Raw genomic sequence first — 55,027 nt, forward strand, 5'->3', positions numbered from 1 at the left:
GTAGTCGGATCGTCGTTCAGCTCGCGGGTGGGATGAGGCTCACTTTCATATCCTGCGCCAGGTAGACACAGGTCTCGTCGGCGAACACGCGGCCATCGGCCATCCCGAGAACCAGTTTGCCGCGCCTCACCTGGCGCATGTCGATCTCATAGCGCACGCGCCGGGTCTGCGGCGTGATCTCTCCCCGGAACTTGACCTCTCCGACGCCGGACGCGCGTCCTCGCCCCGGCGAGCCCGACCAGCCAAGCCAGAAGCCGATGATCTGCCACATGGCGTCCAGTCCCAGGCACCCGGGCATCACCGGGTCGCCCGGGAAATGGCAGTCGAAGAACCAAAGGTCGGGCGCAATGTCCAACTCGCCGACGACATGGCCCTTTCCGTACCGGCCGCCATCGAGGCTGATTTCGGTGATGCGATCCATCATCAGCATCGGTGGCGCCGGCAACTGCGCGTTGCCCGGACCGAAATAGCCACCCCTGCCGGATTTGATCAGGTCCTGCTTGGTGTAGGACGCTTGTGGGGTGTGAAACTCATTGGGATCAAACATCGATCAGTCCTTGGCGCGGAAATGGGAACGTCAGGTCGGCGTGCTTTGGTGGCCCAGCCCGACGTTGGCCCGCTCGGTCAGGCGCAACGCACCGGCCATGAAGACCCAGATCTCGTCGATCAGGCTTTCGGGGTCCGGCCGCGGTTCGCGCATCAAGGCGCCGATCAGCGCCTGGCGGATGCCGCCGAGCATCAGGGCGATGGTGAGATGCGGGTCGATGTCGATGGCGACGATGTCGTCGCGCTGCGCCGCCTCGATCATCCCCGCACCGCCGGCAAGCTGCCGGTTGATGAAGGCCGTCTCCACATCCCGCACCTCAGGCGCGCGGCTCAGCACGCCGATGACGAGCAGAGCGACAGGATCGGCATAGTGAAACCGGACGGTGGCCGCAATTCGCCCCTTCTCCCTTTCGACCCACGTCGTTGTCGGCAGCTTGGCGCCGGTGAACGCCGCCGCGTCGAGGCGGCCGTAGAACGCCTCGACGACCGCCGCGATCAGCCCGGCCTTCGAGCCGAAGTGATGGTACGCCAATCCGATCGAGACCCGCGCCCGCTTCGCAACCGCCTGCATCTCCAGCTGCCCCTGGCCCTGGATGAGCTCCGCTTGAGCCGCGTCGATCAGTCTCTCTCGCGTCCCCACGCCCACGGCAGACATTTGCGGCCTCATTTCCTGAATTGAATTCAATTCAGGCGAGAACGCTCGCCATGTCAAGCGGTCGTCCCAATGGGGTATCCGCCTGGCCGTCAACGACCGCCTTAGGCGCCGCAAGCGTTCGCGCGAGCGACAAGGAAGGCCGCTTCCCGCGCGTTGCGGCTGAGCTTGGCTGCTGCCTCGAATTCGGCGCGGGCCTCGGCGCGGCGCCCGGCCCGAAACAGAAAGTCGCCCCGCGCTGCCGGCAATGGCGCGTAGTTGCGCAGGGCCGGATCAGCGGCAATCTCGTCCACCAGCCTGAGGCCCGCTTCGGGCCCGAAGGCCATGCTGTGGGCGATGGCACGATTGAGATCGACCACCGGCGAGGGCATCACCTGGCGTAGCCGGTCATAGAGCGCGGCGATGCGGGGCCAATTGGTATCGGCTGCGCTGGGCGCGCGCGCATGGCAGGCGGCAAGCGCGGCTTGCAGCACATAGGGGCCGTCGCCACCCAGCGCTTCGGCGCGGGCCAGCGCGTCGAGCCCCTGGCGGATCAGCAACTGATCCCAGCGGGCGCGATTCTGCTCGGTCAGCGGCACCGGTGCGCCATCGGGGCCGATGCGCGTCATGAGGCGCGATGCCTGGATCTCCATCAGGGCCAGGAGGCCATGCACTTCGGCATCGCCGGGCAGCAATGCGGCCAGCATCCGGCCCAGCCGTTGGCCCTCGAGGCAGAGGCCCGGCCGGACGAGATCGTCGCCCGCCGTGGCCGCATAGCCTTCGTTGAAGATGAGGTAGATGACTTCGAGCACCGAGGGCAGCCGCGCGGCCCGCTCGTCGCCCCTTGGCACCTCGAAGCTCAATCCTGCCTTGGCGATCGCCTGCTTGGCGCGAACGATGCGCTTGGCAATCGTCGCCTCGTTGGTGAGGAATGCCCGGGCAATCTCGTCCGTCGTCAGGCCGCCGATGACCCGCAGCGTGAGCGCGGCCCGCGCGTCGGCCGACAGCATGGGGTGGCAGGCGGTGAAGATAAGGCCGAGCAGCTCGTCGCCGAGATCGTCGCTCATGGACGCCACTATCGCTTCGGCGGCGTCATCGGACGCCTCGTCCAGCGTCCGCGCGATTTCCTCGTGCTTGCGCTGGCGCATCCTGTCGTGGCGGATTGCGTCGATGGCGCGCCGTTTGGCAGTCGTCATCAGCCATGCGCCGGGGTTGGCGGGAACGCCGGTCCTCGGCCACTCGGCAAGCGCAATCACGAGGGCGTCCTGCGCCAGCTCCTCGGCACGATCGATATTGCGCAGCAGCCGGGCGAGGCCCGCGATGAGCCTCGCCCGTTCAATGCGAAAGGTCGCTTCGATCGCCCGGTGTGCCTCGTCCGCGGTCATGCCTTGTTGTCGGCCAAGACCGCAGGGGAGACAAGCCGCCTAGCCCACGGATCTGGTCAGGCCCACGCCAAAGGCCACCGCTTCCGGATCATCGCTGTACATCCAGGTGTTGGTGCCCGCGAGGTCGCTCACGAAGCCATCCATCGACATGGACAGCTTCTCTCTCATCACGCGACCCCGAGCTTGCCGCGCTCGCCGTCACGGGGCGTCGTCAGCTCCTCGGGCGTCAGGAACTCGGCCAGGTCCGCCGCCTCGAGGAATGGGCGGATCTCGACTTCGCTCTTGCCCGGCATGGGATTGGGGTAGCGCTTCAGCCAGGCCACGGCCTCGTCCATGTCCTTGACCTCCCAGATCTGGAAACCGGCGACCAGCTCGCGGGTCTCGGCGAACGGCCCATCGATGACCGTGCGCCGGTCGCCCTCGATGGTCATGCGCTTGGACTCCGCGCTGTTCTTGAGCCCGGCGCCTGCCACGAGGACCCCCGCCTTGACCAGCTCCTCGGTGAACCGGTCCATCGCCGCAAACGCCTCGGGCGTGGGCGCCTCGCCCTTTTCGCTGCCCTCGCTGGCCTTCCCGAACACCATCACACGCATCGATTGTCTCCTTTGTCAGAGCCGGCCCTGATCGGCCTAGCAATGGAACGACGAACGGGGCTTTCAGAAAAGGACACTGTCCTTGCGAAGTATCTAGGTCAGGGAAACTGAGGCGGACGCTGGTGTCCATCGGAATATCAGCGATCTGCCTTGCGCCGGTTTTTGAATGTGTCGCTCGGGCTGATCCGCGTTAGGCTTGTTTCGAGTTGAGCACCAATCGGGGTCGAATCGTAAATGTCGTCAGGAGGATGGGAGGTACTCGCGCGGTGGGGTGATGACGTCGTTCGCATCGAACCCCTTACCGGCGGCGTGGCCAACGACGTGTGGAGCGTGCGCATCAACGGGCAGTTGGCGGTCGGTCGCCTCGGCAGCAGGAGCGACGCTGATCTCGCGTGGGAGACTGGGCTCATGCAGCACCTCGACCGCGCGGGTCTGACCGTGCCGGTGCCGATCCCGACCACCGATGGCCGGCTGTTCGCGGACGGCCTGGTGGTGATGAAATACATGGAGGGCGGGCCGCCCGAGACGGCGACCGACTGGCGTCGCGTGGCCGACACGCTGCGCCAACTGCATCAGTCGACGCGGGGCTGGCCGCAGCGCCCAGGCTGGCGATCCTCGACCGACCTCCTCGTCGCCGAGACCGGAACGAGGATCGATCTCACCGCGATGCCGCCCGACGGCGTTGCGCGATGCCGAGCAGCGTGGGCGCGGCTCGCCGGACGTGAGACCCGCGTTGTCCACGGCAACCCCAACAGTCCCGCCAACGTGCGGATGACCACGAACCAGGTCGCGCTGATCGACTGGGACGAGGCCCATGTCGACGTCCCCGACCTCGACCTGGGTTCTTTGCCCCACAACGCCGCCGGCCTCGATGGCGCCGCTCGTGACATCGCCGAGCAAGCGTCGGCCGCGTGGGAAGCCGCCGTCTGCTGGGACGACGAGTACTCAATCAAGCGACTTGCCGAAGTTCGGGCGGTCTGAGCATCGATAGCCAATGCGAGCCATTACGAGATGAAGCCGCACCCGCAGTTCAAGAACAGATCAATTCCCGCCGTCCATACTCTGGGGGATCTCACGCTGAGGGCGCTCTCGATCAATGACCTGGAGCGAGACTTCAGCGCGGTCATGGAAAGCGCGGCCGATATCAAGGCCGCGAACCCCGGTTCGAAGTGGCCGGACGGCCTGACAAAGGAAAAGAACCTCATCGATCTCGCCTGGCATCAGCGAGAGTTCGAGGCCCGGCGAAGCTTTGCGTGGGTGATCGAGAACACCGACGGGGCGTACCTCGGGTGCCTGTATGTCTATCCATCGATTGCCGGCCAGACATTGGCCGACGTCATATGGTGGTGGCGCAGGGGGGTGGCCGCTTCCAACCAATCCTTCCGGGCGCTTCTGCTGGAATGGCTGTCCGGCAATGATTGGCCGCGCCTCACCTACAACCTGCAGGACGAGTGAGCACCGCTACGGCGGCGTCAGGGTAGCTTCGTAAGCCACCTGCATCTTGGCGAAGGCCGATACCTCGGGCGGCGGCGCTCCGAGGTGGATATGCCGCAGCTCCTGCATGAACTCGGACCAGAGCTGCGGGCCGCCGTCCTCGAGCACTTGTGCCCCAGTTGCGAGGTCTGCCGCCGGGAGTGTGTGACGCAGTCCCCAGCTGCCCATCACGGCCATCAGGGGCACGAGTTCGATCGCCTTCTCGGTCAGGCTCTAGACGACCCTCTGCTTGTGGCCCGGATCAGCGCTGCGCGTGAGCAGCCCATTGGCGGTCAGGCGCTTGAGGCGGTCCGTCAGGATGTTTGACGCGATCCCCTCGATGCTCTCGGTGAGATAAGACCGAAAAGTGCGGCGACGGCCGCCGAACATGCTGTCGCGCAGGATGATCAGGCTCCAGCGATCCCCGAAGGTATCAAGCGTATTGTTGATCGGGCATCCCGCGCGTCGATAGCTCATCGCATCCATCCGCCAAACTGGTTGCAAAATAGAGGTGGTTCCGGGCCGAGACCGACTGTTAGCACAGTGTTCGGCGCAAATGAACGCGGTCCCGGCGGACCGCCGCCAATCGATTGGAGCCAGCGCATGGCAAAGCTCGTCTTTGGAATGAACCAGTCTCTGGATGGCTATGTCGACTACACCGCGTTTGCACCAAGCCCCGTGCTTTTCCGCCACTTCATCGAGCAGGCGCAGAGCAATGCGGGGAGTCTCTACGGTCGCCGCCTCTACGAGATCATGCAGTATTGGGACGAAGACCAGGCCGATTGGGGGGCGGACGAACGCGATTTCGCGGCGGCGTGGCGGAGTGCGCCGAAATGGGTGGTGTCGAAAACGCTGAAATCGGTCGGTCCCAACGCGACGCTCGTCGAGCCTGACCTCGAGGCGGCGGTGCGCAAGCTCAAGGCGGAGCATGATGGGGTGATTGAAGTTGGCGGACCGGTCCTGGCGCGGAGTCTGACCGACCTCGGGCTGATCGATGAGTATCGCATCTACCTTCACCCCGTGGTGCTCGGGTCCGGCGACCCCTTCTTCGCCGGCCCCCGGCCGCCGCTCCACCTTGCCGCCAGCGAGCAGGTGGACAAGGACGTGATCCTCCTGACCTACGTGCCGGCCTGAAGAGGGGTGAGCGATGCTGAGCTGGCAGGTGGGCCGGGTGAAGATCACCCGCATCGTCGAAATGGATTTGCCGGTGCCTGTCGAGTTCATGCGAGGGGCGACGCCTGAGGCGCTGCGCAAGTTGCCGTGGCTCTATCCGCACTTTGTCAGCGCGGACGACAGCACGCTCAACCTCAGCGTCTACGCGCTGCTGGTCGAGGCGCCGGGGCTGAGGCTGGTGGTGGACACCTGCGTCGGCAACGACCGGCCGCGCGAGTTCACCGGTGGTGAGGCCCTGTCGACGCCGTTCCTCGAGCAGCTTGGCGAGGCGGACTGGTCGCGCGACAGTGTCGACGCCGTGGTATGCACGCATCTCGATGTCGACCACATCGGCTGGAACACCATGCTCGAGAACGGCAAATGGGTGCCGACCTTCCCTCGGGCGAGCTATCTCATCGGCCGGCAGGAATACGATTTCTGGAAAGGCGTCGACGAAGCCGAACAGGTGGCGGCGATGGCAGACAGCATCAAGCCGATCTTCGAGGCCGGCCTCGTCCAGCTGGTGGAGCAGGACCACGTGATCTCGCCGGAGATCCGGCTCACGCCGTCCATCGGCCACACGCCCGGCCATGTCAGCGTGATGATCGAGTCCGAGGGCCAGCGGGCGGTGATCACCGGCGACATGACCCACCACCCATGCCAGATGGCGCATCCCGACTGGATGCTCGCGGACGTCGACCCCAAGACCGCCGTGCTCACCCGCTCGCGCCTCTTTGCCGAATGGGCCGACCAGCCGATCCTCGTCATCGGCACCCACTTCGCGGCCCCCACCGCCGGCCACATCGTCCGCGACGGCGACGCATTCAGGTTCGTGGTGTGAGGGCCTTCGCTCCCCGGCGCGGAACGGTTATTGTGGACATCGTGCCACTCCTGCGCCGCTGCGCCTGTGGAACGTGGAGAATCTCTTTGGTACTCCTTCGCGGCCGGTGCACTGTACATCCGCTTGGGCTGTGGAGGGAAATCGTGCTCGCGAGATCAATTGCATTCGTGGTGGCATCATTCTTGATGATCACCGGTGCGCTCTCTCAGGATGGAGCGCGTGCCTATCATCTGCTTCCTGAAGGCACCGACATCATCAGCTTGACTGCGACGGGCCTGCACACGGAACTTCCCTCTGGCGTGTACGACGTGGGCGTCGTGACGCCGTCGTATCGCCAGTCGATCAACGTGTTCGGAAACGCCGGCGCCATTCTGATCGGCATGCCGATTGGCGGCTTGTCCGGCTCCCTCATGGGGGGCGTCATCGAGCAGAGCACTGGCCTCGTCCAGGGCGATCTCTTCGTGGGCGGCGTGTTGGGGCTCGTCGGGTCGCCATCGCTCTCGCCGATGGATTTCGTCCAGTACAAGCCAGGTTTTCGCGCCAACCTTGCCGCAAAGCTGTTCCTGCCGACCGGTGCCTATGACTCGGACCAGTTCGTGAACCTGGGACAAAACCGTTGGTCGCTGCAGGCCAGCGTGCCGATCAGCTACGTGCTGGCAGACTCGATGATCGACCCCGAGCTGATGACGTTCGAAATCGTCCCGTTCGTGCAGATCTTCGGTGACAACGAGGATACGCCCGGCCCGATCACTGTGACCAGCCAGGAGCCGATATGGGGGCTCGAGGGCCATATCACCCGCAACTTCAGCCCGACCGTGTGGGCTTCCCTCGACGGTGCCTACATCGCCGGCGGTGAGACCTCGTTCGACGGCGTCGCGCAGGGTGACGCACTGGAGACGCTTGCGCTCGGGGCAACACTCGGCCTGTCGCTTAGTCCGTCCGTTGCGCTGCGGTTGAGCTACGAGGAGTTCGTCTATTCAAGTGACCCGGATACGGCGGCCCGCGGCTTCAAGGCCACCTCGTCCTTCCTCTTCTAGCTCAGACCCGCATCTTGGCGCGGGCATAGGCGTTCGGCAGGTCGTCCATCACCGTTCGCCCGCCATATTCCGGGGCGCGACGGCGTTCTTCGGCGATGAACTCGTGGAAGCTCGGGCCGGTGGCGCCGGCTTCGAGCTGGCGCGACTGGCGGTCGAGGCGCTTGATCGCATCGAGCTCCTCGTCGCGGCCGAGCCTCGCCTTGCCCACCGCTGACTTCAGCACGCGGATGGTCTCGTCGTAGACCTTGAGCGGCACCGGGAAGGGATGGCCGTCCTTGCCGCCATGCGCCATGGCAAAGCGGGCAGGATCGGCGAAGCGGTGCGGCGCGCCGTGCACCACTTCGGCCACCTGCGCCAGCGCCCGTACGGTGCGCGCGCCGACGCCCGGCACCAGCAGCAGTTCGGTGAAATCGGTGGGTGCGCGGTCGGCCGCCGCGGCGAGGCTGCCGTGCAGCCGGCGCAGCATCACGTCCTTGGGGCGGATATCGTGATGCTCCGGCATCACCAGGTGCGGCAGCATCAACTGGTCATCCGCCACCGGCGCCGGCTCGGCGATCCCCTCGATACGGCCGACCTCTCGCACGATGGCATCCGGCCCCATGCCGCCCAGGATATCAACCTGCGAGGTCCGCGAGCGCGCCGCCCGCACGTCGGTCAGGTTGACGATCGTCCCCTGGCCCGCCCCCTCAATCGCCGCATGCGGCTGCTCGACGAAACTGCGCAACCCCTCGGAGCGCCAGTGATAGCGCCGCGCGGTCCTTGCATCGCCCTTCATCCCCTGCTGCACCACCACCCAGTGCCCATCATCGGCAACGATGAAGCCGTGGAGGTAGAGCTCGAACCCGTCCTGCACCGCAGCGCTGTCGACCTTCGCCACCAGCCGGCTGGCCTTGGCCAGCGCCGCGCCATCGAAGCCGACGCGGTTGCCGATCGCCACCAGTTCATCAGGGGTCTTGCGCGAATGCCGCCCGCGCCCGCCGCAGACATGCAGCCCAAGTTCGCGCTCCAGCGGCCGCAACCCGCCCTTCAGCGCGCCGATGACGCTGGTCGTGATGCCCGAGGAGTGCCAGTCCATGCCCATGACGGCGCCGAACGACTGGAACCAGAATGGATGCGCCAGCCGGCTCAGCAGCTCGTCCCGGCCATATTCCATGACGATCGCCTGGCAGATCACCGCCCCGAGCCGCGCCATCCGCTCGCTCAACCATTTCGGCACCCGCCCGCCATGCAGCGGCAGATCGGCGCTTCCGCCTCGATTGGCCATCGGTCAGTTCCTTGGTTCGATGGAACCTTACCACAGGAACAAACAGGAAACAAACCAGCTCGTGATGCGCGCCGACCCCCACCCCTGTCCCCTCCCCTCAACAGGGACGAAAGCCTCGACGTGCCTGTGATGGTCTCCCTCCCCATTCTTGGAGGGAAGAGACAGGAGCGGGGGTCAGCTCGTATCGGCGCACCCGCCTCCTAGAATTTCCCCGACAGCGTGAACTTCACCGCATGCACCGAGGCCTCGCCGCCGAACTGCCCCTGATAGCCGAGGTCAAGGCTCACCCCAGGTGCGAGCTCGGTGCCGAACCCTGCTTCCAGCAGCAAGGCGGTATCGCCGATCCCCGCCCCTGTCACCGTGAACGGCGAACCTCTGTCGAAGCCGTGCGTCGCCGACGGCTGGTCGCCTGCCATGTGCTGCATCCCGACCATCCCCCTGGCGTGCACCACCACCCCGTCGCCGAGTGTAAAATCCTGGGCCGCCTTCAGCCCGGCGATCAACACCGCAGCGCCAAGATCGCCCGAGGCGCCGGCAAGCGCCGCGTCGCCACCGCTCTCACGGTAGCTGCCGCCCGATTGCCCGATCAGTGCCGCGCGCACGAACGGCGTCAGCGTCGTCTCGCCGAGTTCGAACGCGTAGCCGAGTTCGCCAAACAGCTGCGCTGTGGTGGTGGTGTAATCCGCGGTCAGCGTCTCACTGAAGCCGGCAAAATCAGGCATGCGGGTCACCGACACCTGGTGCGAGGCCATGGCCGCGCCAAATGCCACACGCACCTCGCCCAGCGCCGCACCGCCATAGATGCCAAGCTGGTAGCTCACCGCCTCGGCCTGCGAGTCCCGCTCCGGTATCCGGATCGCGTCCGCGCCGGTGCCGGCCAGCACGCCCAGGAATACCTCGCGGCTCACCACTCCATCGACGCCAACCAGCAACCCGCCCGAGCCGTAGTCCAAACCGGCGGCATTGCCGTCGCCCTCCACCGTGCCGCCGGCGCCATAGCCGCGGACCCAAATGTTGCGTGCGCCGACCTGGCTTTCGGCAATCGCCGCGAACGCCGCATCGACCCGATCGAAGGCTGCGTCGCGCGGATGCCGGCTGGCGTCGAGCAGCACCCGCAGCGTTGAAGCATGGATCTCGCCCGAGAGGTCATCGAACGCCTCCAGCGCATCCGCCGCGCTCAACGGCACTACGGCGTCGAACACCGGGGTCGCCGGCATGGCCTGCAGCGTCGTGGCGGTGGCGAACTGGTTTGGCGTTTMGGCGATCGCGGGGAGGKTCGTGATCGCCGAAACGCGCAACCACACCTCGCCGGGTGTGTCGTAATCGAGCACGAATTCGAGGAAGGCGGAGTCGTCGACCACGGCGGTGAAGCCGCCCGCAACGCCCCCAGCGGTGAGGATCTGATAGCCGCTGCCGAGTGCGTAGGAGCCGGAACCGGTGGAGACGCTCACCGTGCCGCCGCTCAGCGTCGCGACGCCTGAAACGGCGAGCTTCCCGGCAACGGCCGCCGGGGTGACTCCGACCCTGAAGGTGCTGCCGCCCTCGTTGCCATAGGTGCCGGTAACGTTGAGCGTGCCAGCCGTCAGGTCCATTGTGCCGGCATTCTTCACCGCGCCGACCAGTGTACCGGTGCCCTTGATGGTTCCGAGCGCCCTGATATCGATGGTCGGGCTGGTCAGCGTGCCGAGCGCGGTCAGCACGCCCGCTTGCACCTCGGAGCTGGTCATGAAGACACCGGCATTGTTGATGGTCCAGGCACTACCCTGCATCGAGAGGGTCTCGAAGTTGAGGAACTTGCCGAGGCTCTCGCTGCCGCTGCCCAGCAGCACCAGGTTGTCGGTGCCGGTTCCGCCCTTCACCAACCCATTCAGCACCGAGCCGGTGTCGAGCTTCAGCGTCCGTGTCGTGCTGCCGTTGAAGTTGATGGCGTTGACGGCGCCGGTGATGGTGCCGGAGTTGGTCACCGTGCCCGTGCCATTGAGGTAAAGCCCATCGCCTGAGGCCGACTTGATGGTGCCGGAGTTGATGATGATCCCGCCGGCCGTCGCCTCCACAGCCTTGGAACTGGCGCTGGCGCCGGTCGACTCGATGGTTCCGGCATTGGTCAGCGTGAGCGGCGCCGAACCGCTGGCATAGATGCCGTTGAAGCCACCCTTGATGAAGCCGGTGGCGTAGTTGGTGATGGTGGCGGCGCCGCCCTGCACCAGCACGCCGGTGGAGTTGCCGGTCAGCCGGGTGTTGACAATGGTGCCGGAATTGTAGACCTCGCGCGAAGCGCCATTGCTGATGGAAACGGCGTTGCCGGAACTGTTGGCGGTGATGGTCGCGCCGGCGAGATTGGTGACGCTGCCGCCGAACTTGAGCGCAACGAGGTCGCTCGCAGTGCCGGTCTGGGTGATGGCGCCAGCATTGGTGACCGTGCCGGCTCCCGCCGAATTGGTGCCGATGACGATGGCGCTGGTGCCGGTGGCGATCGTCGCTCCCAGCTTGTTGTCGACGCTGCCGCCGCCAAGCAACGTGATGCCGGTGTCGACCGCGCTGATCGAGAAGAAGTTGGTCACCGACGAGGCGGCGCCGTCGAGCTTGATCGCATCCCCTGCGATGCCGACGCCGCTGATGCTGCCGCTGTTGGTCAACGTCCAGGTGCCGGTGCCGAAGATGGCGATGCCGCCCGACGTGCTGTCGACAGTTACGCCGGTCGCAACGTTCGCAATAGGTCCGGTCTCGAGGTTGAGGTTCATCCCGGTGGCGGTAGAGGCGATCTCGACCGCCTGCGTCTGCGCCAGCGACAGCTGCAAAGCGACCGCAATCGCCACAAGGCGCCGGCTGCCTCCGCGCTTCACAATCCTCATGGTCAAACGCCCCCGACCCTAAACTGCGATCGAGCCTAGGGGCCGCGAGTGATCAGGCGTAGCTGACTACACGGGGCAGACCGGGGCAACACAGGGCATGGTTCAGCGGTAGGGCGTCATCCAGCCCAACCCCTCGCTGGTCCCGGCCAAGGGGCGATACTCGCAGCCGACCCAGCCGTCATAGCCCAGACGGTCGAGCTCGGAGAGCACGAAGCCATAGTTGATCTCGCCGGTGCCCGGCTCATGCCGGCCCGGTGCATCGGCGATCTGGATGTGGCCGATGCGCCGCTTTAGCCGTTCATAGGTCGGCACCAGGTCGCCGGCCGTCACCTGCTGGTGGTAGATGTCGTACTGGATCAACAGGTTGTCCGAACCCACCGCATCCAGCACCCGCTCGGCGTGGCGCGCGGTGGAGAGAACGAAGCCCGGAATGTCGCGCGTGTTGATCGGCTCGATCAGCAACTGCACGCCCGCCTCGGCAAATCGTGGCGCCGCGTATTGCAGGTTCGCCACCAGCGTCGACTCCAGCACCTCTGCAGCGATACCGCGCGGCGCAACGCCGGCGAGGCAGTTCACCCTCGGGCAGCGCAGCTCCCGGGCATAGCGGATCGCGACGTCGACGCCTGCGCGGAACTCATCCAGGCGGTCCGGATGGCAGGCGATGCCCCGCTCGCCGCCGTCCCAGTCACCCGCCGGCATGTTGAACAGCGCCTGTTCGAGGCCGTGCGCGGCGAGCAACGCCGCCAGTTCCTCGGCCTCCGCCACATAGGGCACCGCATATTCCACCGCCCGAAAGCCATCGGCCGCGGCCGCGGCAAAGCGGTCGAGAAACGGCAGCTCGGGATAGAGGAACGACAGGTTGGCGGAGAATTTCGGCAAACGCGGCACCTCGACGGGCCCGCGAAATTGCCGCCCTCCGGCGCGCCGGGAGAGCGCGTCGGAGGACATTTTCCGGGAGGACCCCCAGAAAAGTTAGACCAAAAGCCGGGTCGGGTCAGACCTTCACGCGGATCATCTGGTACGAGTAGGGCGCCAGCTTCACGCTCAACGTCTTGCCGTCGACCTTGGCGCCCGAACCCTTGGCCGGGGCGACATTGGTCTGGGCGGTCGCAGTGTTCACCGCGCGCAGATTCTCGTGGGTCATCACCTGGTGGTCGATCACGGTCGCAGCGCCGAAGCCTTCGAGGCTCAGGTCCACATCGATCGATTCCGTGGCGTGGCGGTTCACTGCGAAGAAGCTGATGGTGCCGTCTTCCTCGTTGTGGACGCCCGAGACGTCGACATAGCCGATATTGTCGCCATGCACGGAGTCGTAGCCGGGCGACTTAACATTGAGCTGCAGCGTCGTGCCACGGCCGAACACCGAGGCGAAGTAGTAGGGGTAGTAGATGGTCTGCCGCCAGGCCTGCCCTTTAGGGTCGGTCATGATCGGCGCGATCACGTTCACCAGCTGCGCAATACAGGCGAGCTTCACCACGTCGGAACGGCGGATGAAGGTGTTGAGGATCAGGCCGACCTGCAGCACGTCCTCGAAGTTATAGATGTCTTCGAGCAGGCGCGGCGCATGCGGCCAGCCGCCATTGCCGTCGAGGATGACGCGGTCCTGCTTGTTGGAGTGGTACCAGACGTTCCACTCGTCGAAGCTGATATAGACGTTGTGCTTCGAACGCTTCTTCGCCTTCACGAAGTTGATGGTCGAGGCGACCGTCGCGATGTAGCCGTCGAGCTTTTCGTTGAGCGCCAGGTAGTTGGCGCTGTTCTTGGCCAGCACGTCCGGGCCGGCGCCGTCGAGCAGGGCCTGCTCGTTCTCGCGGTTGGCGAAGTACATATGCAGCGAGATATGGTCGACGTTGTCGTAGGTGTGCTCGAGCACCTCGCGTTCCCAATCGGGATAGGTCGGCATGTTGGCGTGGGACGAACCGCAGACGATCAGCTCGAGCTTCTTGTCGAAGGCGCGCATGGTCTTGGCGACTTCATTGGCCAGCCGGCCGTACTCGTGCGCGGTCTTGTGGCCGACCTGCCAGGGGCCGTCCATCTCGTTGCCGAGGCACCAGAGCTTGACGTTGAAGGGGTCGGCGCGGCCGTTCTTCTTGCGCAAGTCACCCCAGTACGAACCGGTCGGGCCGTTGACGTATTCGAGGAAGTTGCGGGCGTCGTCGAGGCCGCGCGAGCCGAGGTTGATGGCGAGCATCATCTCGGTGTCGACGAGGTCGCACCAGTCGGCGAACTCGTGGACGCCCACGGCGTTGCTGTCCGAGGTGTGCCAGGCGAGATCGAGGCGGGTCGGGCGCTGCTCGCGCGGGCCGACACCGTCTTCCCAGTTATAGGCCGAAACGAAGTTGCCACCCGGATAGCGGACCATCGGCACCTTCAGCTCGCGGACCAGCTGGGCGACGTCGCCACGCATGCCGTTCTTGTCGGCGGTCTCGTGGCCGGGCTCGTAGATGCCGGTGTAGATGGCGCGCCCGAGGTGTTCGAGGAACGCGCCATAGACGCGATCGTCGATCTTCGAAATGGTGTAGTCCTTGTGCGCCGTAACCGTCGCCCGCATCGGCTCCTCCTATGTCACCCGTTTTGGTGATTTATATCGTCTAGCTTGATATGGAACCGACGGCGACGCGTCAAGAGGGCAGAGCCACCGGCAGAGTTCACGGTCCAGGCGTGGACTTTGTGCCGGTTTTGGCCAGTCGAAAGCCTGCTATTCGGTCTCGATCCGGAGCACGATGTCCTGATCGTAGTTGCCGAAGCCACGGCCGAAGATGTTGATGCCGCCCGGGTGCTTGGCATCCTCCTTCACCCCGATCCTGAGCCGGATCGAGTGGTGGGTATCGAGATCGAGGTCCTTCAGCGACACCGGCGAGATCTTCATGCCATCGACATAGGTGCCCGAGCCGTTGACGCGGAAGCTCTTCAGCTTGCCGTACTGGCTGCCCTTCAGTTTCCACCAATCCGGGGTGTAGACGCCGCGCTTGTCGCCGAAATCGCCGGGCGAGGTCCAGGTGCCGATGTCCTGGCCGTTGACCCCGACGGTGATGTCGGATGGCCAGTCGGCGCTGGTGCCCGGCACCTCCGAGCTCAGTTCGATGGAAAACTCCATCGAGTTGATCTTCTGCTGCGCCAGCCTTGCGTTGTTGGGGAACTGGTACTCGACATAGCCGCGGGTGAACCAGATCAGCCCGGTTTTCATGCGCTCGGGATCGAGGAAAGTATCGGGCACGTCGAGCAGCCCGATGATCCCCTCGGTGGAGCACAACCCGCACGGCGCCGAGACTTCGCAGCTGGTATAGAGCCCCAGCGGCATCGCCACTTCGATGACATTGGCCTTGAGCGGGCGGATGTCTTCCTTGAACATCACCAGCACTTCGTCGAACAGGCTGTGGCAGATCTTCTGGTTGCCCTTGCGGGCCTTCTGGGTCTCGGTGCGCACCAGCCCGGCCTCGACCAGCGTCTGCATGTTCGAGCTGACCGTCGATTGCGGCTGCTCGAGCTTGGCGGCGATGTCATTGACGTTCATCGCCCCTTCGATGTGGAGGAGCTTGAGGATGGCCACGCGCACTTCGGAGGCCAGCGCCTTCAGCACCTCGGGCCTCTCCTCAGGGTCGATAAGCAGGAAGTTGCGGCTCATGAGTCGTGGCGCCCCCCAAAAAACGCAGAGGGCGTTTGTATCAGGAAGTTCGGTACAGTCAAACGATGGGCTGCTGCCGGTGCCGGCTCAGTCGGTGTGGAACACCTCGTCCACCGAGGCCCACCATTCGCCGTCCTTGCGGGTCTCGAGTGGCTGCTGCATCGGCATGCAGACCGACCACCACTCCTGGGTCACCGGGTCGGCGGCCATCGCCGCCATGTCGGCCTCATAGTCGGTGCCGATATACTCGAAGTACGAGAACAGCAGGTTTTCCGGCTGCTTCAGGAAGATCGAGTAGTTGCGGATGTTGGAGTTCCTGATCTGCTTCAGCACATCCGGCCACACCGCGGCATGCACCCGCACATAGTCGGCCACCGCTTCGGGCTTCAGCCCCAGCACCGCCCCATAACGCTTCATTGCAATATCCTCCTCAAATATGCCGTGCGGCAGGTGCCGCTTATTCCCTTGATCACCCGCGCCGTTGCGAAATCTCCTGGCCGCTGGCGATCAGCATCTGCAGCACTACGTCGCCACTGGGCGCGGTCTTGACGTCGAGCCGCTCCGAATAGGGGCAGGTGAACACCGCGAGCACCCGGCCCATCGGCCCGAGGATCGGCACGGAGAGGTTGTTCACGCCCGCGATCTGCAGGCTCTGCATGTTCTCGAACCCTTGCTGGCGCACCCGCGTCAGGCGCTCCTCCAGGGCCGCGGTCAGTTGCTCCGGCTGGTCCTGCTCGTCGAGCATCAGGCGCCGCTCGTCGGCAGCAGCGAAGGCGAGAAGCACGTGCCCCGAACCGGTATTGATCAGGCTGATGCGCGAGCCGACGCGCACCGACACATTCCAGTAGCCCGGCCCATCGACCTGCGCCGCCACCACCAGGTTGCCGCGATCGTAGGTGGCGAGATGACAGGCCTGCTCGGCATCGCGGGCGAAGCGGCGCATCACCGGCATAGCCTGGCTCAGCAGCCGCTGCAGCGGTGGCCGCGCGTGGGCAAGCTCGAACAGCTTCAGCGTCACCTCGTAGCGATCGGCCGGCGTGCGGCGGACGAAGCCGCGATGCACCAGCCGGTCAAGCATGCGATAGATCTCGTTGGGCGACCGGTCGAGCGCCTTGGCGATCTCGGCCTGGCTGAGGCTTTCTTCGGTGGCCGCCAGCAGTTCGAGGATATCGAGGCCCTTGTCGAGGGCGGGCGCGCGGTACTTCTCCAGATCTTCGACCTGAACCATGCCCCCTCCGTTCGGCGCGATTGACGCCGCAAACCCCTCGTGCTTACTCACGAATAGTCTTTTCACATATGCACAACAAGCCGGATTCAGCCGGTGCGCGAGACTGCTGGAGGGAACCATGGCGCGGATCGCGCGGGTCGAAGTGCTGATGGTCGACCTCGTCCCCAAGGTGAAGCGGGTCGACGCCATCCAGTCCTTCGTTTCGCAGGAAACCCCGATAGTCCGGATCACGGACAGCGACGGGGTCACCGGCACCGGCTATAGCTACACGATCGGCACCGGCGGGCATTCGGTCATTGAGCTGCTGAAGCGCACGCTGGTCCCCGCAATCGTTGGCCGCGAGGCGCTGGAGATCGAAAAGATCTGGCGCGACCTGCTCTTCCTCACCCACGCCACCACCACGGGCGCCATCACCTCCATCGCACTGGCTGCGATCGATACCGCGCTTTGGGATTTGAAGGCGCGGAGACTCGGGCTGCCGTTGCACATCCTTGCCGGCGGTGCACAGGATGCCATCCCGCTCTACACCACCGAGGGCGGGTGGCTGCATCTCGAGGAAGCAGCCCTGATCGAGGATGCGCTGCGCGCCAAGGCCGACGGATTTGGCGGCTGCAAGCTGAAGGTGGGGCGGCCGATCCACGAGGACGTGCGGCGTATCTCCGCGGTGCGCGAGGCGGTGGGGCCCGGTTTCGAGATCTTCACCGACGCCAACCAGCGCTTCAATGTCGACGAGGCGATCCGCCGGGCACGCGCCTACGAACCGATCGATATTGGCTGGTTCGAGGAGCCGGTGACCGCCGAGGACATTTCTGGCCACGCGCGGCTGGTCGACCACACGTCGATCCCGATCGCGGTGGGCGAGAGCCTCTATTCGGCGATGCACTTCCGCGAGTATCTCGAGCGCCACGCCTGCTCGATCATCCAGGTCGATGTCGGTCGCATCGGCGGCATCACGCCGTGGCTGAAGGTCGCCCACATGGCCGAGGCCTTCAACATCGCCGTCTGCCCGCATTTCCTCATGGAGCTGCATGTCGGGCTCTGTGCCGCCATCCCCAATGGCCGCTGGGTCGAGTACATTCCGCAGCTAGACGAATTGACGACTGAACGGATGACCATCCGGGATGGTAAGGCGATCCCGTCTTCGAAGCCGGGCCTCGGCATCGCATGGGACCTGGACGCCATCGAGCGGATGACCGTCGAAGGCTCGCATTCGATCCATCTCTAGGAGCGCCGCCGTGCCGATTGTTGGAAGCGAGCCAGCCAGCCTGGAGCGGAGCTTCGGCAGGGAAGCGTTCGGCGCCGACCCCGCGAACTATCACAGCGCCCGGCCGCCCTATCCGCAGGCGACGTGGGAGGCGCTCGTGCAGGGGGCCGGCCTGCGTGCCGGCATCGATATTCTCGAGATTGGCGCCGGCACCGGCCTCGCGACACTGCCGCTGCTGGCACATGATCCGGCGCGGCTGGTGGCGATCGAGCCGGATCGTCGCCTCGCCGGCTTTCTTACCAAGGCCGCCGACGATCCACGCCTCACGGTGATCGACGAGACATTCGAGGATGTGGAACTGCGGCCCGCGTCCTTCGACCTAGTGATCAGTGCGACCGCGTTCCATTGGCTCGACCCCGTTCCGGCGCTCAAAGGCATCAGCGACATGCTGCGAGATGATGGCGCCGTGGCGCTGATCTGGAACGACTTTGGCGACGCCGGCCGTCCTGATCCGTTCCACGAGGCCACAGCACACCTGTTCGAAGGACACCGCGTCAGCGCGGGTAATGGTTCGGGCAGACTTTCGTTCGCCAGCGACGCCGACGCCCGTCTCGCAGATTTTGACGCGGCAGGGTTCGTTGCAGACGAGCCGCAGTTCCTGCGCTGGACGCACGCCCTCGACCCCGGAGGGGTACGCGCGCTCTACTCCACCTATTCCAACGTGACGGCGCTGCCTGCGCTCGAACGGGTGCGCCTTCTCGACGGCCTCTTCGAGATCGCAGCCACGCAATTCGATGGCCGCGTCGAACGCAACATGACCACCGCCATCTACACCGCTAGGCACGCGCCGGACGCGCACCTCGCTGCCTGAGACAACAAGCAAGAACTGGAGCAACCCCATGGCCGACATCAGCGGCAAGATCGTCCTCATCACTGCCGCAGCGCAGGGCATCGGCCTCGCCTCGGTGCATGCCTTCGTCAAGGCCGGCGCCAAGGTCATCGCCACCGACATCAATGCCGCCAAGCTGAAAGAGCTCGACGGCACCCCGGGTGTCACCACCCGCGTTCTCAACGTGCTCAGCACCGAGGAAGTGAACAAGGCGGTGGCCGAAATCGGCCACATCGATATCCTGTTCAACTGCGCCGGCGTGGTGCACTCGGGCAATGTCATGGAGATGCCGGACAAGGACCTCGAGTTCGCGTTCGATCTCAACGTCTGGGCGCAGATCCGCGCCATCAAGGCCGTGCTGCCGCAGATGCTGGAACGCGCCGATGGCTGCATCATCAACATGGCGACCGTTGCCTCGTCGGTGAAGGGCGTCCCCAACCGCGCCGCCTACACCATCTCGAAGGCCGCTGTGGTCGGGCTCACCAAGTCGATCGCCGCCGACTACACCGCCAAGGGCATCCGGGTGAACGCCATCTGCCCCGGCACCGTGGATTCGCCGTCGCTGCATGAGCGCTGGCACGCCACCGGGGATTTCGAGGCAGCCAAGAAAGCCTTCATCGCCCGCCAGCCGATCGGCCGCATCGCCCAGCCGGAAGAGGTCGCCGACCTCGCCGTCTACCTTGCTGGCGCGACCTACACTACCGGCCAGACCCACATCATCGATGGCGGCTGGACCGCGTAAGCGTCCCATAACGTGTAATGATCAAGCGCCGCGGCCTTGGGGTCGCGGCGTTTTCGCATCCGTCAGTCGTCGTCAAAGCCCTTGGCGACCGGAGCCCGGCACACTCCGGCGGTTTCCAGCTGATGGGCGATCCTGAGGCAGACGTCCTCGCGCCAAGGCGCCGCGATCACCTGCACGCCGAGCGGCAGGTCCGCGCCATCGAGCCACACTGGCACCGAAACCACCGGCAGGCCGATGAACGAGATCGGCTGGGTGAAGATGCCCATGTTGGGCCGCACCGGCAGCTCGACGCCGCCGAACATCGCGGTCTTCTGCCCGAGCAGCGGTGCCTTCATCGGCGTGGAGGGCGCGAGGATGGCATCGACGCCGTCGAACAGCCGCAGCACTTTCTCGCGGAACACCCGGCGCAGCTTTTGCGCCCGCTCCACCCACACCGCCGGCAGCATGGCGCCGGCGAGCAGGCGATCGCGCACCTCGGGGTCGAAGTCGTCCGGCCGTTGCCTGAGCCGGTCGAGATGCAGCGCCGCGCCTTCCGCCATGGTGATGATGAACGCCGCTGCTCGTGCCGCCTGGGCGTCGGGCAGGGTGACGGTCTTGGTCACCTCGAGCGCCTTCGCCACCTTCTGCACATGCGCCTGCGCCTCGCTGGAGCCGAGGAAGTAGTCGCCGGCCACGGCGATACGGAGTCCCGGAAGCGGGTTCTTCAACCGCGCCACCGTCGGTTCGTTCGCCCGCTTCGATTGCGCCGGATCGGCCTCGTCGAACCCCTGCATCGCGTCATAGGCCAGCGCCAGGTCGCGGGTCGAACGGCCGAATGGGCCGAGATGATCGAGGCTGGCGACGAACGGAAAGCTGTGCGCCCGGCTCAGCCGACCATAGGTCGGCTTCAGCCCGAACAGCCCGCAGAGCGATGACGGCACGCGGATCGAGCCATTGGTATCCGAGCCCAGGCTCAGCGGCACCAGCCCGCCGGCCACCGCGCTCGCCGAACCGCCCGAGGATCCACCCGACATCCGGTCCAGCGCGTGTGGGTTGCGCGACGGGCCGTCGTGGACGTTCTCGCCGGTGAAGTCATAGGCATACTCGCCCATGTTGAGCCCGCCGAGCAGCACGGCGCCCGCCGCCTCCATCCGAGTGATCAACGTCGCGTCGCGCGTCGCTGGCGGGTTGTCGCGGTTGATCTTCGAGCCGGCGCGCGTCACCACGCCCTCGATGTCGAACAGGTTCTTGACCGCGAACGGCACCCCGGCGAGCGGGCCGGGATCCATGGCATTCTTGATCTTGCCGTCGATCAGTTCGGCCTGCTCGAGCGCCCGGGTCGCGGTGACGTCGGTGAAGGCGCCGAGCATCGGGTTGTGCTTTTCGATGCGGGCTAGCGCCGCCTCGGTCACGGCACGTGCCGTTGTGGCGCCGCTCTTTACGGCCTCGGCAATTTCGGCGGCGCCGGCGGTGGCCTTCATGGGCGATAGACCGGCGCGGGTTCGGCGTCGTCATCGAGCTTTACCTGCTCGACCAGCGCCGCCATCTTCGATGCGGTCTTCAGGTTCAGCTTGATGCCGGCCCGATGCTCGGGGGCGATCCGCAGTTGCAGAAGCGGCGCCGCAGCATCGATCAGCGCATCGGCATCGAAGGGTTTGTAGGCCATGTCGCGTGACGCCTCAAATCGACCAGCCGAGAGCGGCCCCCCGCTCTCGAAATGCCGGCCGGAAATAACCCTCACACGACAGCACCTTGCGCGGCAATCATCTTGATCGTCGCACTGAACGCGGTCGCGAATGACTGGTTTCGCGGCAACTGACATGTTAGCTCTCGTGGCGAGGAAACGGCCGGGAAAACCGGCAACGAGGGAACCCCAAGTGAATCAGATCGATCTGAACGGGCAGGTGGCCGTGATCACCGGCGGCGCCTCCGGCTTCGGCCTTGCCTGCGCCAAGCGTTTCATCGCCTCCGGCGCCAAGGTCAGCCTCTGGGACCGCGACGCCGAAGCGCTGAAGGTTGCGGTCGGTCTGCTCGGTGCCGGCGCCTCCAGCAAGACCGTCGACGTCACCGACTATGATGGGCTCGCTGCCGCGCATGCCGCAGTGGAGAGCGAGGTCGGGCCGGTCTCGATCCTCCTCAACTCAGCGGGCATCGCCGGCAAGAACGCGCCGCTCGACGAATATGGGCTCGACGAATGGCGCAGGGTCATCGAGGTCAATCTCAACGGCACGTTCTACGTCAACCGCGTCGTCATCCCCTCGATGAAGGCCCGCAATTACGGCCGCATCGTCAACATCTCGTCGGTCGCCGGCAAGGAAGGCAACCCCAACGCCGCGGCCTATGCCGCCTCGAAATCCGGTGTGCTCGGGCTGGTGAAGGCGCTCGGCAAGGAAGTCGCCAAGTACGACATCGCGGTCAACGCCATCACCCCGGCAGTTGCCAACACGGCGATCCTCAAGGACGTCAGCCAGGAATTCATCGAGTACATGCTGAGTCGCATCCCGCGCGGCCGCTTCCTCGAGGTGGACGAGCTCGCCAACATGGTTGCCTGGCTGGTGAGCAACGAGAACAGCTTCACCACTGCCTCGGTGTTCGACCTCAGCGGCGGAAGGACGACCTACTGATGACCATCCGGCACTGTGTCTTCGTCAAGTTTCGCGCCGACGTTCCTGACGCCGAGAAGCGGGGCATCTATGAACAGCTCGCGGCGCTCGGAGAGCACCTCGAGCTCGATGCCATGAGCTACGGGCCGAACATTTCGCCCGAGGGCCTGCACCAGGGCTTCGTCGATGGTTTCACGACGGATTTCCCGGACGTGGCGGCGCGCGATGCCTACCTAGCCGACGGCAAGCACAAGGAGGCTGGCGCGCGGCTGGTGGCCGCCCTCGAAGGCGGTCGCGACGGCTTGTTGGTGTTCGACATCGAGGTCTAGGCGAACCGCGAAATCGAATGCGCCGCATAGCGCTCGTCGGCCGCGTCCGCGACGAGTTCGCCGATCATGACGGCGGTCTTGGCCGACTGGCTCAGCCCGTAATGGCCGTGCCCGACAGCATAGAACACGTTCGGGTGCCTGCCGGAGCGCGAGATCACCGGCACCGAATCTGGCACTGACGGCCGATGCCCCATCCACGGGTTGGCCTCTGCCCCGGCGAGTTCGGGCAGCACCGCGCCGGCAATCTCGGCCATTTTCTTCCAGCGCGAAGGGTTCGGCGGCAGCTCGGTGCCCCCCAGTTCGGTCCAGCCGCCGAGCCGCAGGCCCGGGGTCAATGAGGTTGCCACGACGCCGCGGTCGCTCAGCACCAGCGGCCGGTTGATGGCCGCCTGTCGCCCGGGGAAGGTCAGGTTGTAGCCGCGTTCGGCCTCCACCGGCAGGTGCTCGTCCAGCCCATCGGCCAGCGGCCGCGACCAGACGCCGGCAGCAATCAGCGCTGCGTCGAACGGCGTTGCGCGACCATCCGCGACCAGCTCGACGCCCTCGCCCGCCGGCGCGACCGCCGTCACCTCGACGCGCTGGTGCGTGATGCCGCGGGCCAGCCCAGCCTCGAACAGGCCGGTCACCACCTCGAATGGATCGGTGACGATGGCCCAGTCGTCCGACAGCACGCCGCGCGGGAAGATTGGCGCAAGGTGCGGCTCGAGCTCGCGGATCGCCGCCCCGTCGACGAAGTGCGAGGCAAAACCCTCGGCGATCCGCCGCTTCCAGTGCGAGCGCGAGGCGTTCCAGCTGGCTTCGCTCTCATAGAGATAGAGCGCCGGCGCCCGCTTCAGCATGTGGCCGACGCCCGCCCGGCCCCACAGCGCCTCGGTGTCCCCGACCGCGCCGCGGTTCATGCCGATCAGCGCCTGGATGCCGCGCTCGTAGGCATCGCCATAGCTGGCGCGCCAGAAGCGCCAGAGCCACGGGGTGATCTTGCCGAGATAAGCCGGCGGCACCTTCAGTGCCCCCTCGGGATCGGCGAGCATCCGCAGGCCGGTGAGCGCGATGCCCGGTTCTGCCAGCGGGAAAATGCCGGAGCCGACAACATGTCCGGCGTTGCCGAAGCTCGGCCCGGTGCGTCCGGGCTCCGCCCGATCGTAGAGCGTGACGCGATAGCCGCGCTCGTTGAGCACATAGGCGGCGCTGGTGCCGATGATGCCGCCGCCGATGACGGCAATGGTCGAGCCTTGAGCGAGTGGTTTCATCAGTTCAACAGATCGAACGCGTCGCCCCAGGTGTCGGCCACGGAGTAGCCATGCGGATAAGGGTCGGACGGATCCCAGCCGACCTGGTGGATGCCGTGGATCCAGCCGCGCCCCGCAATGGTCGGGATGATCGCCGGCCGGCCCGCGACGCTCGTGTCGGCGGAATAGGAGACCTCGAAGGTCGAGTCGATGATCGAGCGCGCGGTGAACTTGTCGCCGAGCTTCGCCTCGCCGCGCGCCGCCGCCACCGCGAGCCGCGCTGAATTGCCGGTGCCGCAAGGCGAGCGGTCGATGCGACCGGGCGGCAGGATGGTGGCGCCCTTCAGTTCGCCCGCAGCATTGCGGCCGGTGAACATGGTGTAGGAGATGCCGCGGATCGCCTCGATCTCCGGATGCCGGATATCGAGCTTCTGGTTGATGGCGCGATGCACGGCGGTGCCGGCCTCGACAAGGCGCTTCGCCATCTCCGGTTGGATTTCGAGGCCCAGCTGCGCGGCGTCAATCAGCCCGTAGAAGATGCCGCCGTAGCCGATGTCGACCTTCACCTTGCCCAGCCCTTCGACTTCGACCACCACATCGAGATCGTAGGCGAAAGACGGGTTCATGGTCAGCGTCACCCGCTCGCACTTACCGTTGCGGCAGTGCGCGCGCGCCGTGACCAACCCGGAGGCGGTGTCGATCCGCACAATGGTCTCGGGCTCGGTCATCGGCAGCATGCCGGTCTCGAGCAGCACCGTGGTGAGGCAGATCGAGTTCGAGCCGCTCATCGCGTGCGCCTTGTCACCCTGCAGCACGAGGAAGCCGATATCGGCATCCGGCCGGGTGGGCGGAAAGATCAGGTTGGTGCTCATCGCCGCGGCGCCACGCGGCTCGAACACCAGGAAGCGGCGGAGGCTGTCGTCCACCTCGTTGATATGCCGCAGCTTGTCGGCGATGGTCGCGCCGGGCACGTCGATCACCCCACCGGTGACGACGCGGCCGACCTCGCCCTCGGCATGCGCCTCGACCATGGTCACGGTTCTCTGCCAGCGCATCCGTCGCTCCGTCTCTACTCAGCTAGCCCTAGCGCAAAGCACTCGCGCCCCGCAATCAAGTTGTCGACAATCTGCATTCACTGCGGCTCCTTGTAGCGGCCGGACCCGAACGCGCGCCGGTCGGCAAGTCAAGTGGCATCGCGATCTGACAACGCGTGATCCCGGGCGTCGAGCTTTCGACAGTATCGTGAACGGCCGCAAAGTTCTCATTTTGTCCCACGGCCGATTCGATTAGTGTGGCGCGCCTGAAGATGGGAAACGAGATGTCCGAATACGTTATTGCGCCGCCGCCGCAGCCCGCCGTCCCCGTCGCCGGTGGTGGCCTCTATCCGGTGCGCCGCATCTATTGCGTGGGCCGCAACTATGCCGAGCATGCGCGCGAAATGGGCCATGACCCCCATGCGGAACCACCGTTCTTCTTCTCCAAGCCCGCCGATGCGCTGGTGATCAACGGCGCGGATTCGCCCTATCCGCCGCAGACCGACAATTACCACCACGAGATCGAGCTGGTCGCCGCTATCGGCACCGGCGGCAAGAACATCGCCGTCGCCGATGCGATGAACCACGTCTGGGGCTATGCCGTCGGCATCGACCTCACCCGCCGCGACCTGCAGGCCTGGGCCAAGAAGGGCGCGAAACCCTGGGAAGTGGCAAAGGGCTTCGATCATTCGGCTCCCATCGGCACGCTGGTCCCGACCAAGGGCATCGCTGCGCCGCTGACGGGAGCTATCGAACTCCGCGTCAACGGCGAAACCCGGCAGTCGGCCGACATCGCCGACATGACCTGGGACGTCGCCCACGTGATCGCCGAATTGTCGAAGTACTTCGAACTCTTCCCCGGTGACCTGATCTTCACCGGCACGCCGGCCGGCGTTTCCGCCGTGGTGAAGGGTGACCTGCTCGAGGGCTCCATCGCCGGCATCGGAACCGTCACGGTGCGCATCGCCTGATGGAGTGGTCGCCGCAACAGGATGAAGCGCTGCAAGCGGTGTCGCGCTGGCTGAAGGACAAGGACGGCAAGCAAGTCTTCCGCCTGTTCGGCTGGGCCGGCACCGGCAAGTCGACGCTCGCCCGCCATCTTGCGCAAGGCGTGAAGTCGGTGAAGTACGCCGCCTTTACCGGCAAGGCGGCGATGGTGATGCGCAAGTATGGCGCACGCGGCGCGTCGACCATCCATTCGCTGATCTACGCGCTTGTGTCGGAAAAGGACGGCGAGCCGAAATTCGCGCTCGACCCCGAGAGCGAGGCGCTGACCGCCGACCTGATCGTCATCGACGAAGTCTCGATGGTCGACGAGCAACTCGGCCGCGACCTCCTGAGCTTCGGCACCAAGGTGCTGGTCTTGGGCGACCCGTTCCAGCTGCCGCCGGTACAGGGCGCCGGTTTCTTCACCGCGGACGAGCCCGACTACATGCTGACCGAAATCCACCGGCAGGCGGCGGACAATCCGATCATCCGCATGTCGATGGAGATCCGCGAGGGCGGCTATCTCGAGCACGGCCGCTACGGCGAGAGCCTCGTCATCCCACGCTCCGACGTCGACCGCGATGCGGTGATGGAGGCCGACCAGGTGCTGGCCGGCCGCAACAAGACGCGCGTCGCCTACAACGACCGCATCCGCGAGATCAAGAACCTGCCCCGGCACGAACCGGTCTCCGGCGATCGCCTCGTCTGCCTCCGCAACAACCCGATCAAGAAGCTCCTCAATGGCCAGATCTGGACCGCCGCCGAAGTCAAGAAGCGCTCCAACGCCCGCTATTCGATGACGCTCGATCCGGACGAAGTCACCGGCGCCAAGGTGACCCAAGCCAAGGTCGTCACCCACGCCGCATTCTTTTCCGGCGAAGAAGATCAGCTGAGCTGGCCCGAACGCCGCCAGTACGACGAGTTCACCTTTGGCTACTGCCTCACTGTGCACAAAGCCCAGGGCAGCCAGTGGGACAACGTCTACCTGTTCGACGAAAGCTACGTCTTCCGCGAGGACCGGCAACGCTGGCTCTACACCGGCGTCACCCGCGCCAGCGAGAAGATTACTGTCGTCAGCTAGGCTGCTGCGACTTTGCGGTAACACCTTGTCGGTATTTCGCTTCCCGGGTTGCGACCGCTTCTGCTCGGCCGAAGCGATAGCGCCACACCCCGTCCCACGCACCGCCGGAGCGTGTTGCGCCCCCCACCCTTGATCCCTCCCCGCAACGGGGGAGGGAGACAACTGCCGCATCAAAGAAAATCTGCACGAAGTAATCCCCCCACTCCTACACCATGCGATTCTCCCCCTGTCACCCACACGGGCGCGGTCGCGTACGGACGGTCGGTGGGGCGACTTCGGTGCTGGGGGAGCCGTCCCCTGGCGGCCGCGGCTATGGGCACCCGTCCACCGTTTCCGTGCTTGGCACGGCGTGCGAACGCTTCCTCGTGGTCCCCGCAAAAACTCCGAACAGTTCCGGCGTGGCGACGGCCTTCATATTGCGGACTACCCGCGTGGTCGAAGCCACGCCGGAACCGCCCGACTACCCGAGCACCCCGGAGCCGAGTGGCTGTCGGGCAATTTGTCCTGGCCGGCCCTCCCCATTGTCATCGGGCTGGTCTAGGGTCCGCGCCGACGAATTACTGGAGGGACATCATGGAATATCGGTTGCTCGGCCGCTCCGGCCTAAAGGTCTCATCGCTGTCGATCGGCACGGTGACGTTCGGCAATGACGGCTCGTGGGGCGAGACAGAACTCAAGGACGCGCAGCGCCAGATCGACCTCTGCCTCGATCACGGGATCAACCTGATCGACACCGCCAATGTTTACAACGCCGGCAAGTCCGAAAGCATGATCGGCGAAGCGCTGGTGGATGGGCGGCGCGACAAGCTGCTGATCTCCTCCAAGGTGCGCTTTCCCACCGGCAAGGGCCCGAACGACCAGGGCCTCAGCCGCTGGCATATCATCCGCGAATGCGAGAACTCGCTCAAGCGGCTGAAGACCGACGTCATCGACATCTATCACGTGCACGAATGGGACGGGCAGACGCCGCTCGAGGAGACCGTCGAGGCTCTCGATACGCTGGTGAAGCAGGGCAAGATCCGCTACGCCGCTTCGTCGAACTTTTCGGCCTGGCACCTGATGAAGGCGCTCTCCATTGCCGACGCGGCGCACTACCAGCGCTTCGTTGCCCAGCAGATTCACTACACGCTCTATTCGCGCGAGGCTGAGTTCGAACTCGTGCCGCTCGGGCTCGACCAGGGCGTCGGCATTCTCGTCTGGTCGCCGCTGGCCGGCGGTTGGCTCTCGGGCAAGTACACCCGCAACACCAAGCCGGAAAGCGGACGGCAGGTTACCGGTTTCAGGGAGCCCCCGATCTACGACGCGGATCGGCTCTGGGACATCGTCGATGTGATCAACGAGGTAGCGGCAGCCCACGGCGTCTCCGGCGCACAGGTGTCGCTGGCCTGGCTGCTGCAACGACCACTAGTGGCCTCGGTGATCATCGGCGGGCGCAGCACAGCGCAGTTCGAGGACAACCTGAAGTCGGTCGACCTGAAGCTCACCGCCGAGGATGTGGCAAAGCTCGACAAGGTCAGCCAGCCGAACCTGCCTTATCCCTACTGGCATCAGAGCTTCACCGCGCAGGACCGCCTCGGCGAGGCCGACCTCGCGCTGCATCGGCCATACATGGACGAATGACCAATAGTGCGGGCAGGCCGATCTCCCCTGCCCGCACAATCCTGAACTGCGGCGTCATGTTTTCTTGACTAAGTTTAGAACCGTTATAAAGTGTGAGGCAGTTCCAGACCCCATCCAGCCGGAAGACTCCTTGAAAAGCGGGGCTTCCGTGGGGAAGCAGCAGAAGTCGGCGGTGACCGCCGAATCGGAGATTCGATGAGACTGACTCGCCAGTCCAACTATGCCATCCGCACCCTGATCTATTGCGCGGTGAACGACCCTGGCCTCAGCCGCGTCGCCGACATCGCCAAGGCGCACGCCATTTCAGAACTGTTCCTGTTCAAGCTGATCAAGCCCTTGGTCGAGAACGGGCTGATCGAGACGGTGCGTGGCCGCCGCGGCGGCATCAAGCTCGGCCGTCCGGCCGATGAGATCACACTGCTCGATACCATCCGCCTCACCGAGGAGAGCTTCTCGATGGCCGAGTGCTTCGAGGACGGCGACATCACGTGTCCGCTGGCCGAGAGCTGCGACGTCAATGCGGCGCTGCGCGAGGCGCTGGGGGCGTTCTTCAACGTGCTCGAGAGCTACACCATCGCCGACCTCGCCTCGAAGCGTAAGTCGCTGCGCGAGCGGCTCGGCCTCAAGTTCGAGGACATGGAACCGGTACTGATCGCCCAGGCGGCACACTGACCGCTCCGTACAAGTAGCGGATGCCGGACCGACTCCAACCGCCCGGCACCCGCCCTTTCGCTGCACACGCCCGACCCGAAGGGCGTTGCTCGTGCAGCGGAACCCAGTCTCTCTGGGATTGCCGGCAGGCGGCCAAGGGCCCGGAATAGTGGACCCTCGAAGACCTGCCAATCTGCCCCGAAGCCGGCGGCAACGCGTTTTTGCCAAGTCGCAGTTGAACGGCTTCTGACTCCGGCCGTTAGGCCCGGTTCATTCATCTTTGTGGCGGGCACGGCGTCGCGTTGATCTCGCGGCCCGCACGTGCTCTATGCCGCCCGACCCCTCTAGACCCCGGACTTCCCGATGGCCCCCGCGCCCATTCTGTTCCTGCAGCAAATTCGCCTGAGACTCGGCTCGACCGAATTGCTCGAGGGCGCCGAACTGCAGCTGATGCCCGGCGAGAAGGTGGCGCTGGTGGGTCGCAACGGTTCGGGCAAGTCGACGCTGCTGAAGATCGCCGCCGGCGAGATCGAAGCCGACGGCGGCCGCCGCTTTCTGCAGCCGGGCGCCACCATCCGCTACCTGCCGCAGGAGCCAGACCTCTCCGGCTATGCTGATGTGCTCAGCTATGTCGAAGCGGGCATGCAGGCGGGCGACGATCACTACCGGGCGACCTACCTGCTCAACCATCTCGGCCTCACCGGCACCGAGGAACCGTCGCGGCTCTCGGGCGGGGAAGCTCGCCGGGCGGCGCTGGCCCGGGTGCTGGCGCCCGAGCCCGATATCATCCTGCTGGACGAGCCCACCAACCATCTCGACCTGCCGGCCATCGAGTGGCTGGAAAACGAGCTCTCATCGATCCGCTCGGCGCTGGTGATCATCAGCCACGACCGCCGGTTCCTTGCCGATCTCACGCGCTCGACCGTCTGGCTCGATCGCGGCACCACCCGCCGCCTCGACAAGGGGTTCGGTGGCTTCGAGGAATGGCGCGACCAGGTGCTGGAGGAGGAAGAGACCGCCCGGCACAAGCTCGACCGGCAGATCGTCCGCGAGGAGCACTGGCTGACCTACGGCGTTACGGCGCGGCGCAAGCGCAACGTGCGCCGCCTCGACGGCCTGTTCGCGCTGCGCCAGGAGCGGCGCGACCTGAAGCGCTCGGTCGGTGACGTGAAGATTTCTGTCTCCGAGGGCGAGACCTCAGGCAAGATGGTGATGGAGGCCAAGGGCATCTCCAAGGCCTTCGGCGAACGCGTCATCGTCAACGATTTCACCACCAGGGTGATCCGCGGCGACCGGCTCGGCATCATCGGCGCCAACGGCGCCGGCAAGACCACGCTGATCAAGCTGCTGACCGGCGTGCTGGAACCTGATAGCGGCACGGTACGGCTCGGCGCCAATCTCGAACTCGCCAGCCTCGACCAGCGTCGCGCCTCGCTCACCGCCGAGATGACGCTGAAGGAAGCGGTGACCGGCGGCGGTTCCGACACCCTGATCATCAACGGCCAGCCCAAGCACTTCATGGGTTATCTGAAGGACTTCCTGTTCGGGCCCGAGCAAGCCGGCACGGCGGTCAGCAAGCTCTCGGGTGGCGAGCGCGGCCGGCTGGTGCTGGCCCGCGTCCTGGCGCTGCCCTCCAATGTGCTGGTGCTGGACGAACCGACCAACGACCTCGATCTCGAAACGCTCGACCTGCTGCAGGAAATGCTTGCCGACTATCCGGGCACGGTGATCGTGGTCAGCCACGATCGTGACTTCCTCGACCGGGTGGCGACCTCGGTGATCGTCTCCGACGGCGGTGGCCAGTGGACCGAGTATCCGGGCGGCTATTCGGACATGGTCACCCAGCGCGGCTATGGCGTCACCGCGCCGCCCAATGCGGGCAAGACCAAGGGTGGCAAGCAGGCGGCCTTGCCGCAGACCACCTCGCATCCGGCAAAGCAAAAGCTGAGCTTCAAGCAGAAGCACGCGCTGGAAACGCTGCCCAAGGAGATGGCGAAACTCGAAGCCGAGATCGCCAAGCTCAACGGCACGCTCGCCGATGGCAGCCTCTACGCCAAGAACCCGCAGAAGTTCACCGACACCGGCAAGGCGCTGGAAAAGGCCCAGGCAGCTCTCGCCAAGGCCGAGGACGAGTGGCTGACGCTGGAAGCCCTGCGCGAACAAATCGAGGGCTAGATCGTCTTTCTATCGTCATTAGCCGATGGTCGACTCGACGGGACATCGCACGCGCGCTAGACAGCGTTGAAGCGATTCAATCCATCGAGGGAATACCATGCAATATCGTAAGCTCGGCAATAGCGGCGCCGTCGTCTCCGCCTTCACTCTTGGCACGATGACCTTCGGTGCCGAAGCCGACGAAGCCACCTCGTTCCAGCTGATGGACGATTATGTCGCCGCCGGCGGCAACTTCCTCGATACCGCCGACGTCTACTCCGCCGGCAAGTCCGAAGAGATTGTCGGCCGCTGGCTGAAGGCCCGTCCGGACGCGGCAAAGCAGGTGGTGGTGACCACCAAGGGCCGCTTCCCGATGGGGACCGGGCCGAACGATCTCGGCCTCTCGCGCCGGCATCTCGGCCAGGCGCTCGACGCGTCGCTGCGCCGTCTTGGCGTCGAGCAGGTCGACCTCTACCAAATGCACGCCTTCGACGCGCTGACCCCGCTGGAGGAGACGCTGCGCTTCCTCGACGACTCGATCCGCAACGGCAAGATCGCCTATTACGGCTTCTCCAACTTCATCGGCTGGCAGCTGACCAAGGCGTCGTTCCTCGCCAAGATGGGCAACCTCGCGCCGCCGGTGACGCTGCAGCCGCAATACAACCTGCTGGTCCGCGACATCGAGCACGAGATCGTGCCGGCGGCGCTCGACGCGCAGATCGGGCTGCTGCCCTGGTCGCCGCTCGGCGGCGGCTGGCTGTCGGGCAAGTACAAGCGCGACCAGCAGCCGACCGGGGCGACACGTCTCGGCGAGAACCCGAACCGCGGCTCCGAGTCCTACGGCCCGCGCAATGCGCAGGAGCGGACCTGGCGGATCATCGGCGTGCTGCAGGACGTATCCGACACCCTCGGCGTGTCGATGGCGCAGGTCGCCCTCGCCTGGCTCGCCGACCGCCCGGCGGTGACCTCGGTGATTCTGGGGGCACGTACGCGGGAACAGCTGGCGGACAATCTCGCTGCCGCTGGTCTCAAGCTCGATGCCGAGAACACGCAGAAGCTGACGGACGCCAGCGCGCCGGAGATCGCCGACTATCCATACGGCAAGGGCGGCGTGAACCAGCGTCACCGCAAGATCGAGGGCGGGCGGTAACTCAGACTAGGCCTGAGGTGGTGGGGATGGGAAATTGGCGACGGCTTCTCTCAGCCAGGCCACGAAATGTTCCGTCTTCCGTCTCCCAGGCCGGTCGACCCTCACGACATAGCGATAATTGCTGTCCAGAAAGCCGCGAGGCGCCAGCAGCCGGCCGCGCGTCACATCCTCGGCAATGAGATGCCACGGTACGATTGCCGCACCGAGACCATTCAACGCCGCCTCGATGGTCAGATGATAATGGTCGAACGTTCGGATCGCGCCGGCATTGTCCTGCCGAGGCTCACCGGCGAGGCGCGCCCAATCTTGCCAGATCTGGCTGCGCGTCTGGGTCTCCAGGCGCGGCAACCCCGCCACATCGGCCATCGATGGCGCAAGGACCATGCCGATTTTTTCGTGAAACAGCAGGCTGGCATTTTCCGGGGTCGGCGCGTCCGGCGGCACCACCAGGATCTGCGCATCGACTGGGGTGCGGACCGGCCTGTCGTCGGTGGCGAGGCGCACGTCATAGCGCGGATATCGTGCCGCGAAATCATGCAGGCGGGGGATGAGCCAGCGCATCGCGAAAGTGCTGAGGCACCCCACATCCAGTATCGTATCATCGCTCTTGGCAATGATGCGCAGCGCGTCCTCCATCTGGTCGAAGGCGGCGGTGAGCGCGAAGCCGAAGACGCGGCCTTCCGCTGTCAACGTCGGACGATTGCGCGACCCCTCGAAAAGCGGCGTTCCAATAAGCACTTCGAGATGGCTGACATGGCGGCTGACCGCCCCATGCGTCACCGCGAGCTCCTCGGCTGCGGCGGTCAGCTGGCCATGGCGCGCGGCGGCTTCAAAAGCGCGCAGGGCCGCGAGGGGCAGGTTTCTTTGAAGTCTCATTGTGACTCGAGCTCACAATGAAGCGGCCAAGGTGTCAATATGTACGGCGACAGCACTGTGATAATTCAGCCAGCATTGCAACGTGTCAGGTTGAGCCATGCCCTTCGTCAGAACCGCCGTCCCCTTCGGAATGGATCCCGCGCGCAAGCGTCATATCGTTGAGGGCATTCATGTCGCCCTGGTCGACAGCATCGGCATGCCCAGGGACGAGTTGTTCAACCTCGTCAACGAGTATCGCGATCAGGACTTCTTCTTCGACCGTGGCTTTAATGGCATTGCCCGTTCCGACGCGCTGATCGTGGTCGAGATCACCATGCGGCGGGGCAGGAGCGATGCGATGAAGCGGGCGCTCTATGCCGCAATTGTGGAAAATCTCGAAGCCCGGGCGGCCGTCTCCCCGAAGGACGTCTTCATCTTCGCCCATGAGAACGACTACTCGGACTGGAGTGTGGGCAACGGCGTTTTCGCCATGGCCCTGGCGCAGCAGCGCGGAACCGACGGCTAAGCGTCAATGCAGTGCAGCACCGCTCTATCAACACCCTCGATGTCACGCCGCCCTTGTGCCGGGGCCCATCTCGAGATCAGGCCGCCGCCCTCAGAACCAGATCTCCGGTTCGTGCAAAATCTGCAGATTCTCCGCTGCTTCGCCATTAATCCGTCGGAGCAGCAGTTCACCCATCTGCTTGCCGGCGAGCGCGGTGTCCTCGAAGATCGCGTCGACCTTGGGCCGCACCTGGCTGAAGATGCCGGAAGTCTGCTTCACCACCATCTGCACGTTATTGCCGATCTGACGGCCGGCATCGGTGATGCCCGCCATGATCGATAGGGCAGCGGCGTCGCCGGTGCAGATGAATCCGTCCGGCGCGTCGGGCTGGGCGATCCGCCGCATGGTGGCGAGGCGGATTTCGTCGGCGGTGTTGTCGAGCGTGGCGCCGTCGATGATCTCGTAAGCGAGCCCGGTCTCGTTGATTGCCGCCATGAAGCCATCGCGCAGGTGATAGCCGAAGCTGAAACGGTCGGGCGGCAGGATGATCGTCACCTTGCGGCAGCCCTTGGCCTTGAGCCGCATCACCGCGTGATGGGCGAAGGCATAGTTGTCATAGTCGACATAGGGGTGCGGCGACGGGAACGCCGTGCGCCCGTGCGAGACGAAGGGGAAGTTCTCCTCCATAAGCAGCTTCACCCGGTCGTCGTCGGGCTCGGTGCGCGAGAAGATCACCCCATCGGCCGCCTTGTTGCGGAGGATGTAGAGGATCGGGTCGAGCGGCGAGGCATTGGCGTAGGTCGGCGTGATGACGAGGTGGTAGGGCGTGCCGCGCAGCGCCGCCGTCAGCCCCGAGACCATCGACTGGCCGAAGCCGAGGATTTCGTCGTGCGGATCGAGGATCAGGCCAATGACGTGGGTGCGCCCGGTCTTCAGCCGCAGGGCCGTGCGGTCGGGGACGTAGCCGATTTCGGCCGCGATCTTCTGCACCCGAACGCGGGTTTCCTCCGACAGTTCCGGCGCATTGTTGAGCGCACGCGAAATCGTGGTGATCGCGAGGCCGGTCATCTCTGCAATGGTGCGCAAGGTGGGCTTGCCGCCCGGCTTGATGGCGCCGTCAACGCCAAGAGGGCGACGACCTTTGGCGCGCTTCTTATCGCGCGTTTCCGTATCGGCCAACGATGTCCTCCCTCGAGCGGATGATGCCTTCTTGCGAGGCATATTGGGTGAGCGGCGATGCTCCCCAGATCCGCTCAGGCGTAGCTCAACAGATTATGCAATCGATTTCAAGGCAGGAAGCCCAAGGCTTCCATCACGCTGGCATACTTTGGTAGCAACCGTTGCGGCGGCCATGACGACGCGCCGAGCTTTTCGTCCGATCAAATCTAATGGGCAGGAAATTTCACTTTGATGCTAGCGGTTTGGAACGCGCCGGGCTGGCGAAGCGGCCGTGGCCCGCCTATGTTTACGAGATCGACGACGAAAGCCGGATAGACCTGCGGCAGCCGACGCCGTATAACCACCAGATGGCGGACTCAGGTTCGCCACAGAAAAGCTGCGGGCGACGAGCTATTCTCGCCCTCATTGGAATCACCCAGGCCGATGGCCGCCGGAAGGAGACGAACATGCACATCGCAATTCGCACCACTCTCCAAACCGGGCTTATTGGTAAATGGGTAGATCGCTCCAACGGGTGTTACCGACCCCAACGAATGTGACCTCTGTCACCCATTCGTCTCACAGTTCAGGTAACACCCCGGCCGTCCCTAGAGACGTGCCGATGGAGGTCATTCCATGCAGCATGCCCCGTTCGAAAAGCCACATAGCGCCAAGCCCATAGCCGTCGATGTCGATGGCGAGCCGAAGGGTGTTCTGGTTGCGCTCGATGCAGGTTTCCGCTTCCTCGCCGTCAAGTTCGACGCGTTCGGAGTGGATGGCCAGATCTTCGAGAGCATCGAAGCTGCCGAGGCGGCAGTGCGCGACGCATTGCGTCCGCAAGCCTGACAAGGGGTCCCGTTAGGGGCCCCTTAGTTCATGAACTTCTGCCAGTCCAACGCATAGGCGGCGGCAGCAGCATCGCTCTCCACCAGAACCGGCGCATGGCCATCGGCAAGCGGCCGATCCATCCGCGCCAGCAAGCCTGCTCCAATCGAGGTGCCGGTCGCACTGCGCTTCACCGGCTCCACCGGACGCCCAGTCGCTGCCGCCAGCATCCGCAGATAGAGCCCGTTGCCGGCGAACGGGCCCTCGACCACGGTGTGGTTCTCGGCGCCGGTCAGCGTTAGGCATTCGGCGGTCATCATCGCCAGGTAGAACGAGGTGGCGACGTAGACCTCGTCATCGCTCAACTGGTCGCGCGGCACGGTCCACTGCGCCTGCCGGTTGGGGAACGGGCCCGAGCCCTGCACCACTGACGGGGTGAGGGTGATGCGCTCGCGGAGCACCCGCTCGATTGCTTCGGCTGAGGGTTCGCGCGGCGTCGTCAGCATCTCGAACTCTCGGCCGCCCATGAAGCGCGATGAAGGCACCGGACGTCCCATTGCATCGATATTGGCGAGGCAATCGCGGGCCGGATCGAGGTGATCGATATCGCCGCCGGGCGACGCCACGATCACCCAGGTGCCGGTGGAGACGAGGCCGAAGGGCGGGTCGCGCTCGAGCAGGTGCGGCAGCAGCGAAGCGTTGGAATCGTGGATGCCGGAATAGACCGGCAGCGGGCGCTTCAGTCCCAGCGCGGCGGTCACCGCAGGGAGGGTGACGCCGAGGACATCGGAGGCGGGGCGGACTTCGGGGAACTTGTCGAGCCACCCCTGTTTCATCACCAGCGAGGAGTAGAGGTCGGTGGTGAAATCCCACAGGTCGGTGTGGCAGCCGAGCGAGGTGATCTCGGCGGCGGCGACGCCCGTGAGGCGGAACGACCAGTATTGCGGATAGGGCAGGATCCACTTGGTGCGGGCGAATTCGGCTGGAAATACGTGGGCTTGCCAGAAGAGCTGAGCCCCGAGGTTGAGCCCACCAGGCAGCCGCGGGGTGAAGCTCTCGGAGAAATTCGGCCGGACCCGGTCGTACTCGGCCCAGAATTGGTCGGGGCCGGCGAACTCGTAGTCGAGCACCGGGAGGGCCAGCTCGCCATCGGCATCGATCAGCGCGGCGGAGGCACCGTGGGTGGTGACGCTGAGCGCGTCGAAGGGGATCTCGGCGTTCAGTTCGCGCAACGCGCCAATGACGAAATCCCAGAGCCCGTCGATGTCGAAATGCGGATACTTCCCATCGCGGAGCACGGAATTGGGCCGCTTGCGCACGGCGATCTCGGTGCGGGTGTCGAGATCGACGACAGCCACTTTCGCATTGGACTTGCCAATGTCGATGACCCCGACCTTGTGACAGGTCACTTGCGGATCATCCGGTAGACGATGGGGAGGGCGATCACCACGATGAGCAGCAGTCCGATGAAGATCGACATGACGATTCCGGGGACATTCAAGAGCCCCAGGCCGAACGTTACAAGCCCCATGATGAACGCGGCGATCACCACGCCGATGATCGAGCCGGCGCCGCCGAGAATGGAGACGCCGCCGAGCACTACCATGGTGATGACCTCGAGCTCCCAGCCCTGGGCGATCGACGGCCGGGTCGAACCGAGCCGGCTGGTCAACAGCACCGAGGCGATGCCGGCCATCAGCCCGGTGAGGCAGAACAACACGAACTTCACCCGCTCGACGCGGACGCCCGAGAACTGTGCGGCCGTGGCGTTATTGCCGATGACGAAGATGCGGCGGCCGAAGCTCGTCCGGTGCAGCACGACGTAATAGATGGCGGCGGCGGCGAGGAAGAGCAGGAACTCGAACGACACCACCCACCAGACATAGCCCTGGCCGAAGAAGGCGAAGCTCGCCGGGTACCCCTTGAAGGCCTGGTCGCCCAGAACGATGAAACTGATGCCGCGGAACAGGCTCATCGTGCCGATGGTGACGACGATCGAGGGCAGCCCCAGCCGGGTGACGAGGAAGCCGTTGAAGGCGCCGCAGATCAGCCCCGTGCCGATGCCGATGGCGACCAGCCCCGGCGTATCGACGCCGAACTGCAGCGCGAAGCCCATGGCGGTCGAGGCCAGCGCGATGATCGCAGCGACCGAAAGATCGATCTCGCCCGAGATGATCAGCAGCGCCATGGCGAGCGCGATCAGCGCCTTCTCGGTGAAGTTGAAGGTCGCGTCGCTGAGCGACCAGGGCGAGAGGAAATAGGGCGAGGCCAGCGAGTTGGCGATGAAGATCGCCAGGGCGACCACCAGCAGCAGGCTAGGCCAGCTGAACAGCGCCGAACGCAGCGGGTTATCGAGCCGGTCGGGGATGTGGCGCGTGGCCGGGGTCTGGTCGTTCATGGTGCGACGGCCTCCGCCCGCTTGAGGATGATGCGGCCGGTCTTGCGGCCGGCGCGGGCGTTGAGGACGACGGCGAGGATGATCGCGGCGCCGGAAATGGCCATCTGCCAGAACGGCGAGACGCCGATCACCGGCAAAGCCGAGTTGATGACGCCGAGGAACAGCGCGCCGAGCAGCGCGCTGCCCACCGTGCCGACGCCGCCGGCGATCGAAACGCCGCCGATGACACAGGCAGCAATCACCTGCAGCTCGTAGCCCACCGCCGTCTCGGACGAGGCGATGACGTAGCGCGACACCCAGAGATAACCGCAAAGCCCGGCGACGAGCCCGGAAATGCAGAAGGCGATGAACTTGGTGCGGCCCACATTGATGCCGGCATAGACCGAGGCCGTCGGGTTGACGCCGATGGCATAGATCGAGCGGCCGATCGGGGTGCGGGTCATCACCACGTAGAACACTGCGGCGATGACGATGGCGAACCAGCTGAGCAGCGGCAGGCCGACGAGCTCAATGCGGGTGATTCCGATGAAGTCGGGCGTCATCTCGGCGGCGTTCACCCACTGCCCGCCGGCAACGAGGAAGGTGGTGCCGCGATAGATGGTGAGGGTGCCGAGCGTCACGACGATCGCCGGGATATCGAGCTTCCAGACGAGGAAGCCGTTGACCGCGCCGAGCGCCAGCCCGATCAGCGGCGCCGCGAGGATCACGAGCGGCACCGGGATCCACGGCATGGTGGAATTGAGCAGCGCGATCACCATGCCGGAGAGCGCGACATTGGCAGCGATCGACAGGTCGATCGAGCGGGTCAGGATCACCACCATCTGGCCGAGCGCCAGGATCATCAGGATGGCGGTGTTGTTGAAGATGTCGGCGAGATTGGCCGGCGCGGCAAAGCTCGGCGCGCGGGTGGCGATGGCGCCGATCATCACCGCGATGCCGATGGCGAGCCAGAACTCGCGAAGCCTGAGGATGCGGTTCATGCTGCCACCTCATGGGCGCCGATGGCACGCTTGACCAGGCCGTCGGCGGTGAGGTCCTTGTTGTCGAGGATGGCGTCGATCCGCCCGGCGCGCATCACCACGATGCGGTCGGACATGCCCATCACTTCGGGCAGTTCGGACGACACCATGATCACCGCCAACCCCCCGGCCACCAGCTCCGCCATGAACGCGTGGACGGCGGCCTTACTGCCGATGTCGATGCCCTTGGTCGGCTCGTCGAGGATGATCACCTTGGGTTGCGTCGCGAGCCACTTGGCGATCACCACCTTCTGCTGGTTGCCGCCGGAGAGCGTGCCGGCATTCTGGCTGAGCGAGGCGGCGCGGAGGTCCAGCCGCTCGGTGTATTTGCGGGTCAGCGCGAACTCCTCGGCCATCTGCAGGAAGCCCTGGCGCGAGGTCTTTTTCAGCGACGGCAGCGAGACGTTCTGGACGATCGGCCGGTCGACCACCACGCCCTGCTTGCCGCGCTCCTCGGGCACATAGACGATGCCGGCCTCAATGGCGTCGGCCGGCGATTGGGGATCGAACGTCGCGCCGTCGAGCGTCATCGAGCCGCGCGAAGTTTTGGTCAGCCCGAAGATCGCCTGCATCACCTCGGAGCGGCCGGCGCCGACGAGGCCATAGAAACCGAGGATCTCGCCGCGGCGCAGTTCGAAGCCGATATCGTCGAATTCGGTGGGATGGCTCAGGCCATCGAGCTTCAGCACGGGCTCCCCGATGGTCGGCGCGCGCTCTGGGAATATGTGATCGACCGAACGGCCGACCATCATCCGGATGATGTCGTTCTGCAGCGTCTCGTCGATCAGGCCCTTGCCGATCATCTCGCCATCGCGGAACACGGCGAAGCGATCGGCGATGCGGTAGATCTCGTCGAACTTGTGGCTGATGAACAGCACCGCTTTGCCGTCCTCCTTCAGCAGTTCGATCAGGACGAACAGGTCCTCGATCTCCTTGTGGGAGAGCGCCGCGGTCGGCTCGTCCATGATCACCACTTCGGCGTCGATCGACATGGCGCGGGCGACGGCGACGAGGTGCTTGTTGGCAATCGACAGGTCGCGCAGCCGCGTTTCGGCATCGATGTGGCCGGCGCCCATGTCATCAAGCACCTGGCGGGCGTTCTTCCGCATCAGCGTCCAGTCGATGGTGCCGAAGCGGGTCTTGGGCGCATGGCCCAGATAGATGTTCTCAGCCACGCTGAGATCGTCGAACAGCACGGTTTCCTGGTGGATGGCGGTGATGCCGAGCTCGAACGCCTTGTGGGCGGAGCTCAAGTGCACCGGCTTGCCGTCGAGCACGATCTCGCCAGCGTCCGGCTGGTAGATGCCGGTGAGGACCTTCACCAGGGTGGACTTGCCGGCGCCGTTCTCGCCGATCAGCGCGGTAACCTGGCCCGGATAGAGCTCGAGGCTCACCTCGTGCAGCGCCCGCACGCCGGGGAAGGACTTGGTGACGCCGGAAAGGGAGAGCTTGGGTTCGGGCATGCTGGGCATTGTACTCTTTGCCAACCCATTCACCGATGTCATACCGGCGAAGGCCGGGATCCAGCCTGAGATGCGGCTGTCGGCGTGGGTGGTGGAACCTCGGGATGGGCGCCGGCCTGCGCCGGGGTGACACCGTGGGTGTGGAAACAGAAAGCCCGGCAGCGCGAGCGCCGCCGGGCCCGGGTCAGAGACCTCAGTAGATCTTCGAGAACTCTTCGATGTTCGACTTGTTGAACTCGAACGGTGCAGCCATGGCGGCCGAGTTGGTGTCGTCCAGCGTGATCGAGCCAACGCGGCCGATCGAGATGGTGGCGCCGGGCTTGGCCTCAACCTTCTTGGTCGCGAGTTGGTAGGCGATCTGCACGGCCGAGTAGCCGAGGTCGATCGGGTTCCACAGCGCCACGGCCTGCGAAGCGCCGTTGTCGATGAACTGCTTGAACTCGGACGGCAGGGCGAGGCCCGTGACGTTGATCTTGCCGATCAGGTTGTCGTCGGTCACCACCTGCGCGGCGGCAACGACGCCGACGGTGGTCGGCGCGATGATCGCCTTGAGGTTCGGGTAGGAGGCGATCAGGCCCTTGGCTTCGTTGGTGGATTTCACCGAGTCGTCATCGCCGTAAACGGTGGCGACGATGTTGAGCTTGGGGAACTTCTCCGGCTGCACCTTCTTGGCTGCTTCGATCCAGGCGTTCTGGTTCGTGGCAGTGGAGGAGGCCGAAAGGATCGCAACGTCGCCGCCATCCGGCAGGTAGTCGGCAGCGAGCTTCAGGATGGTCTCGCCGATCAGGTTGGTATCGGACGGGTTGAGGTGAACCTGGCGACCGTCGGCGGCAACGCCCGAGTCCCAGCTGATCACAGTGATGCCGCGTTCCATCGCCTTCTTGAGCGCGGGAACCAGAGCGTCCGGATCGTTGGCAGAAATCGCGATGGCGTTGACGTTCTGGGCGATCAGCGAGTTGATGATCTCGATCTGGCCTTCGGCGGTCGCCGTGGTCGGGCCGGTGTAGATCACCTCGACGTCGCCGAGTTCCTTGGCCGCTTCCTGCGCGCCCTTGTTGGCGGCATCGAAGAAGCCGTTGCCGAGCGACTTCACGACCAGTGCGATCTTGGTCTGGGCGAGCGCGGCGGGGGCCGACAGCAGCACTGCGGTCAGCGCCGTTGCGACGGCCAGTTTCTTCAATAGGCTCATGATAATCCTCCCTGAGCGGTTGTTAGTCGTTATTGCCAGCCGGTCAGGCGACCGATTGGGATTTGTTGTTCTCGTTAGTCTCTATGGCGGCATCGACCACGGTGAGGCCGACACCAGCTTTCTCCAGCATGGTGCGATCCTCGTCGCGGATTCCGCTATCGGTGATGACCATGGAGATGCGATCGAGCCCGCACAGGATCAGGCTGGAGCGCCCCTCGAACTTCGAGGAGTCTGCCAGGACGATCAGCTCTTCGGCCTGCCCGATCAGCGCCAGCTCGGACTGCACCACCATCGGGTCGGCTTCCATCAGGCCGTGCTGGCCGAGACCCTGGCAGCCGATGAACATGCGCTTGGCGTAAAAGTGCGAGGCGACCACGCCGCCGAACGGCGAGAGGATGACGTTCTGCTCGCGATAGACGGTGCCGCCGGGAATGACGACGCTGTTGCGCGAGTTGTGCAAGAGGTGCTCGGCGATGCCGAAGCTGTTGGTGAACACCGAGAGCCGGCGGCCCGTCAGGTAGTGCACCATCTGGTAGGTGGTGGTGCCACCATTGATGATGATCGGCTCACCGTCCTTGCAGAGATCGGCGGCAGCGCGGGCGATAGCACGCTTGGCGCCGATATTGATGGTTTCGTTGACCGAGAAGGGGCGGCCCATCAGGCTGCCCTGCTCGGGCGGGTTGATGGCCTCGGCGCCGCCGCGGACACGGCGCAGCCGGCCCTGCACGTGCAGGGCAGCGATATCGCGGCGAATGGTGGCTTCCGACGTGCCGGTGATGTCCACCAGATCGGCCACCGTCGCCAGCGGGCGCGCCTGGACCGCGGCCAGAATGACCCTGTGTCGCTCGGTTTCGTGCAAAGTCTTCTCCCTTACTGCCTCAATTTCACCAAAACCCGTCAGTGTCAATCATTACACCGCAGAGAGTGCGACTTTCGGCCCAACTCTGATTGTTATTGAGTGTTTCTGATTGACAGCGCCAGCCCTTCGGAGGCATGTCCGATACCAAATCAGGACCAATGCCTTCGGGAGGAATATCATGTCGGGGACCGCGCCAGCGCGCCTGCAAAACCTTTGGGACGATGCCAAGGCGGCAGGGATGACCGAGCCGGAACGGCTGGTCTACCGCTCCAACATTCTGGGCTCGGACAAGCGCGTCACCAACTATGGCGGCGGCAATACCTCGTCGAAGATCTTCCAGAAGGATCCGCTGACGGGGCAGGACGTCGAGGTGCTGTGGGTGAAGGGCTCGGGCGGCGACTCGGCCTCGATCAAGCTCGACGGCTTCTCGACGCTCTATATGGACAAGCTGCGCGCGCTGAAGGGGCTCTATCGCGGGCTCGCGCACGAGGACGAGATGGTCGGCTACCTGCCGCACGCGACGTTCAACCTGAACCCGCGCGCCGCCTCGATCGATACGCCGCTGCACGCCTATGTGCCGCACGCCTTTGTCGACCACATGCACCCCGATGCGATCATCGCGATCGCAGCGAGCGAGGATAGCAAGGCACTGACCAAGGAGATTTTCGGCGACGAGATCGGCTGGCTGCCGTGGAAGCGGCCGGGGTTCGAGCTCGGGCTGTGGCTGGAGAAATTCTGTCTCGAAAATCCCGGCGCGAAGGGCGTGATCCTCGAGAGCCACGGGCTGTTCACCTGGGGCGACACGCCCAATGAGTGCTACGAGCAGACCATCAACACGATCAACAAGGCGATCGCCTGGTTTGAGACGAAAACCGCGGGCAAGGCGGCGTTTGGCGGCCAGGTGGTGGCGCCGCTGCCGGCGGCCGACCGTCGGGCGATCGCAGCGCGGCTGATGCCCAGGATCCGCGGGCTGATCTCCAACGAGTTCAAGATGCTGGGGCATTTCGACGACAGCGCCGCGGTGCTGGAGTTTGTGGGCTCGAAAGACCTGAAGCCGCTGGCGGCCTTGGGCACCTCGTGCCCCGACCATTTCCTGCGGACAAAAATCCGGCCGCTGGTGATCGAATTCGATCCGGCAAAGCCCGATATCGATGCGGTGGTGGCAGGGCTCGAGAAGGCGACGGCGGATTACCGCGCCGACTACGAGGGCTACTACAACCGCTGCAAGCACCCGGACAGCCCCGCGATCCGCGATGCCAACGCCGTGGTCTACCTGATGCCGGGCGTCGGCATGTTCACCTTCGCCAAGGACAAGGCGACGGCCCGCATTTCGGGTGAGTTCTACGTCAATGCCATCAATGTGATGCGGGGAGCATCTGCGGTTTCGACCTATCAGGGGCTGGCAGAACAGGAAGCGTTCGACATCGAGTATTGGCTGCTCGAGGAAGCCAAGCTCTCCCGCATGCCGAAGCCGAAGTCGCTGGCCGGGCACATTGCGCTGGTCACCGGCGGCGCCGGCGGCATCGGCAAGGCAACCGCGGTGCGGCTGTTGCGCGAGGGTGCGTGCGTGGTGCTCGCCGATATCGACGAGACGGCGCTGGCCGCGGCGAACGAGGAACTGGGCAAGGTGTTCGGCAAGGACTTCGTCCGGCCGGTGAACCTCAACGTCACCAGGGAAGAGGCTGTCATCTCAGGCTTTGCGGAGACCGCGGTGGAGTTCGGCGGTATCGACATCCTCGTCTCCAATGCCGGGCTGGCGTCGTCGGCGCCGATCGAGGAGACGACGCTGGAGCTCTGGAACAAGAACATGGACATCCTGTCGACGGGTTACTTCCTCGTCAGCCGGGAAGCCTTCCGCATGTTCCGGGCGCAGAAGCTCGGCGGCAACGTGGTGTTCGTGGCGTCGAAGAACGGGCTTGCCGCGTCGCCGAATGCCGCGGCCTATTGCACTGCCAAGGCGGCCGAAATCCACCTTGCCCGCTGCCTCGCGCTGGAAGGCGCGTCCGAGCAGATCCGCGTCAATGTGGTGAACCCGGACGCGGTGCTGCGTGGCTCCAAGATCTGGGCTGGCGAGTGGCTCGAACAGCGCGCCTCGACTTACAAGACCGACAAGGAGGGGCTCGAGGAAATGTATCGCCAGCGCTCCATGCTCAAGCTGAGCGTGTTCCCCGAGGATATCGCGGAGGCGATCTACTTCTTGGCCTCCGACATGTCGGCAAAATCGACCGGCAACATCATCAACGTCGACGCGGGCAACGCGCAGAGCTTTACGCGCTGACCCGTCAGCGCGCTTAGGGAGGAAGCATGACCGACCAACTCATCGACCAGTCCGTGGTCGACCAGACCAATGATGCCAACCGTAAGGCATTGGACTCGGACTACGCGCATCTCGGCGAGCAACTCAGCCGGCGTGGCATCGATATCGACGCGATTCTCAAGAAGGTCAGCGCCTTCACCGTCGCCGTCCCCTCCTGGGGCGTCGGCACCGGTGGCACGCGGTTTGCGAAGTTCCCGGGCACCGGCGAGCCGCGCGACATCTTCGACAAGCTCGAGGACTGCTCGGTGATCAACCAGCTGACCCGCGCCACGCCGAATGTCTCGCTGCATATTCCGTGGGATAAGGCCGATGCCAACCGGCTGAAGCAGGCGGCCTCGCGCTTCGGGCTGGGGTTCGATGCGATGAACTCCAACACTTTCTCCGATGCGCCGGGCCAGAAGCACTCCTACCGCTTCGGCTCGCTCGCGAACTACGCCAAGGAAACTCGCCAGCAGGCGATCGAGCACAATCTCGAGTGTATCGAGATCGGCAAGACCATCGGCTCGAAGGCGCTGACGGTGTGGATCGGCGACGGCTCGAACTTCCCCGGCCAAGTCAATTTCACCAAGGTGTTCGAGTACTATCTCGACGCCATGAAGGCGATCTACGCCGACCTGCCCGCTGACTGGAAGCTCTTCACCGAGCACAAGATGTACGAGCCGGCGTTCTACTCGACGGTGGTGCAGGACTGGGGCACCAACTACCTGATCGCCACCGAACTCGGGGACCAGGCGCAGTGCCTCGTCGACCTCGGCCACCATGCGCCGAACGTCAACATCGAGATGATCGTTGCCCGGCTGATCCAGTTCAAGAAGCTTGGCGGCTTCCACTTCAACGACAGCAAATACGGTGACGACGACCTGGACACCGGCTCGATCGACCCGTACCGGCTGTTCCTGGTGTTCAACGAACTGGTCGATGCCGAGCTGCGCAAGGCCGACGGGTTCGAGCCGGCGCACATGCTGGACCAGAGCCACAATGTCACCGACCCGATCGAGTCGCTGATCCGCTCAGCCAACGAAGTGCGGCGCGCCTATGCGCTGGCGCTGCTGGTCGACCGCAACGCGCTGGAGGGATACCAGCAGAGCGACGACGCGCTGATGGCGTCGGAGACGCTGAAGACGGCGTTCCGCACCGATGTCGAACCGATCCTCGCCAAGGCCCGTCTCGATGCGAACGGGGCGATCGACCCGATCGCGGCTTATCGCAGGGCTGGGTATCGCCAGCGCGTCGCGGCCGTCCGCCCGGCGGTTGCTGCGGGTGGCGGCGGCATCGTCTAGTTCGACCACCTCGAAAAGCAAAGGCCCGCCGGTTGGCGGGCCTTTTTTCGTTGCAGCGCGGGACCGGGTCAGTCCCGCGCGTACATCACCATGCCGGCGTGATAGAGCACGCCGCCGATGAAATCGCCATCGGCCGAGAAGCCGGTGTCGTCGCGATACTCGATGTGGTCGCCCTCGATGCGATAGTCGCCCTGATAGGCGACCTCGAGATGGCCGCGGGCTTCGATGTAGCGGCCATTGGGCAGGAGCGCCTGGCGGATCTCGCCGTCCTCGGTGACCCACAGCCCGATGTAGTCGTGCTTGGTGTGCATCTGTGAAACTCCATAAGCGGCGGCGGTGTGCCGGCCTGCCTGTGGCAGGCCGAAGGTGATGCCTGCGACCAGCGCAAGCGCGGCGATCAGCACCGCGCCGGCGAACGTCGCGACGATCCGGCGCCTAGCCATTCATGCTCCGCCGCTCGCGGCGGGGCCGCCGCGGCGTCGCGTTCACCTGCTTCAGAAGCTTGTTGGTGATGGCGAGGATGGCCGCGGGCTGCAGGGTCCGGGCGATGTTGGAAAGATCGATGTTCATTTGGGGTCCTCGCTTTCTGCCGCCGATGTTCGTCCATCCGCGGTGACAGCTATATCGCTCACGGGAGCCCCGGAGCGGTAGACCGATCCTCCAGAGTGATTGCACAATCCTCCAAAACGTCGTGATCGATGGTGACTCGTGCACGCGAACTGCTATGTATCTCGCACGCAGAATGAAGGAATTGGCCATGGATCGCATGGACGAACTCAAAGCGGCGATTGCACAGTTCGCAACGTCCGATGGTATTCAGGCAACGCCGATCGAAGGCATGTCGCTGGTGCGGATCTCGCATCCGTCCGAGCCGATGCATGCCGTGCACCACCCGGCGCTGTGCATCGTGGCGCAGGGGCGAAAGCGCGTCATCGCCGGTGATCGGGTGATGAATTACGACGCGTCGAACTTCCTCGTCGTCTCGGTCGATACGCCGGTGATCGGCCAGGTGGTCGAAGCGACGCCGGAGGAGCCGTACCTCTGCGTGAAGCTGGAACTCGATGCCGCCGAGATCGGCGCGCTGCTGATCGAGGTCGGCGGCGTGACCGCAGCCGCGGCAGCCGATGCCGAGCCGAGCGTCACGGTCAGCCCGATCATGCCCGAACTGCTCGATGCGGCCATCCGGCTGGTGAAGCTGCTCGAACGGCCGCAGGACCTCGCGGTGCTGGGCCCGATGATCAAGCGCGAGATCCTCTACCGGCTGCTGCGCTCCGACCAGGCGACCAAGCTGCAACAGATCGCGCTGGCCGAGAGCCGGCTGCAGCAGGTCAATCGCGCCATCGGCTGGATCAAGTCCAACTTCCGCGACAGCTTTGCCATCGAGACGGTGGCCATCGAGGCGCGGATGAGCCCCTCGGCGCTGCATTTCCATTTCAAGGCGGTGACGGCGATGAGCCCGCTGCAGTACCAGAAGCAGCTGCGGCTGCAGGAAGCGCGTCGGCTGATGCTGTCGGAAGCGCTCGACGCGGCGACCGCCGGCCACCGCGTCGGTTACGACAGCCCCAGCCAGTTCAGTCGCGAGTACGCCCGCACCTTCGGCGCGCCACCGCTGCGGGATGTGGCGCGCCTGAAGACTGGCGACCTCACCTCGGCCGGCTGACGTTCGTCAGAGCACGAAGACGATCTTGCCGCCCGCCTGACCCGAGGCATAGAGCCCGTGGCCTTCGCCGATTTCGGCGAGCGGCAGGCGCTTGCCGACCGGGATGCTGAGATCGCCTTTGGCCGCCGCATCGAGCAGCACGGCGAGATCGGCAGCGTCGGCGGTACCATAGACGCCGACAGCGTTGACCTTGCCATCGGTCGGAGCGCTCTCGGGCAGCCCGGCGATTGCGGCGACGGTGCCGCCATCCTTGACCAGTCCGAACAGTGACCCGGCGATTTCGCCGCCCTCGGTGTCGACCGCCCCATCGAACTTCTGCGCCGGCGTGCTGCCGAGGGTGAAGGTCTCGACGCCGAGCGACGCGGCAGCGGCTTCCCTCCCACCCCGCGAAAAGGACCAACCCATGAAGGCCGTACGCCTGCAGAACTTTGGCGACACTAACGCTGAAGGGGCTGGAGCGCGACGGACTGGTGAAGCGGACCATCTACCCCACCGTGCCGCCACGGGTGGATTACGAACTCACCGAGATGGGCCGCAGCCTCCATCCGACGCTCAAGGCGCTTTCGGCCTGGGTGCATGACAACCGCCGCGGCATTGAAGCGGCGCGGTCCGGCTACGATGCCGGCGGCGATCCGCATGTCGGCAGCCTCGAGGACTTGCGTGCGATCGACCTGTCTCTCACCCGCAACAGTGCATAACCAGCCTGCTTAAGCCCACATAAACCGGCCACATTTAGACTGGATAGCCAAGGGGACCGCGCTGGCCGAAGACTTGGAATCCAGACTGGAATTTCGGGTTGGCTTGGGCTTGGCGAGACGGTCGGATGCCCAATGGCGTCCGCGTGCCGCCCCTCGACAGGGGACCGGCTTCCGGACACTCGCCATGCGCAGAAAGAATGCCGGGGCCCTTTACATGGACTTTCACGTTTCGCCGGAAGACCGCGTCGGCGCCACGCCCAAGAAGGGCACGCGTTCGGATCGACCCGCACCAGCGAAAAAGGTCGCCCGCGGCGCCCGCATCGAACCGGGTTTCGATGATGGCGACATTCGCGTCGACGACGAGCGCAGCACCCGCGCGCCGCGCGGCAAGGCCCCGGGCGGACGTGCGCCGAAGGCCAAGAAGACCCGTGGCGGCCGGCGCGAGCGGCGGCCGCTGACGCTGTTCGGCGTCATCTGGAAGCTCATCTCCTGGCTCTTCATCCTCGGCATCTGGGGCGCCCTCGCCCTGGGCGCAGTGGTGGTCTATTACGCTGTGCAGTTGCCCTCGTCCGACACCTGGAAGGTGCCGGACCGCGCCGCCAATATCCGCATCGTCGCGGCCAACGGCCAGCTGATCTCGAACCGCGGCAAGACCGGCGGCGAAGCGGTATCGCTGCGCGAGCTGCCCTATTATGTGCCGGCGGCGTTCGTCGCCATCGAGGACCGACGCTTCTACGACCATTTCGGCATCGACGTGGTCGGCCTTGTCTCCGTGGCGCTCGAAAGCGTCCAGGCCGGTGAAGTCACCCGCGGTGCCTCCACCATCACCCAGCAGGTGGCCAAGAACCTCTTCCTCACCCCCGACCAGACGCTGGGCCGCAAGGTGCAGGAAGCGCTGCTCGCCGTCTGGCTCGAGCAGAACTACTCCAAGGACGACATCCTCGAGCTCTACCTCAACCGCATGTTCTTCGGCCACGAGTCCTACGGCATCGAGGCGGCGTCGCAGCGCTATTTCGGCAAATCGGCGCGCAACCTGTCACTCGGCGAAGCGGCGATACTCGCCGGCTCGCTGCAGGCGCCGTCGCGACTCAACCCGCAGGGCAATTCCGACGCGGTGAAGACCCGCCAGGGCCTGGTGCTCGCCGCCATGGCCAAAGAAGGCTACATCACGCCGGCCGAGAGCAAGGCGGCCGCGATCGACCCCAACCAGACGGTGCGCACCAAGGTGGTGGGCGGCGAATCCTACGTCGCCGACTGGGTCGAGAGCCTGATGACCGCGTATCTCGGCGAAGTGAAACAGGACGTGATCGTTCACACCACGATCAACTGGGACCTGCAGAAGGAAGCAGAGTTCGTGGTGAAGGAAGCCGTGGCCAACCACGGCGCCGAGATGAAGTTCACCCAGGGCGCCCTGGTGGCCATGGACGTCGATGGCTCGGTGCGTGCGCTGGTCGGCGGCGTCGACTACCAGCAGAGCCAGTTCAACCGCGCCGTCACCGCGCGCCGCCAGCCGGGCTCAACCTTCAAGCCGTTCGTCTACCTGGCCGGCATGGAGAAGGGCTATACGCCCGACACCATCGCCACCGACGGCCCGGTCGATATCGGTGGGTGGAAGCCGGAGAATGCCGACGGCAAGTATGGCGGCGACATGACCCTGCGCCAGGCGCTGGCGCTGTCGCGCAATACCGTCTCGGCGCTGCTCGCCAACGATGTCGGCCCCGACAAGGTGGTGGAAGCCGCCATGCGCATGGGCATCTCCTCGCCGCTGCAGGCGGTGCCCTCGATCGCGCTCGGCACGCAGGAAGTCTCGCTGCTCGAGCTGACGGCGGCCTATGCGCCGTTTGCCAATGGCGGCATCGGCGTCATCGCCAATGTCATCACCCGCATCGAAACGGCAGACGGCAAGGTGCTGTATGACGCTGTCGCCGCCGGGCCGGGCCGGGTGATCGAGCCCAATATCGTTGCCGAAATGAACGACATGCTGCATGCGGCGGTGGAAATCGGTACCGGCAAGCGGGCCCAGCTCAACGGCTGGCCGATGGCCGGCAAGACCGGCACCAGCCAGAAGGCCCGCGACGCGCTGTTCGTCGGCTACACCTCGCGCATGGTGGCAGGCGTCTGGCTCGGCAACGACGACGACGTGGGCACCAAGCTTTCTGGCGGCAACGTGCCGGTGGAGATCTGGAGCCAGTTCATGACCAAGGCCCACGAGGGCATTCCGGTTGCCGAACTGCCGGGCGCCATGACCCAGCCTGGCACGGAACAGCAGCAGCTGCAGCCCATGGAACAGCAGCAGACCGAACGGCCAAGGCGGACACTGGTGGATCTCCTGGGCGATATCTTCGGGGGCTGAGGCCCCCGGGGCTGGAGCTACTCCAGCCCGTACCCCATCAGCACCTTGCCGTGGGCCTTGAGCCAGGCCTTGCCCTTGGTCATGTCGGGCAGCGCCTTCTCGACGGTTTTCCAGAAGCTCGGCGAGTGGTTCATGTGGACGAGATGGGCCACCTCGTGGGCGGCGACATAGTCGAGCACGAATGGCGGGGCGAGGATCAGCCGCCAGTTGTAGTTGAGCTTGCCCGATGAGGAGCAAGAGCCCCAGCGGGTGGCCTGGCTGCGCATCGCTACCGATTTGACCTCTACCCCGAGCGCCGCCGCATGCACGTCGGAGCGCACCGCCAGGTCGCGCTGGGCCTCGGCCTTCAGCCATTCGGTCAGCCGGCGCGGGATATGTGCCGCTTCGCCCGGCACCAGCAGCGACAGCTCGCCATCGATCTCGGACACTTCCACGCGGCCACGCAGCCGGCCGGTGGCGTGGATACGGTGGGGGACGCCGCGCAGCGGCACCACCTCGCCATCGGCAAAGGCGGTGCGGGGTGCGCTACGCTTCAGCCGCGCCGCCAGCCAGCCGCGATGGCGGTTGAGGAAGCCTTCGGCTTCCGGCCAGCGTCCGGTTTTGGGCAGCGTCAGCACCGGGTTGCCGTGATGCGGCACGGTGAGGCGATAGCTCCGCGCCCGCGGGCTCACCTTCACCGTGATCTCGACCGGCTCATCGTCGATGAGGAGCGTGGTCGCGGCCGGCACCTTCGGCGCCTTGGCGGGGAACAGGAAGTTCATGGGCCGATCATCGCTGATTCGAACTGATCCCCGACGACAAAAAAGCGCCCCGCAAGGGGGCGCCAGTCGTCAGGAGGACAATAAGCGGGAGGGAACTAGACGTTCGTCCCGTTGTTCTGGTCGCCGCCGTAGTTCGGGCGGTTACCGTTCTTTTCGCGCATGAAGCGGTCAAACTCTTCGCGATCCTTGGCCATGCGGAGGTTACGCATGTACTCGTGGAAGGCGTTGACCTCTTCGTCGAGCCGGCGGCGCTCCTCGTCGAGGCGCTTGAGCTGCTCGGTGCGATAGTCGTCGAACGCGGCGTTGCCGCTCGAATTGCGGAAGCCGTGGTGACGGTACCCGTTGGCGCGGGGACCGCAGTTTTCGGCCCAGGCGCGGGATCGATTGACGAACCCCTGAGCCTTGTCCGCCGAGCCGCCGAACATTTCGCCCCACAGGATGTAGGCGAGAACGGCGAGGCCGAGCGGCCACCAGATGACGAAGCCCAGGACCATCAAAGCTATGGTCAACGGGCCCCATTGCGGTTTGATAATCGCAGAGTGCATTGGACTTTCTCCCAGTCACGAACAGCTCCGATGTGGTCCCACCGGACTGGGGGTCAAGCGTTTCGCCCGCGCATTTTTGCCCTTGAAATGCCATGCTAGACTTCCCATGCGGGCGGAAACGACATGCCCGGAAAGGATGATTTCATGGCATTGGCGGACTCCTCGGCGGCGATCCTGCCGGGTAACTGGCGCCCTCTCAGGCTCGCGACGCTGGTCGGGCTGCGCTGGCTGGCGATCGCCGGGCAGACCATCGGCGTGCTGTTCGTCGCCTTCGGGCTCAGCTTTCCGCTGCCGCTGACCCAGTGCCTGATGCTGATCGGGCTATCGGTGCTGCTCAACCTGTGGCTGGTGTTCCGGCTGGGCGAGGGCTACCGGCCGTCGCCCACCGTCGCGACGGTGCATCTTGGCTGGGACCTGTTTCAGCTGGCCGCCTTGCTGGCGTTGACCGGCGGGCTGCAGAACCCGTTCTCGCTGCTGCTGCTGGCGCCCGTATCGGTATCGGCGACGACGCTGCCGCAGCGCTCGACGGTGATCCTTGCGACGCTGGCCATCGTCCTTGCCTCCCTCCTCTCGGTGTTCCACTTCGACCTGCCCTGGGATCCTGACTCGCGCATCGTCTTCGACCGCGTCTATGTCATCGGCATCTGGGTCTCGATCATCTGCGGCACCATCTTCATCGCCGGCTATACCAACCGCGTGGCGCACGAGGCACGCCAGCTCGCCGACGCGCTCGCCGCCACCGAGCTGGCGCTGTCGCGGCATGAGCAGTTGAGCGCGCTGGATGGGCTGGCGGCAGCCGCCGCGCACGAGCTCGGCACGCCGCTCTCCACCATCGCGCTCGCCGCGCGCGAAATCCGCGACGAGGTACCGGCCGGCCCGGTGCGCGAGGATATCGAACTGATCATGTCGCAGGCGGCGCGCTGCCGAGAAATCCTCGGCAAGCTCAGGAGCCTGCGCGAAACGCCAGGCGACCCGTTCGCCGCGGTGCCGGTCTCGGCGCTGCTGGCCGAGGTGATCAAACCGCTCGAAGGCGGCGGCAAGGTGATCTCGGTTCGCACCGGCAAGGGTGCCGGCACGGAGCCGGTGATCCGCCGCAACGCGGGACTGCTCTACGGTCTCGGCAACCTGATCGACAACGCGGCGCAGTTCGCGCAGCGCGCCGTGCTGGTCGAGGCCAGCTGGGACAAGCAGGCGGTCACCGTCACCATCACCGATGATGGCCCAGGCTTTCCGACGGACCTGATCACCCGGCTGGGCGAGCCCTATCTCACCACGCGGCCGCGCAACGCGGACAGCGGCGAGCCGGGCGGGCTCGGGCTGGGCATCTTCATTTCCAAGACTCTATTGGAGCGTACCGGCGCCAAGCTCAGCTTCGAGAACGAGGCTGCGGACGGCCATGCGCAGGTGCGGCTCATCTGGCCGCGCGCGGCAATCGAGCAGGTGTGAGTGAGGCGCGAATGCTTGCGTTCCCCACCGGCGTCATTCCCGCGCAGGCGGGTAGATACCGATTGTGCGTCCCTCCGTATTTTTGACCTTTTCACCAAAAGACCCTACATGAGGCGGCGATGAGCACAGTCGATGAACTCCTTGCGGCCGACCGTACCTTGCTGCTGGTCGATGACGACAAGACCTTCCTCACCCGCCTCGAGCGGGCGATGCAGAAACGTGGCTTCGATGTCCGGATCGCCGACACCGTAGCCGGCGGCCTCGCCGCGGTATCCGAGGCACCCCCGGCCTATGCCGTGGTGGACTTGCGGCTCGAGGACGGCAACGGCCTTGATGTGGTCGCGGCGCTGCACCAGAAGCGCGAGGATGCCCGCGCGGTGGTCCTCACCGGCTACGGCAACATTGCCACTGCCGTTACCGCGGTGAAGCTGGGCGCAGTGGACTATCTCAGCAAACCCGCCGACGCCGAGGACGTGATCAATGCCCTCCTCGCCACCGGCAACAAGCCGCCCGAGCCGCCCGAAAATCCGATGTCGGCCGACCGGGTGCGCTGGGAGCATATCCAGCGCGTCTACGAGCTCTGCGATCGCAATGTCTCGGAGACGGCACGCCGGCTCAACATGCATCGCCGCACGCTGCAGCGCATCCTCGCCAAGCGCGCGCCGAAATAACCTGTCACACTGAGATCAGATAGTTCGCCCGGGAGGCCACGATGACCGTCACGCTACATTTCCACGGGGCGTCGGGCACCGTTACGGGATCATGCTACCGGGTGGTGCACCCCAAGGGCCAGTTCCTCGTCGATTGCGGCATGTTCCAAGGCAACAAGACCGTCCGCGATCTCAACTACAAGCCATTCCCGTTCGATCCCAAGGCGATCGACTTCCTGCTGCTCACGCACGCCCATATCGACCACGCGGGGCTGCTGCCGCGGCTGACGCATATGGGGTATCGGAAGCCCATCTGGGCCACCGAGCCGACCAACGGCTTGCTTGAATATCTCCTCCCCGACGCCGCCGGTATCCAGGAGAGCGAGGCGGATCGCGAGACCAGAAAGCGCACCCGCCGCGCCGAGGAACCGTTCCAGCCGCTCTACATCATGGAAGACGCCAACGAGGCGCTGAAGCTGCGCAAGGGCGTCAAATACGAAGAGTGGATCACCCCGGGCCCGGGCGTTCGCGCCCGCTATTGGAACGCTGGCCACATCCTCGGCTCCGCCTCCATCGAAGTCGAGGTGCAGGACAGCGACGGCAAGGCCATTCGCATCTTGTTCTCGGGCGATCTCGGCCCCGACGTGAAGGTGTTCTGGGAAGCCCCGGATGCCCCCGCCGGCTACGACTACATCCTCTCGGAATCCACCTATGGCGGCCGCGAGCGCGAGGATTACACCCTCAAGCAGCGCCAGGAATCGCTGAAG

General features: G+C 65.2%; 56 protein-coding genes and 1 pseudogene (2 of these 57 only partly in view). 27 read left to right on the forward strand and 30 right to left on the reverse strand.

Translation table 11 applies throughout. The features are described 5' to 3' along the window. On the forward strand, window positions 1-4 hold the end of the coding sequence (locus AC1DYL_RS15105; protein WP_477173789.1) for a LacI family DNA-binding transcriptional regulator. Its footprint begins 1,064 nt before the window's first position; the window shows 4 of its 1,068 coding nt (coding positions 1,065-1,068); its start codon lies off the left edge, out of view; its stop codon occupies window positions 2-4. A 12-nt stretch (window positions 5-16) separates the two neighbouring features. Here the strand turns inward: AC1DYL_RS15105 and fabA are convergent, their stop codons facing one another. The 5 genes from fabA to AC1DYL_RS15130 all read right to left on the reverse strand — a co-directional run bounded on the left by fabA (window position 17) and on the right by AC1DYL_RS15130 (window position 3,155). After that, a complete protein-coding gene (gene fabA, locus AC1DYL_RS15110; protein WP_477173790.1) occupies window positions 17-547 on the reverse strand; it encodes a bifunctional 3-hydroxydecanoyl-ACP dehydratase/trans-2-decenoyl-ACP isomerase in 531 nt (176 codons plus the stop codon). Between the two features lie 30 nt (window positions 548-577). Further along, complete coding sequence (locus tag AC1DYL_RS15115; protein WP_477173791.1) at window positions 578-1,201, reverse strand: TetR/AcrR family transcriptional regulator; 624 nt, start codon at window positions 1,199-1,201, stop codon at window positions 578-580. 101 nt (window positions 1,202-1,302) lie between these two features. Further along, window positions 1,303-2,562: an RNA polymerase sigma factor gene (locus tag AC1DYL_RS15120; protein WP_477173792.1), complete on the reverse strand. Its 1,260-nt coding sequence runs from the start codon at window positions 2,560-2,562 to the stop codon at window positions 1,303-1,305. A 39-nt stretch (window positions 2,563-2,601) separates the two neighbouring features. Beyond that, entirely contained in the window at window positions 2,602-2,730 is a 129-nt protein-coding gene (locus AC1DYL_RS15125; protein WP_477173793.1) for a hypothetical protein, read from the reverse strand. Then, window positions 2,730-3,155, reverse strand: coding sequence for a YciI family protein (locus AC1DYL_RS15130; RefSeq protein WP_477173794.1), 426 nt, complete (start codon window positions 3,153-3,155; stop codon window positions 2,730-2,732). Before AC1DYL_RS15130 ends, AC1DYL_RS15125 begins: the two co-directional genes overlap by 1 nt. 234 nt (window positions 3,156-3,389) lie before the next feature. Between AC1DYL_RS15130 and AC1DYL_RS15135 the strand changes: the two genes are divergently transcribed. Continuing rightward, a complete protein-coding gene (locus tag AC1DYL_RS15135) occupies window positions 3,390-4,136 on the forward strand; it encodes a phosphotransferase (RefSeq protein ID WP_477173795.1) in 747 nt (248 codons plus the stop codon). Between the two features lie 30 nt (window positions 4,137-4,166). Next, window positions 4,167-4,610, forward strand: coding sequence for a GNAT family protein (locus AC1DYL_RS15140; RefSeq protein WP_477173796.1), 444 nt, complete (start codon window positions 4,167-4,169; stop codon window positions 4,608-4,610). A 6-nt stretch (window positions 4,611-4,616) separates the two neighbouring features. Here AC1DYL_RS15140 and AC1DYL_RS15145 read toward each other — a convergent pair. After that, window positions 4,617-5,105, reverse strand: a pseudogene (locus AC1DYL_RS15145) (winged helix-turn-helix transcriptional regulator). A 126-nt stretch (window positions 5,106-5,231) separates the two neighbouring features. Between AC1DYL_RS15145 and AC1DYL_RS15150 the strand changes: the two are divergent. The 3 genes from AC1DYL_RS15150 (at window position 5,232) to AC1DYL_RS15160 (ending at window position 7,658) form a co-directional block, all read left to right on the forward strand. Continuing rightward, window positions 5,232-5,762, forward strand: coding sequence for a dihydrofolate reductase family protein (locus tag AC1DYL_RS15150; RefSeq protein WP_477173797.1), 531 nt, complete (start codon window positions 5,232-5,234; stop codon window positions 5,760-5,762). A 13-nt stretch (window positions 5,763-5,775) separates the two neighbouring features. Continuing rightward, window positions 5,776-6,621 (forward strand): MBL fold metallo-hydrolase, encoded by an 846-nt coding sequence (locus tag AC1DYL_RS15155; RefSeq protein ID WP_477173798.1) that lies wholly within the window; start codon window positions 5,776-5,778, stop codon window positions 6,619-6,621. Between the two features lie 143 nt (window positions 6,622-6,764). Beyond that, entirely contained in the window at window positions 6,765-7,658 is an 894-nt protein-coding gene (locus AC1DYL_RS15160; RefSeq protein WP_477151955.1) for a transporter, read from the forward strand. Window position 7,659: 1 nt separating this feature from the next. Here AC1DYL_RS15160 and AC1DYL_RS15165 read toward each other — a convergent pair whose 3' ends face one another. The 7 genes from AC1DYL_RS15165 to AC1DYL_RS15195 form a co-directional block, all read right to left on the reverse strand. Beyond that, window positions 7,660-8,922: a DUF763 domain-containing protein gene (locus AC1DYL_RS15165; protein WP_477173799.1), complete on the reverse strand. Its 1,263-nt coding sequence runs from the start codon at window positions 8,920-8,922 to the stop codon at window positions 7,660-7,662. Window positions 8,923-9,122: 200 nt separating this feature from the next. Beyond that, window positions 9,123-11,774, reverse strand: a complete 2,652-nt coding sequence (locus AC1DYL_RS15170) for an autotransporter outer membrane beta-barrel domain-containing protein (RefSeq protein WP_477173800.1) — start codon at window positions 11,772-11,774, stop codon at window positions 9,123-9,125. A gap of 102 nt (window positions 11,775-11,876) precedes the next feature. Beyond that, window positions 11,877-12,653: a hydroxypyruvate isomerase gene (hyi, locus tag AC1DYL_RS15175; protein ID WP_477173998.1), complete on the reverse strand. Its 777-nt coding sequence runs from the start codon at window positions 12,651-12,653 to the stop codon at window positions 11,877-11,879. A 115-nt stretch (window positions 12,654-12,768) separates the two neighbouring features. Next, window positions 12,769-14,325, reverse strand: coding sequence for an arabinosylfuranosidase ArfA (gene arfA / locus AC1DYL_RS15180; protein ID WP_477151960.1), 1,557 nt, complete (start codon window positions 14,323-14,325; stop codon window positions 12,769-12,771). Between the two features lie 147 nt (window positions 14,326-14,472). Continuing rightward, the gene (locus AC1DYL_RS15185; protein ID WP_477173801.1) at window positions 14,473-15,399 is read right to left on the reverse strand and encodes an ArsR/SmtB family transcription factor; all 927 of its coding nucleotides are present in this window, start codon (window positions 15,397-15,399) and stop codon (window positions 14,473-14,475) included. An 87-nt stretch (window positions 15,400-15,486) separates the two neighbouring features. Next, a complete protein-coding gene (locus AC1DYL_RS15190) occupies window positions 15,487-15,816 on the reverse strand; it encodes an L-rhamnose mutarotase (protein ID WP_477173802.1) in 330 nt (109 codons plus the stop codon). A 52-nt stretch (window positions 15,817-15,868) separates the two neighbouring features. After that, the gene (locus AC1DYL_RS15195) at window positions 15,869-16,627 is read right to left on the reverse strand and encodes an IclR family transcriptional regulator (RefSeq protein WP_477173803.1); all 759 of its coding nucleotides are present in this window, start codon (window positions 16,625-16,627) and stop codon (window positions 15,869-15,871) included. A 118-nt stretch (window positions 16,628-16,745) separates the two neighbouring features. Here AC1DYL_RS15195 and AC1DYL_RS15200 point away from each other — a divergent pair, with 118 nt between their 5' ends. From AC1DYL_RS15200 to AC1DYL_RS15210, 3 genes are read left to right on the forward strand one after another with little or no spacing between them, the layout of a single operon-like run. Continuing rightward, the gene (locus AC1DYL_RS15200) at window positions 16,746-17,852 is read left to right on the forward strand and encodes a mandelate racemase/muconate lactonizing enzyme family protein (RefSeq protein WP_477173804.1); all 1,107 of its coding nucleotides are present in this window, start codon (window positions 16,746-16,748) and stop codon (window positions 17,850-17,852) included. 10 nt (window positions 17,853-17,862) lie between these two features. Beyond that, window positions 17,863-18,702: a class I SAM-dependent methyltransferase gene (locus tag AC1DYL_RS15205; protein WP_477158360.1), complete on the forward strand. Its 840-nt coding sequence runs from the start codon at window positions 17,863-17,865 to the stop codon at window positions 18,700-18,702. Window positions 18,703-18,730: 28 nt separating this feature from the next. Beyond that, complete coding sequence (locus AC1DYL_RS15210; RefSeq protein ID WP_477173805.1) at window positions 18,731-19,462, forward strand: SDR family oxidoreductase; 732 nt, start codon at window positions 18,731-18,733, stop codon at window positions 19,460-19,462. A gap of 62 nt (window positions 19,463-19,524) precedes the next feature. Here AC1DYL_RS15210 and AC1DYL_RS15215 read toward each other — a convergent pair whose 3' ends face one another. Together AC1DYL_RS15215 and AC1DYL_RS15220 are read right to left on the reverse strand one after the other, a co-directional pair. Continuing rightward, complete coding sequence (locus AC1DYL_RS15215) at window positions 19,525-20,922, reverse strand: AtzE family amidohydrolase (protein WP_477173806.1); 1,398 nt, start codon at window positions 20,920-20,922, stop codon at window positions 19,525-19,527. Then, window positions 20,919-21,107 (reverse strand): DUF4089 domain-containing protein, encoded by a 189-nt coding sequence (locus AC1DYL_RS15220; RefSeq protein ID WP_477151968.1) that lies wholly within the window; start codon window positions 21,105-21,107, stop codon window positions 20,919-20,921. Before AC1DYL_RS15220 ends, AC1DYL_RS15215 begins: the two co-directional genes overlap by 4 nt. Before the next feature lie 211 nt (window positions 21,108-21,318). Between AC1DYL_RS15220 and AC1DYL_RS15225 the strand changes: the two genes are divergently transcribed. Next, the gene (locus AC1DYL_RS15225) at window positions 21,319-22,065 is read left to right on the forward strand and encodes an SDR family NAD(P)-dependent oxidoreductase (RefSeq protein ID WP_477173807.1); all 747 of its coding nucleotides are present in this window, start codon (window positions 21,319-21,321) and stop codon (window positions 22,063-22,065) included. Next, the gene (locus AC1DYL_RS15230) at window positions 22,065-22,373 is read left to right on the forward strand and encodes a Dabb family protein (protein WP_477173808.1); all 309 of its coding nucleotides are present in this window, start codon (window positions 22,065-22,067) and stop codon (window positions 22,371-22,373) included. Before AC1DYL_RS15225 ends, AC1DYL_RS15230 begins: the two co-directional genes overlap by 1 nt. On the opposite strand, the gene AC1DYL_RS15235 is transcribed toward AC1DYL_RS15230, so the two are convergent. Next, a complete protein-coding gene (locus AC1DYL_RS15235; protein ID WP_477173809.1) occupies window positions 22,370-23,623 on the reverse strand; it encodes an NAD(P)/FAD-dependent oxidoreductase in 1,254 nt (417 codons plus the stop codon). The two genes, AC1DYL_RS15230 and AC1DYL_RS15235, sit on opposite strands and share 4 nt — an antisense overlap. Next, a complete protein-coding gene (locus AC1DYL_RS15240; protein WP_477173810.1) occupies window positions 23,623-24,657 on the reverse strand; it encodes a proline racemase family protein in 1,035 nt (344 codons plus the stop codon). Before AC1DYL_RS15240 ends, AC1DYL_RS15235 begins: the two co-directional genes overlap by 1 nt. Window positions 24,658-24,920: 263 nt before the next feature. Between AC1DYL_RS15240 and AC1DYL_RS15245 the strand changes: the two genes are divergently transcribed. The 6 genes from AC1DYL_RS15245 to AC1DYL_RS15270 all read left to right on the forward strand — a co-directional run bounded on the left by AC1DYL_RS15245 (window position 24,921) and on the right by AC1DYL_RS15270 (window position 32,279). Then, window positions 24,921-25,607, forward strand: a complete 687-nt coding sequence (locus tag AC1DYL_RS15245) for a fumarylacetoacetate hydrolase family protein (RefSeq protein WP_477173811.1) — start codon at window positions 24,921-24,923, stop codon at window positions 25,605-25,607. Next, window positions 25,607-26,704 carry an ATP-dependent DNA helicase gene (locus AC1DYL_RS15250; protein ID WP_477173812.1) on the forward strand — a complete coding sequence of 366 codons (1,098 nt, stop codon included), beginning with the start codon at window positions 25,607-25,609 and terminating at the stop codon, window positions 26,702-26,704. Before AC1DYL_RS15245 ends, AC1DYL_RS15250 begins: the two co-directional genes overlap by 1 nt. A 573-nt stretch (window positions 26,705-27,277) precedes the next feature. Then, window positions 27,278-28,324, forward strand: coding sequence for an aldo/keto reductase (locus AC1DYL_RS15255; protein ID WP_477173813.1), 1,047 nt, complete (start codon window positions 27,278-27,280; stop codon window positions 28,322-28,324). 195 nt (window positions 28,325-28,519) lie between these two features. After that, window positions 28,520-28,996: an iron-responsive transcriptional regulator RirA gene (gene rirA, locus AC1DYL_RS15260; RefSeq protein ID WP_477151564.1), complete on the forward strand. Its 477-nt coding sequence runs from the start codon at window positions 28,520-28,522 to the stop codon at window positions 28,994-28,996. Between the two features lie 342 nt (window positions 28,997-29,338). Then, complete coding sequence (locus AC1DYL_RS15265; RefSeq protein WP_477173814.1) at window positions 29,339-31,150, forward strand: ABC-F family ATP-binding cassette domain-containing protein; 1,812 nt, start codon at window positions 29,339-29,341, stop codon at window positions 31,148-31,150. Between the two features lie 97 nt (window positions 31,151-31,247). Continuing rightward, on the forward strand, window positions 31,248-32,279 hold the full coding sequence (locus AC1DYL_RS15270; RefSeq protein WP_477173815.1) for an aldo/keto reductase: 1,032 nt from the start codon (window positions 31,248-31,250) through the stop codon (window positions 32,277-32,279). Window positions 32,280-32,285: 6 nt separating this feature from the next. On the opposite strand, the gene AC1DYL_RS15275 is transcribed toward AC1DYL_RS15270, so the two are convergent. Continuing rightward, window positions 32,286-33,155: a LysR family transcriptional regulator gene (locus tag AC1DYL_RS15275; protein WP_477173816.1), complete on the reverse strand. Its 870-nt coding sequence runs from the start codon at window positions 33,153-33,155 to the stop codon at window positions 32,286-32,288. 97 nt (window positions 33,156-33,252) lie between these two features. Between AC1DYL_RS15275 and AC1DYL_RS15280 the strand changes: the two genes are divergently transcribed. Then, window positions 33,253-33,660 carry a tautomerase family protein gene (locus AC1DYL_RS15280; RefSeq protein WP_477173817.1) on the forward strand — a complete coding sequence of 136 codons (408 nt, stop codon included), beginning with the start codon at window positions 33,253-33,255 and terminating at the stop codon, window positions 33,658-33,660. Between the two features lie 90 nt (window positions 33,661-33,750). On the opposite strand, the gene AC1DYL_RS15285 is transcribed toward AC1DYL_RS15280, so the two are convergent. After that, the gene (locus AC1DYL_RS15285) at window positions 33,751-34,749 is read right to left on the reverse strand and encodes a LacI family transcriptional regulator (RefSeq protein WP_477173999.1); all 999 of its coding nucleotides are present in this window, start codon (window positions 34,747-34,749) and stop codon (window positions 33,751-33,753) included. Between the two features lie 684 nt (window positions 34,750-35,433). On the opposite strand from AC1DYL_RS15285, the gene AC1DYL_RS15290 reads away from it, so the two are divergent. Then, window positions 35,434-35,643 carry a hypothetical protein gene (locus AC1DYL_RS15290; protein WP_477173818.1) on the forward strand — a complete coding sequence of 70 codons (210 nt, stop codon included), beginning with the start codon at window positions 35,434-35,436 and terminating at the stop codon, window positions 35,641-35,643. A gap of 23 nt (window positions 35,644-35,666) precedes the next feature. Here AC1DYL_RS15290 and AC1DYL_RS15295 read toward each other — a convergent pair whose 3' ends face one another. From AC1DYL_RS15295 to AC1DYL_RS15320, 6 genes are all read right to left on the reverse strand, one after another. Further along, on the reverse strand, window positions 35,667-37,031 hold the full coding sequence (locus tag AC1DYL_RS15295; RefSeq protein WP_477173819.1) for an FGGY-family carbohydrate kinase: 1,365 nt from the start codon (window positions 37,029-37,031) through the stop codon (window positions 35,667-35,669). After that, complete coding sequence (locus AC1DYL_RS15300) at window positions 37,028-38,020, reverse strand: ABC transporter permease (protein WP_477173820.1); 993 nt, start codon at window positions 38,018-38,020, stop codon at window positions 37,028-37,030. The genes AC1DYL_RS15295 and AC1DYL_RS15300 overlap by 4 nt, the downstream gene beginning before the upstream one ends. Then, window positions 38,017-39,000, reverse strand: coding sequence for an ABC transporter permease (locus AC1DYL_RS15305; RefSeq protein WP_477173821.1), 984 nt, complete (start codon window positions 38,998-39,000; stop codon window positions 38,017-38,019). The genes AC1DYL_RS15300 and AC1DYL_RS15305 overlap by 4 nt, the downstream gene beginning before the upstream one ends. Then, window positions 38,997-40,502: a sugar ABC transporter ATP-binding protein gene (locus AC1DYL_RS15310; RefSeq protein WP_477173822.1), complete on the reverse strand. Its 1,506-nt coding sequence runs from the start codon at window positions 40,500-40,502 to the stop codon at window positions 38,997-38,999. The genes AC1DYL_RS15305 and AC1DYL_RS15310 overlap by 4 nt, the downstream gene beginning before the upstream one ends. 193 nt (window positions 40,503-40,695) lie before the next feature. Then, entirely contained in the window at window positions 40,696-41,691 is a 996-nt protein-coding gene (gene rhaS, locus AC1DYL_RS15315; protein ID WP_477173823.1) for a rhamnose ABC transporter substrate-binding protein, read from the reverse strand. Window positions 41,692-41,734: 43 nt separating this feature from the next. Continuing rightward, window positions 41,735-42,550, reverse strand: coding sequence for a DeoR/GlpR family DNA-binding transcription regulator (locus AC1DYL_RS15320; protein WP_477173824.1), 816 nt, complete (start codon window positions 42,548-42,550; stop codon window positions 41,735-41,737). A 178-nt stretch (window positions 42,551-42,728) separates the two neighbouring features. Between AC1DYL_RS15320 and AC1DYL_RS15325 the strand changes: the two genes are divergently transcribed. Together AC1DYL_RS15325 and rhaI are read left to right on the forward strand one after the other, a co-directional pair. Beyond that, entirely contained in the window at window positions 42,729-44,828 is a 2,100-nt protein-coding gene (locus AC1DYL_RS15325; RefSeq protein WP_477173825.1) for a bifunctional rhamnulose-1-phosphate aldolase/short-chain dehydrogenase, read from the forward strand. Between the two features lie 26 nt (window positions 44,829-44,854). Continuing rightward, window positions 44,855-46,147 carry an L-rhamnose catabolism isomerase gene (gene rhaI / locus AC1DYL_RS15330; RefSeq protein ID WP_477173826.1) on the forward strand — a complete coding sequence of 431 codons (1,293 nt, stop codon included), beginning with the start codon at window positions 44,855-44,857 and terminating at the stop codon, window positions 46,145-46,147. Between the two features lie 68 nt (window positions 46,148-46,215). Here the strand turns inward: rhaI and AC1DYL_RS15335 are convergent, their stop codons facing one another. Together AC1DYL_RS15335 and AC1DYL_RS15340 are read right to left on the reverse strand one after the other, a co-directional pair. Next, window positions 46,216-46,590 (reverse strand): Atu4866 domain-containing protein, encoded by a 375-nt coding sequence (locus AC1DYL_RS15335; protein WP_477173827.1) that lies wholly within the window; start codon window positions 46,588-46,590, stop codon window positions 46,216-46,218. Continuing rightward, window positions 46,583-46,717, reverse strand: a complete 135-nt coding sequence (locus tag AC1DYL_RS15340) for a hypothetical protein (RefSeq protein WP_477151579.1) — start codon at window positions 46,715-46,717, stop codon at window positions 46,583-46,585. The genes AC1DYL_RS15335 and AC1DYL_RS15340 overlap by 8 nt, the downstream gene beginning before the upstream one ends. Window positions 46,718-46,904: 187 nt before the next feature. On the opposite strand from AC1DYL_RS15340, the gene AC1DYL_RS15345 reads away from it, so the two are divergent. Then, window positions 46,905-47,807: an AraC family transcriptional regulator gene (locus AC1DYL_RS15345; protein ID WP_477173828.1), complete on the forward strand. Its 903-nt coding sequence runs from the start codon at window positions 46,905-46,907 to the stop codon at window positions 47,805-47,807. Window positions 47,808-47,813: 6 nt separating this feature from the next. Here AC1DYL_RS15345 and AC1DYL_RS15350 read toward each other — a convergent pair whose 3' ends face one another. Then, complete coding sequence (locus AC1DYL_RS15350) at window positions 47,814-48,212, reverse strand: zinc-binding dehydrogenase (protein WP_477173829.1); 399 nt, start codon at window positions 48,210-48,212, stop codon at window positions 47,814-47,816. Window positions 48,213-48,235: 23 nt separating this feature from the next. Between AC1DYL_RS15350 and AC1DYL_RS15355 the strand changes: the two genes are divergently transcribed. Further along, on the forward strand, window positions 48,236-48,505 hold the full coding sequence (locus AC1DYL_RS15355; protein ID WP_477173830.1) for a winged helix-turn-helix transcriptional regulator: 270 nt from the start codon (window positions 48,236-48,238) through the stop codon (window positions 48,503-48,505). A 184-nt stretch (window positions 48,506-48,689) separates the two neighbouring features. Next, the gene (locus AC1DYL_RS15360) at window positions 48,690-50,858 is read left to right on the forward strand and encodes a transglycosylase domain-containing protein (protein WP_477173831.1); all 2,169 of its coding nucleotides are present in this window, start codon (window positions 48,690-48,692) and stop codon (window positions 50,856-50,858) included. Window positions 50,859-50,875: 17 nt separating this feature from the next. On the opposite strand, the gene AC1DYL_RS15365 is transcribed toward AC1DYL_RS15360, so the two are convergent. Next, window positions 50,876-51,619 carry a M48 family metallopeptidase gene (locus tag AC1DYL_RS15365; protein ID WP_477173832.1) on the reverse strand — a complete coding sequence of 248 codons (744 nt, stop codon included), beginning with the start codon at window positions 51,617-51,619 and terminating at the stop codon, window positions 50,876-50,878. Between the two features lie 95 nt (window positions 51,620-51,714). Continuing rightward, window positions 51,715-52,164: a DUF2852 domain-containing protein gene (locus AC1DYL_RS15370; protein ID WP_477173833.1), complete on the reverse strand. Its 450-nt coding sequence runs from the start codon at window positions 52,162-52,164 to the stop codon at window positions 51,715-51,717. Window positions 52,165-52,287: 123 nt separating this feature from the next. Here AC1DYL_RS15370 and AC1DYL_RS15375 point away from each other — a divergent pair, with 123 nt between their 5' ends. From AC1DYL_RS15375 to AC1DYL_RS15385, 3 genes are all read left to right on the forward strand, one after another. Continuing rightward, window positions 52,288-53,610 carry an ActS/PrrB/RegB family redox-sensitive histidine kinase gene (locus AC1DYL_RS15375; protein ID WP_477173834.1) on the forward strand — a complete coding sequence of 441 codons (1,323 nt, stop codon included), beginning with the start codon at window positions 52,288-52,290 and terminating at the stop codon, window positions 53,608-53,610. A 119-nt stretch (window positions 53,611-53,729) separates the two neighbouring features. Then, on the forward strand, window positions 53,730-54,281 hold the full coding sequence (locus AC1DYL_RS15380; RefSeq protein ID WP_055047327.1) for an ActR/PrrA/RegA family redox response regulator transcription factor: 552 nt from the start codon (window positions 53,730-53,732) through the stop codon (window positions 54,279-54,281). A gap of 41 nt (window positions 54,282-54,322) precedes the next feature. Continuing rightward, window positions 54,323-55,027, forward strand: the start of a protein-coding gene (locus tag AC1DYL_RS15385) for an MBL fold metallo-hydrolase RNA specificity domain-containing protein (RefSeq protein ID WP_477173835.1). Its footprint extends 966 nt past the window's final position; 705 of the gene's 1,671 nt are visible here — the first part of the coding sequence; the start codon lies at window positions 54,323-54,325; its stop codon lies beyond the right edge, outside the window.

The sequence above is a fragment of the Devosia sp. P1_H9 genome (genome assembly GCF_056405135.1).

Bases quoted from the DNA above. Each gene is read 5' to 3' on its own strand.
- AC1DYL_RS15130 (WP_477173794.1), bottom strand. From the start codon at position 3,155: ATGCGTGTGATGGTGTTCGGGAAGGCCAGCGAGGGCAGCGAAAAGGGC.
- rhaI (WP_477173826.1), top strand. From the start codon at position 44,855: ATGACCGACCAACTCATCGACCAGTCCGTGGTCGACCAGACCAATGAT.
- fabA (WP_477173790.1), bottom strand. From the start codon at position 547: ATGTTTGATCCCAATGAGTTTCACACCCCACAAGCGTCCTACACCAAG.
- AC1DYL_RS15115 (WP_477173791.1), bottom strand. From the start codon at position 1,201: ATGTCTGCCGTGGGCGTGGGGACGCGAGAGAGACTGATCGACGCGGCT.
- AC1DYL_RS15250 (WP_477173812.1), top strand. From the start codon at position 25,607: ATGGAGTGGTCGCCGCAACAGGATGAAGCGCTGCAAGCGGTGTCGCGC.
- AC1DYL_RS15270 (WP_477173815.1), top strand. From the start codon at position 31,248: ATGCAATATCGTAAGCTCGGCAATAGCGGCGCCGTCGTCTCCGCCTTC.
- AC1DYL_RS15185 (WP_477173801.1), bottom strand. From the start codon at position 15,399: ATGAGCCGCAACTTCCTGCTTATCGACCCTGAGGAGAGGCCCGAGGTG.
- AC1DYL_RS15220 (WP_477151968.1), bottom strand. From the start codon at position 21,107: ATGGCCTACAAACCCTTCGATGCCGATGCGCTGATCGATGCTGCGGCG.
- AC1DYL_RS15190 (WP_477173802.1), bottom strand. From the start codon at position 15,816: ATGAAGCGTTATGGGGCGGTGCTGGGGCTGAAGCCCGAAGCGGTGGCC.
- AC1DYL_RS15195 (WP_477173803.1), bottom strand. From the start codon at position 16,627: ATGGTTCAGGTCGAAGATCTGGAGAAGTACCGCGCGCCCGCCCTCGAC.
- AC1DYL_RS15155 (WP_477173798.1), top strand. From the start codon at position 5,776: ATGCTGAGCTGGCAGGTGGGCCGGGTGAAGATCACCCGCATCGTCGAA.
- AC1DYL_RS15370 (WP_477173833.1), bottom strand. From the start codon at position 52,164: ATGCACTCTGCGATTATCAAACCGCAATGGGGCCCGTTGACCATAGCT.
- AC1DYL_RS15140 (WP_477173796.1), top strand. From the start codon at position 4,167: ATGAAGCCGCACCCGCAGTTCAAGAACAGATCAATTCCCGCCGTCCAT.
- AC1DYL_RS15345 (WP_477173828.1), top strand. From the start codon at position 46,905: ATGGATCGCATGGACGAACTCAAAGCGGCGATTGCACAGTTCGCAACG.
- AC1DYL_RS15245 (WP_477173811.1), top strand. From the start codon at position 24,921: ATGTCCGAATACGTTATTGCGCCGCCGCCGCAGCCCGCCGTCCCCGTC.
- AC1DYL_RS15230 (WP_477173808.1), top strand. From the start codon at position 22,065: ATGACCATCCGGCACTGTGTCTTCGTCAAGTTTCGCGCCGACGTTCCT.
- AC1DYL_RS15335 (WP_477173827.1), bottom strand. From the start codon at position 46,590: ATGGCTAGGCGCCGGATCGTCGCGACGTTCGCCGGCGCGGTGCTGATC.
- AC1DYL_RS15350 (WP_477173829.1), bottom strand. From the start codon at position 48,212: ATGGGTTGGTCCTTTTCGCGGGGTGGGAGGGAAGCCGCTGCCGCGTCG.
- AC1DYL_RS15150 (WP_477173797.1), top strand. From the start codon at position 5,232: ATGGCAAAGCTCGTCTTTGGAATGAACCAGTCTCTGGATGGCTATGTC.
- AC1DYL_RS15365 (WP_477173832.1), bottom strand. From the start codon at position 51,619: ATGAACTTCCTGTTCCCCGCCAAGGCGCCGAAGGTGCCGGCCGCGACC.
- AC1DYL_RS15135 (WP_477173795.1), top strand. From the start codon at position 3,390: ATGTCGTCAGGAGGATGGGAGGTACTCGCGCGGTGGGGTGATGACGTC.
- AC1DYL_RS15325 (WP_477173825.1), top strand. From the start codon at position 42,729: ATGTCGGGGACCGCGCCAGCGCGCCTGCAAAACCTTTGGGACGATGCC.
- AC1DYL_RS15215 (WP_477173806.1), bottom strand. From the start codon at position 20,922: ATGAAGGCCACCGCCGGCGCCGCCGAAATTGCCGAGGCCGTAAAGAGC.
- AC1DYL_RS15340 (WP_477151579.1), bottom strand. From the start codon at position 46,717: ATGAACATCGATCTTTCCAACATCGCCCGGACCCTGCAGCCCGCGGCC.
- AC1DYL_RS15120 (WP_477173792.1), bottom strand. From the start codon at position 2,562: ATGACCGCGGACGAGGCACACCGGGCGATCGAAGCGACCTTTCGCATT.
- AC1DYL_RS15165 (WP_477173799.1), bottom strand. From the start codon at position 8,922: ATGGCCAATCGAGGCGGAAGCGCCGATCTGCCGCTGCATGGCGGGCGG.
- AC1DYL_RS15375 (WP_477173834.1), top strand. From the start codon at position 52,288: ATGCCCGGAAAGGATGATTTCATGGCATTGGCGGACTCCTCGGCGGCG.
- AC1DYL_RS15265 (WP_477173814.1), top strand. From the start codon at position 29,339: ATGGCCCCCGCGCCCATTCTGTTCCTGCAGCAAATTCGCCTGAGACTC.
- AC1DYL_RS15380 (WP_055047327.1), top strand. From the start codon at position 53,730: ATGAGCACAGTCGATGAACTCCTTGCGGCCGACCGTACCTTGCTGCTG.
- AC1DYL_RS15210 (WP_477173805.1), top strand. From the start codon at position 18,731: ATGGCCGACATCAGCGGCAAGATCGTCCTCATCACTGCCGCAGCGCAG.
- AC1DYL_RS15305 (WP_477173821.1), bottom strand. From the start codon at position 39,000: ATGAACCGCATCCTCAGGCTTCGCGAGTTCTGGCTCGCCATCGGCATC.
- AC1DYL_RS15125 (WP_477173793.1), bottom strand. From the start codon at position 2,730: ATGAGAGAGAAGCTGTCCATGTCGATGGATGGCTTCGTGAGCGACCTC.
- AC1DYL_RS15310 (WP_477173822.1), bottom strand. From the start codon at position 40,502: ATGCCCGAACCCAAGCTCTCCCTTTCCGGCGTCACCAAGTCCTTCCCC.
- arfA (WP_477151960.1), bottom strand. From the start codon at position 14,325: ATGCGGGCGACGGTTACGGCGCACAAGGACTACACCATTTCGAAGATC.
- AC1DYL_RS15360 (WP_477173831.1), top strand. From the start codon at position 48,690: ATGCGCAGAAAGAATGCCGGGGCCCTTTACATGGACTTTCACGTTTCG.
- AC1DYL_RS15280 (WP_477173817.1), top strand. From the start codon at position 33,253: ATGCCCTTCGTCAGAACCGCCGTCCCCTTCGGAATGGATCCCGCGCGC.
- rirA (WP_477151564.1), top strand. From the start codon at position 28,520: ATGAGACTGACTCGCCAGTCCAACTATGCCATCCGCACCCTGATCTAT.
- AC1DYL_RS15290 (WP_477173818.1), top strand. From the start codon at position 35,434: ATGCAGCATGCCCCGTTCGAAAAGCCACATAGCGCCAAGCCCATAGCC.
- AC1DYL_RS15275 (WP_477173816.1), bottom strand. From the start codon at position 33,155: ATGAGACTTCAAAGAAACCTGCCCCTCGCGGCCCTGCGCGCTTTTGAA.
- AC1DYL_RS15255 (WP_477173813.1), top strand. From the start codon at position 27,278: ATGGAATATCGGTTGCTCGGCCGCTCCGGCCTAAAGGTCTCATCGCTG.
- rhaS (WP_477173823.1), bottom strand. From the start codon at position 41,691: ATGAGCCTATTGAAGAAACTGGCCGTCGCAACGGCGCTGACCGCAGTG.
- AC1DYL_RS15300 (WP_477173820.1), bottom strand. From the start codon at position 38,020: ATGAACGACCAGACCCCGGCCACGCGCCACATCCCCGACCGGCTCGAT.
- AC1DYL_RS15200 (WP_477173804.1), top strand. From the start codon at position 16,746: ATGGCGCGGATCGCGCGGGTCGAAGTGCTGATGGTCGACCTCGTCCCC.
- AC1DYL_RS15235 (WP_477173809.1), bottom strand. From the start codon at position 23,623: ATGAAACCACTCGCTCAAGGCTCGACCATTGCCGTCATCGGCGGCGGC.
- AC1DYL_RS15240 (WP_477173810.1), bottom strand. From the start codon at position 24,657: ATGCGCTGGCAGAGAACCGTGACCATGGTCGAGGCGCATGCCGAGGGC.